Annotated in this window: 37 protein-coding genes, 3 pseudogenes and 1 riboswitch; of the genes and pseudogenes, 13 read left to right on the top strand and 27 right to left on the bottom strand. The window is 70.8% G+C overall.

Translation table 11 applies throughout. The features are described from left to right. Positions 1–231 precede the first annotated feature (231 nt). A pseudogene (locus tag EAO75_RS07890) lies at positions 232–1,236 on the bottom strand (class I SAM-dependent RNA methyltransferase); the annotation flags it as partial. Between the two features lie 156 nt (positions 1,237–1,392). After that, complete coding sequence (locus EAO75_RS07885; protein WP_147994221.1) at positions 1,393–3,441, bottom strand: APC family permease; 2,049 nt, start codon at positions 3,439–3,441, stop codon at positions 1,393–1,395. 503 nt (positions 3,442–3,944) lie between these two features. Here EAO75_RS07885 and EAO75_RS07880 point away from each other — a divergent pair. Further along, a complete protein-coding gene (locus EAO75_RS07880) occupies positions 3,945–4,616 on the top strand; it encodes a potassium channel family protein (RefSeq protein WP_147994220.1) in 672 nt (223 codons plus the stop codon). Beyond that, a complete protein-coding gene (locus EAO75_RS07875; protein ID WP_147994219.1) occupies positions 4,616–5,293 on the top strand; it encodes a potassium channel family protein in 678 nt (225 codons plus the stop codon). Before EAO75_RS07880 ends, EAO75_RS07875 begins: the two co-directional genes overlap by 1 nt. A gap of 95 nt (positions 5,294–5,388) precedes the next feature. Here EAO75_RS07875 and EAO75_RS07870 read toward each other — a convergent pair whose 3' ends face one another. From EAO75_RS07870 to EAO75_RS07835, 8 genes are all read right to left on the bottom strand, one after another. Next, on the bottom strand, positions 5,389–6,120 hold the full coding sequence (locus EAO75_RS07870; RefSeq protein WP_147994218.1) for a DUF3159 domain-containing protein: 732 nt from the start codon (positions 6,118–6,120) through the stop codon (positions 5,389–5,391). Positions 6,121–6,123: 3 nt separating this feature from the next. Further along, positions 6,124–6,522, bottom strand: coding sequence for an OB-fold nucleic acid binding domain-containing protein (locus EAO75_RS07865; RefSeq protein ID WP_147994217.1), 399 nt, complete (start codon positions 6,520–6,522; stop codon positions 6,124–6,126). Between the two features lie 77 nt (positions 6,523–6,599). Next, on the bottom strand, positions 6,600–7,283 hold the full coding sequence (locus tag EAO75_RS07860; RefSeq protein WP_147994216.1) for a response regulator: 684 nt from the start codon (positions 7,281–7,283) through the stop codon (positions 6,600–6,602). Continuing rightward, a complete protein-coding gene (locus tag EAO75_RS07855) occupies positions 7,280–9,886 on the bottom strand; it encodes a sensor histidine kinase (RefSeq protein ID WP_147994215.1) in 2,607 nt (868 codons plus the stop codon). Before EAO75_RS07855 ends, EAO75_RS07860 begins: the two co-directional genes overlap by 4 nt. A 148-nt stretch (positions 9,887–10,034) precedes the next feature. After that, complete coding sequence (locus EAO75_RS07850) at positions 10,035–11,249, bottom strand: alginate lyase family protein (RefSeq protein WP_147994214.1); 1,215 nt, start codon at positions 11,247–11,249, stop codon at positions 10,035–10,037. A 212-nt stretch (positions 11,250–11,461) separates the two neighbouring features. After that, the gene (locus EAO75_RS07845; RefSeq protein WP_147994213.1) at positions 11,462–12,220 is read right to left on the bottom strand and encodes a DUF3710 domain-containing protein; all 759 of its coding nucleotides are present in this window, start codon (positions 12,218–12,220) and stop codon (positions 11,462–11,464) included. Position 12,221: 1 nt separating this feature from the next. Beyond that, positions 12,222–12,782: a dUTP diphosphatase gene (gene dut, locus EAO75_RS07840; RefSeq protein WP_147994212.1), complete on the bottom strand. Its 561-nt coding sequence runs from the start codon at positions 12,780–12,782 to the stop codon at positions 12,222–12,224. After that, positions 12,779–13,360: a PaaI family thioesterase gene (locus tag EAO75_RS07835; RefSeq protein ID WP_410092208.1), complete on the bottom strand. Its 582-nt coding sequence runs from the start codon at positions 13,358–13,360 to the stop codon at positions 12,779–12,781. The genes dut and EAO75_RS07835 overlap by 4 nt, the downstream gene beginning before the upstream one ends. Between EAO75_RS07835 and EAO75_RS48505 the strand changes: the two are divergent. Beyond that, a pseudogene (locus EAO75_RS48505) lies at positions 13,284–13,502 on the top strand (dUTP diphosphatase); the annotation flags it as partial. The gene EAO75_RS07835 and the pseudogene EAO75_RS48505 sit on opposite strands and share 77 nt — an antisense overlap. Positions 13,503–13,612: 110 nt before the next feature. On the opposite strand, the gene EAO75_RS07825 reads toward EAO75_RS48505, so the two are convergent. The 4 genes from EAO75_RS07825 to EAO75_RS07810 form a co-directional block, all read right to left on the bottom strand. Continuing rightward, positions 13,613–14,536 carry a hypothetical protein gene (locus EAO75_RS07825; RefSeq protein WP_147994210.1) on the bottom strand — a complete coding sequence of 308 codons (924 nt, stop codon included), beginning with the start codon at positions 14,534–14,536 and terminating at the stop codon, positions 13,613–13,615. 13 nt (positions 14,537–14,549) lie between these two features. Further along, positions 14,550–14,846, bottom strand: a complete 297-nt coding sequence (locus EAO75_RS07820; RefSeq protein WP_005481602.1) for a DUF4193 domain-containing protein — start codon at positions 14,844–14,846, stop codon at positions 14,550–14,552. Between the two features lie 405 nt (positions 14,847–15,251). Next, complete coding sequence (locus tag EAO75_RS07815; RefSeq protein WP_147994209.1) at positions 15,252–16,499, bottom strand: sensor histidine kinase; 1,248 nt, start codon at positions 16,497–16,499, stop codon at positions 15,252–15,254. 6 nt (positions 16,500–16,505) lie between these two features. Beyond that, positions 16,506–17,159 carry a response regulator transcription factor gene (locus EAO75_RS07810; RefSeq protein ID WP_007385219.1) on the bottom strand — a complete coding sequence of 218 codons (654 nt, stop codon included), beginning with the start codon at positions 17,157–17,159 and terminating at the stop codon, positions 16,506–16,508. A 415-nt stretch (positions 17,160–17,574) separates the two neighbouring features. Here EAO75_RS07810 and EAO75_RS45635 point away from each other — a divergent pair, with 415 nt between their 5' ends. Next, the gene (locus EAO75_RS45635; protein ID WP_187284329.1) at positions 17,575–17,748 is read left to right on the top strand and encodes a hypothetical protein; all 174 of its coding nucleotides are present in this window, start codon (positions 17,575–17,577) and stop codon (positions 17,746–17,748) included. Between the two features lie 107 nt (positions 17,749–17,855). Here the strand turns inward: EAO75_RS45635 and EAO75_RS07805 are convergent, their stop codons facing one another. Both EAO75_RS07805 and EAO75_RS07800 read right to left on the bottom strand, forming a co-directional pair. Continuing rightward, on the bottom strand, positions 17,856–18,671 hold the full coding sequence (locus tag EAO75_RS07805; protein WP_147994208.1) for an inositol monophosphatase family protein: 816 nt from the start codon (positions 18,669–18,671) through the stop codon (positions 17,856–17,858). An 8-nt stretch (positions 18,672–18,679) separates the two neighbouring features. Then, positions 18,680–19,807 carry a ferrochelatase gene (locus EAO75_RS07800; RefSeq protein ID WP_147994207.1) on the bottom strand — a complete coding sequence of 376 codons (1,128 nt, stop codon included), beginning with the start codon at positions 19,805–19,807 and terminating at the stop codon, positions 18,680–18,682. 186 nt (positions 19,808–19,993) lie between these two features. Between EAO75_RS07800 and EAO75_RS07795 the strand changes: the two genes are divergently transcribed. From EAO75_RS07795 to sepH, 3 genes are all read left to right on the top strand, one after another. Further along, positions 19,994–21,241: an MFS transporter gene (locus tag EAO75_RS07795; protein WP_147994206.1), complete on the top strand. Its 1,248-nt coding sequence runs from the start codon at positions 19,994–19,996 to the stop codon at positions 21,239–21,241. Further along, positions 21,201–22,520, top strand: a complete 1,320-nt coding sequence (locus EAO75_RS07790) for a D-arabinono-1,4-lactone oxidase (protein WP_147994205.1) — start codon at positions 21,201–21,203, stop codon at positions 22,518–22,520. Before EAO75_RS07795 ends, EAO75_RS07790 begins: the two co-directional genes overlap by 41 nt. Before the next feature lie 461 nt (positions 22,521–22,981). After that, positions 22,982–24,016 carry a septation protein SepH gene (sepH, locus tag EAO75_RS07785; RefSeq protein WP_147994204.1) on the top strand — a complete coding sequence of 345 codons (1,035 nt, stop codon included), beginning with the start codon at positions 22,982–22,984 and terminating at the stop codon, positions 24,014–24,016. Between the two features lie 785 nt (positions 24,017–24,801). On the opposite strand, the gene EAO75_RS07780 is transcribed toward sepH, so the two are convergent. Next, positions 24,802–25,653: a sulfurtransferase gene (locus tag EAO75_RS07780; protein WP_147994203.1), complete on the bottom strand. Its 852-nt coding sequence runs from the start codon at positions 25,651–25,653 to the stop codon at positions 24,802–24,804. A 296-nt stretch (positions 25,654–25,949) separates the two neighbouring features. Between EAO75_RS07780 and EAO75_RS07775 the strand changes: the two genes are divergently transcribed. Then, entirely contained in the window at positions 25,950–26,753 is an 804-nt protein-coding gene (locus EAO75_RS07775) for a VOC family protein (protein ID WP_147994202.1), read from the top strand. A gap of 27 nt (positions 26,754–26,780) precedes the next feature. On the opposite strand, the gene EAO75_RS07770 is transcribed toward EAO75_RS07775, so the two are convergent. Genes EAO75_RS07770 through EAO75_RS07755 form a run of 4 tightly spaced genes read right to left on the bottom strand, consistent with a single transcriptional unit; the run spans position 26,781 to position 32,154 of the window. Continuing rightward, on the bottom strand, positions 26,781–27,428 hold the full coding sequence (locus EAO75_RS07770) for a thymidine kinase (protein ID WP_147994201.1): 648 nt from the start codon (positions 27,426–27,428) through the stop codon (positions 26,781–26,783). A 46-nt stretch (positions 27,429–27,474) separates the two neighbouring features. Further along, positions 27,475–28,668: an alkaline phosphatase family protein gene (locus EAO75_RS07765; protein WP_147994200.1), complete on the bottom strand. Its 1,194-nt coding sequence runs from the start codon at positions 28,666–28,668 to the stop codon at positions 27,475–27,477. Continuing rightward, the gene (locus EAO75_RS07760; protein WP_147994199.1) at positions 28,668–29,264 is read right to left on the bottom strand and encodes a DUF5998 family protein; all 597 of its coding nucleotides are present in this window, start codon (positions 29,262–29,264) and stop codon (positions 28,668–28,670) included. Before EAO75_RS07760 ends, EAO75_RS07765 begins: the two co-directional genes overlap by 1 nt. 43 nt (positions 29,265–29,307) lie before the next feature. Beyond that, positions 29,308–32,154, bottom strand: coding sequence for a bifunctional GNAT family N-acetyltransferase/acetate--CoA ligase family protein (locus EAO75_RS07755; RefSeq protein WP_147994198.1), 2,847 nt, complete (start codon positions 32,152–32,154; stop codon positions 29,308–29,310). 190 nt (positions 32,155–32,344) lie between these two features. Here EAO75_RS07755 and EAO75_RS07745 point away from each other — a divergent pair, with 190 nt between their 5' ends. Next, positions 32,345–32,626: an HPr family phosphocarrier protein gene (locus tag EAO75_RS07745; RefSeq protein WP_030957658.1), complete on the top strand. Its 282-nt coding sequence runs from the start codon at positions 32,345–32,347 to the stop codon at positions 32,624–32,626. A 158-nt stretch (positions 32,627–32,784) separates the two neighbouring features. Here the strand turns inward: EAO75_RS07745 and EAO75_RS07740 are convergent, their stop codons facing one another. From EAO75_RS07740 to EAO75_RS07725, 4 genes are all read right to left on the bottom strand, one after another. After that, complete coding sequence (locus EAO75_RS07740) at positions 32,785–33,480, bottom strand: GntR family transcriptional regulator (RefSeq protein WP_147994197.1); 696 nt, start codon at positions 33,478–33,480, stop codon at positions 32,785–32,787. Between the two features lie 187 nt (positions 33,481–33,667). Continuing rightward, on the bottom strand, positions 33,668–34,453 hold the full coding sequence (locus tag EAO75_RS07735; protein WP_147994196.1) for a M23 family metallopeptidase: 786 nt from the start codon (positions 34,451–34,453) through the stop codon (positions 33,668–33,670). A 12-nt stretch (positions 34,454–34,465) separates the two neighbouring features. After that, a riboswitch (cyclic di-AMP (ydaO/yuaA leader) is annotated at positions 34,466–34,628 on the bottom strand. A gap of 213 nt (positions 34,629–34,841) precedes the next feature. Further along, the gene (locus EAO75_RS07730) at positions 34,842–36,230 is read right to left on the bottom strand and encodes a M16 family metallopeptidase (protein WP_147994195.1); all 1,389 of its coding nucleotides are present in this window, start codon (positions 36,228–36,230) and stop codon (positions 34,842–34,844) included. Then, a complete protein-coding gene (locus EAO75_RS07725; protein WP_147994194.1) occupies positions 36,227–37,573 on the bottom strand; it encodes a M16 family metallopeptidase in 1,347 nt (448 codons plus the stop codon). The genes EAO75_RS07730 and EAO75_RS07725 overlap by 4 nt, the downstream gene beginning before the upstream one ends. Positions 37,574–38,733: 1,160 nt before the next feature. Here EAO75_RS07725 and EAO75_RS07720 point away from each other — a divergent pair. Further along, complete coding sequence (locus tag EAO75_RS07720; RefSeq protein ID WP_147994193.1) at positions 38,734–41,190, top strand: DNA topoisomerase (ATP-hydrolyzing) subunit A; 2,457 nt, start codon at positions 38,734–38,736, stop codon at positions 41,188–41,190. On the opposite strand, the gene EAO75_RS07715 is transcribed toward EAO75_RS07720, so the two are convergent. Next, a complete protein-coding gene (locus EAO75_RS07715) occupies positions 41,187–42,269 on the bottom strand; it encodes a CobW family GTP-binding protein (RefSeq protein ID WP_261989173.1) in 1,083 nt (360 codons plus the stop codon). The genes EAO75_RS07720 and EAO75_RS07715 overlap by 4 nt on opposite strands. Before the next feature lie 323 nt (positions 42,270–42,592). On the opposite strand from EAO75_RS07715, the gene EAO75_RS07710 reads away from it, so the two are divergent. The 3 genes from EAO75_RS07710 (at position 42,593) to EAO75_RS07700 (ending at position 44,741) form a co-directional block, all read left to right on the top strand. Next, the gene (locus EAO75_RS07710; protein ID WP_147994191.1) at positions 42,593–43,171 is read left to right on the top strand and encodes a DUF6082 family protein; all 579 of its coding nucleotides are present in this window, start codon (positions 42,593–42,595) and stop codon (positions 43,169–43,171) included. Between the two features lie 143 nt (positions 43,172–43,314). Then, positions 43,315–43,551 carry a hypothetical protein gene (locus EAO75_RS07705; protein ID WP_030945081.1) on the top strand — a complete coding sequence of 79 codons (237 nt, stop codon included), beginning with the start codon at positions 43,315–43,317 and terminating at the stop codon, positions 43,549–43,551. Between the two features lie 245 nt (positions 43,552–43,796). After that, a complete protein-coding gene (locus tag EAO75_RS07700) occupies positions 43,797–44,741 on the top strand; it encodes a sucrase ferredoxin (protein WP_147994190.1) in 945 nt (314 codons plus the stop codon). Here the strand turns inward: EAO75_RS07700 and EAO75_RS07695 are convergent. Further along, a pseudogene (locus tag EAO75_RS07695) lies at positions 44,713–44,917 on the bottom strand (hypothetical protein); the annotation flags it as partial. The gene EAO75_RS07700 and the pseudogene EAO75_RS07695 overlap by 29 nt on opposite strands.

Raw genomic sequence — 44,917 nt, 5'->3', positions numbered from 1 at the left:
CCCGATCTGGCGCACCTTGGGACCGAGGTGACCCGGTTCCTTCAACTGCCGGGAGTCGACCAACTGCCGGGAGTCGACAGGACGGCCACACCCGAGACCGCCGCGCCCACGCCGGACCTGGCGATACGGGAGCACCGAACGGCGCTGCTGCGCCGGCTCAACTCCTGAGGGGTGCCGCATCCGTTACCCCCGGAACGGCGATACGGACCTGTTCGACGCCGGAATCCGTGACTGGGCGGCGCGCTTGCCGGACTCGATGCCGAGGACCGCGCCCTTGTCGCCGAGCCGGTCGGCCAGCGCGCCCGCGAAGAGGCCCACGCCGCAGTACAGGTCCAGCGCCATCTCGCCCTTGCGCGGCAGCAGGCCCTGCATGACCGCCGTCACCAGGGTGTCCGCGGCCTTCGGGTGGACCTGCCAGAAGCCGCCGCTGCCGACCCGGTGGGTACGGCCGTCCGCGCGCTCGCGGACGAAGGGGCGGCCGTGGACACGGTGGGTGCCGCCGTCCTTCTCGCCGACCCGCATCACCGACACCGGCCGGTCCAGCTCCACCATCGGAAGCCTCGCGCCGGGCCGCGGCGTCAGGATCACCTGCCGGTCCTGCGACCCCGTCGCCGCGATCGCCTCGACCGACGCCATGCCCGTCCAGTCCCGCTTCTCGATGCCCAGCTCGCTGACACCCTCGGCGGCGATCATGCAGTGGTCGATCGGCTCCACGTCGTGCGAGCGGTGCCGGCGCAGACCGGCGTGGCCGTCGGCGTCGACCGCGTACTGCACGCGCGTCCGCCACTGCGGCACCTGCCCCGCGGGCAGCTTGTCGCCCTCGGCCGGCATCACCGTGCCGTCCCAGCCGACGTCCTCCGGCGTCAGTCCCGCGAGCCGCTGCAGCTGCTCGACGATGACCTCACCCTTCATCCGGCGCTGTGCCCCCGGCTTGGCGTGCTGCCAGTCGCAGCCGCCGCAGCGGCCGGGGCCGGCGAAGGGGCAGGGGGCTTCGATGCGGTCCTTGGAGGCCGTCAGGATCTCGACGGCGTCCGCGCGCAGGAAGCGGTCGCCCTCCTCGCCCTCGGTCACCCGGGCCACGACCCGCTCACCGGGCAGCGTGTGCCGTACGAACAGCACCTGGCCGGCGTCGGTGCGGGCGATGCAGTGCCCGCCGTGGGCGACGGGGCCGATCTCGACCTCGTACTCCTCCCCCACGAGCGACCCCGCCTGCGATTTGTTCGGTTCTGCCTGCATGGCGGGGGGACTCCAGATCGAGACGGGGGGTACGGCCCTGCGCAACGGTCTTGGGAGGGCCTGACAACAGCCCACCAGTCTACGTGCTCACGGCCCCCGTCACTTCCGGCTAGGTGCTCAGCGCCCCGTCACTTCCTGCCATGTGCTCAGCGCCCGTCACTTCCGGGCTTCGGGCTCCTTCGCCCGCTCCTGGGCCGGCCCCCGCCGCACCGCACCGGGGGCGTTCCACTCCTGGCGCTTGCGGGCGCGGACCTTCGCCACCTCGGAGGACTGGAGCTGGTACGGCACCGAGGTGACCATGATGCCCGGCGTGAACAGCAGCCGGCCCTTCAGCCGCAGCGCGCTCTGGTTGTGCAGCAGATGCTCGTACCAGTGCCCGACCACGTACTCGGGGATGATCACGGACACCGCGTCGCGCGGCGACTCCTTGCGCAGCCCCTTCACGTACTCGATGATCGGCCGCGTGATCTCGCGGTAGGGCGAGTCGAGCACCTTCAGCGGTACGTCGATCCCGCGCCGCTCCCACTCCTCGCGCAGCGCCTTGGTCTCCGCCGGGTCGACGTTGACGCTGAGCGCCTCCAAGGTGTCCGAGCGCAGCAGCTTGGCGTAGGCCAGGGCGCGCAGCGCGGGACGGTGGATCTTGGAGACCAGGACGACGGAGTGCACGCGCGACGGCCGCACGCTGTCGTCGCTCGGGCCCTCGGGGGCGGCGAGTTCCTCGAAGACGTGGTCGTAGTGGCGGCGGATCGCCGTCATCGTGACGTAGAAGATCACCATGCCCAGCAGCGCGACCCACGCGCCGTGCGTGAACTTGGTGACGAGCACGACGACCAGGACCAGGCCCGTGAAGAAGGCGCCGAAGGTGTTGATCGCGCGGGAGCGGATCATGTGGCGGCGCTTGGCCTGGTCCTTCTCCGTCGCCAGGAGGCGGTTCCAGTGCCGGACCATGCCGATCTGGCTGAGCGTGAAGGACACGAACACGCCGACGATGTACAGCTGGATCAGGCGCGTGGAGTCGGCGCCGTAGATCCACACCAGGAGAGTTGCCGCGCCGGCCAGCAGCACGATGCCGTTGGAGAAGGCGAGCCGGTCGCCGCGGGTGTGCAGCTGGCGCGGCAGATAGCGGTCCTGGGCGAGGATCGAGCCGAGCACCGGGAAGCCGTTGTAGGCGGTGTTGGCGGCCAGGAACAGCACCAGCGCGGTGGCCGCCGCGAGCACGATGAAGAAGAAGCTGCCCTTGCCGAAGACGGCCTCGGCGACCTGGGTGATCACTGGGTTCTGGACGTAGCCCGAGCCGACCGCGACACCGTCCTTGAGGAGGTCCACGGCCGGGTTCTCGGCCATGCGGACCTTGGTCGCCATGGCGAGCCCGATGATGCCGCAGAACATGGTGACGGCCAGCAGGCCCATCGCCGCGAGCGTGGTCGCGGCGTTCTTCGACTTGGGCTTGCGGAAGGCCGGGACGCCGTTGGAGATCGCCTCGACYCCGGTGAGSGCGGCGCAGCCGGAGGAGAAGGCGCGCAGSAGCAGGAAGATSAGCGCGAAGCCGGCGAGGCCCTCGTGCTCGGCCTTGATCTCGTACGACGCCGTGGGTGCCCGCATGGTGTCGTCGAGGACCAGCCCGCGGAACGCGCCCCAGGCGATCATGATGAAGACGCCCGCGACGAAGACGTAGGTCGGGATCGCGAAGAGGTTGCCGGACTCCTTGACGCCGCGCAGGTTCATCAGCGTCAGCAACAGGATCACCGCGGCCGCGCACTCGACCTTGTGCTCGACGACGAACGGGATCGCGGAGCCGAGGTTCTCGATGCCGGAGGAGATCGAGACGGCGACGGTCAGGACGTAGTCGACCAGCAGGGCGCTGGCGACGGTCAGGCCCGCCTTGGGGCCGAGGTTGGTGGTCGCCACCTCGTAGTCGCCGCCGCCGCTCGGGTAGGCGTGCACGTTCTGCCGGTAGGAGGCGACCACGGTGAACATCAGCACGACGACCGCGACCGCGATCCAGGGGCTGAAGTGGTACGCCGACACGCCCGCGATGGAGAGGACCAGCAGCACTTCTCCGGGCGCGTACGCCACGGAGGACAGCGGGTCGGAGGCGAAGACGGGCAGCGCGATGCGCTTCGGCAGGAGCGTTTCCGCCAGCCGATCACTGCGCAGTGCGCGCCCGATCAGAATCCGCTTGGGCACGTCGGTCAGTTTGGACACAACAGAGAATCGTAGGCCCCCTGCCTGGTACGGAGCACATCCGGGTGAAATCGCGCACGGCGCGGGGGTGAATTCCGCCCCGCTCCCGCGCCGGGCACGGGGCCGGACAGCGTCCTCATGCCTCCATGACCTGCGTCGGTACGCTCATCACAGCCGGGAGACCCCATGTCGCAGACGACCGCTCAGCTCGTCGGAGCCCTCGTCTCGCTCGCCGGACTCGGCGTCCTGGCACTCGCCAGCGTCCGCAGCTTCAACCGTCGTTGAGGAGCCTCGGCCGCCGTTGAGGGCTCTTACTGAGGGCGACGGGCCGAAGGTTACGGTGGACCGAGGCACACGCGAGTCCACGATCCGTACCGCGAGGGATCATTCCGGCCATGGCCCGGCATGATGTTGCCCAGCGGTCCGCGACCGGCCCGCGCCTGATGCCCGGCGAACCGAGAGAAGGTTATGAGCACCACGTTCACGCAAGTCAGACGCCTCACGAGGAGTGCGGGGTAAGCGCCGTGCACATCGTCATCATGGGTTGCGGAAGGGTGGGCTCCGCTCTGGCCCAGACCCTGGAGCAACAAGGGCACACGGTCGCGGTGATCGACCAGGACCCCACCGCGTTCCGCCGGCTGGGCCCCGGGTTCGGCGGCCGCCGTGTCACCGGCGTCGGCTTCGACCAGGACACCCTGCGCGAGGCCGGCATCGAGGAGGCGGGCGCCTTCGCGGCGGTCTCCAGCGGCGACAACTCCAACATCATCTCCGCACGGGTGGCCCGCGAGATGTTCGGCGTGGAGAACGTCGCGGCCCGTATCTACGACCCCCGCCGCGCCGAGGTCTACCAGCGTCTGGGCATCCCCACCGTGGCCACGGTCCGCTGGACGGCCGACCAGATGCTGCGCCGTCTGCTGCCCTCGGGCGCGGAGCCGCTGTGGCGGGATCCCACCGGCGGCGTCCAGCTCGCCGAGGTGCACACGTCCAGCGAGTGGGTGGGCCACAAGATCAGCCGGCTCCAGGAGGAGACGGGCGTCCGGGTGGCGTTCCTGACCCGGCTCGGCGAGGCGATCCTGCCCAGCTCGCAGACGGTGTTGCAGGAGGGTGACCTGGTGCACGTCATGATGCGCACCGACGAGGTCGACAAGGTCGAGGCGTCCTTCGCCAAGGGTCCCGAAGAGGAGGGCGGTCACTGATGAGGGTCGCCATTGCCGGTGCCGGTGCGGTGGGCCGCTCCATCGCGGGCGAACTGCTGGAGAACGGCCACGAGATCCTGCTGATCGACAAGGCACCGACCGCCATCTCGGTCGAGCGGGTCCCGCAGGCGGAGTGGCTGCTGGCCGACGCGTGCGAGATCACGTCGCTGGACGAGGCGGCGCTCCAGCGCTGCAACGTGGTGATCGCGGCCACGGGTGACGACAAGGTGAACCTGGTCGTGTCCCTGCTCGCGAAGACGGAGTACGGCGTTCCGCGCGTCGTCGCCCGCGTCAACAACCCCAAGAACGAGTGGCTCTTCAACGAGTCCTGGGGCGTGGACGTGGCCGTCTCCACCCCGCGCCTGATGTCGGCACTGGTCGAGGAGGCCGTCTCGGTCGGCGACCTGGTCCGGCTCCTGCGCTTCAGCCACGGCGACGCCAACCTCGTCGAACTGACCCTCCCGGAGGAGTCGGCCCTGGCCGGCACCCAGGTCGGCGACGTCGAGTGGCCGCAGGACACGTCCCTGGTCACCATCATCCGCGGCACCCGCGTCCTCACCCCGTCCCGCGAGGACTCCCTTGAGGCGGGCGACGAGCTCCTCTTCGTGGCCGCGCAGGCCCGTGAGGAACAGCTGGAGGACCTGCTCTCGGTCCGCCGCGAGGACACAGCGGGCTAGCCGCTTCGCTTGATACGACGGGAACGGCGCCCCTGATACGACGGGAAGGGCGCCCCGAAATTCGGGGCGCCCTTCCTTGCCGACAGGCCCAGTACCTACTCGGCCTGGCCGGCGGCAGCCTTGCGCTCCTCCTCGGCCTTCTCGGCCGCCTCCATCTCCGCGAACACGTCGATCGGCGCGGGAGCCTTCGCCAGGAACACCCAGGTCAGCCACACGGCCAGCAGGAACGGCGGGATCTTCAGGGCGACGAGCACCCATCCCAGCTGGGCCGTGTCGGCCCACCAGTACAGCGGGAAGAGGATCGCGCACTTGGCGAGCAGGATCAGACCCCAGGCCCAACTGGCCTTCGCGTACGCCTTCTTGCGGCCGGGGTTGCGGGTGCGCCAGGAGAGGTTCTCCTTGAACACCGGGCCGAGGATCAGGCCGATCAGCGGCACACCGCACAGGGTCGTGATGATGTAGGCGAGACCCAGCCCCAGCGTGTAGAGCATGCCGGGCAGATAGAAGTCCTTCGCGTTGCCCGTCATCATCGCGAACACGACACCGAAGGCGACACCGAAGACACCGCTGAACGCGTGCTTGACGGTGTCCCGCATCGCCAGGCGCACCACCACGAGCACCAAGGACACCGCGAGGGCCGCGATGGCCGACATGTGCAGGTCCTTGTTGATCGTGAAGATGGTGACGAACAGAAGGCCGGGCAGCACCGTCTCGACCATGCCGCGCATGCCGCCGAAGGCCTCGAACAGCGCGGCCTCGGTCACCGCCCGGGCATCCTGCTCGGCTTCTGCGGTGGTGTCTTCGGTCGGCTTGTCGAGCGACGTCACCGGCTACTCCCGTCCGAGGGGTCTCAGTTCGTATTTCGGGTTGAAAAGCACACGGCGGCCCCGGCTCATGGAGACCCGGCCGGATGCGATCAGCCGGCGCCCGGGCTCTATGCCCACTATGGAGCGCCTGCCGAGCCACACCACGTCCAGGGCGGCGGAGCCGTCGAACAGCTCGGCCTCCAGGGCCGGGACTCCCGCACGCGGTCGAAGCGTGACCGTGCGCAAGGTACCAGTAACCGTCACGATCTGACGGTCATGGCAGTCACCGATCTTGATGCAGCCGGTGGTCTCGGCGTCCTCCCGCAGCTCCTCGGACTCCAGGTCCTCCTGCGACGAGGAGAGCCGGTCGAGCATGCGCCGGAACCGGCCCACCGACTTTTCGGAACGAGGAACAGCACTCATGTCTTGAAGCCTACCGGGGTGCACCGACACCTACGTACCCCTGGTACCACCGCCCGAACCGACCTGCCGTGACCGGCTCATTTCTCGAACCGGTAGCCCATCCCCGGCTCCGTGATGAAGTGCTTCGGATGCGACGGGTCCGCCTCGAGCTTTCGGCGCAGCTGGGCCATGTACACCCGCAGGTAGTTCGTCTCCGTCCCGTACGACGGCCCCCACACCTCCTGCAGCAGCTGCTTCTGGCTGACCAGACGGCCCGTGTTGCGGACCAGCACCTCCAGCAGATGCCACTCCGTGGGCGTCAGCCGTACGTCGTTCCCGCTCCGGTTGACCTTCTTCGCGGCGAGGTCGACGGTGAACTCCTCGGTCTCCACCATCACCTCGTCCTCGCCGGCCCCGGTGGGCTCGGCGCGGCGGACGGCGGCCCGCAGCCGGGCCAGCAGCTCGTCCATGCCGAAGGGCTTGGTGACGTAGTCGTCGGCGCCCGCGTCGAGCGCCTCGACCTTCTCGTCGGAGGAGTGCCGGGCGGACAGCACCAGGATCGGCACCCGGGTCCAGCCGCGCAGTCCCCGGATCACCTCGACGCCGTCCATGTCGGGCAGACCGAGGTCGAGGACGACCACGTCGGGGTGACGGGTGGCGGCGAGTTCGAGGGCGGTGGCCCCGTCGTGGGCCGCGTCGACCTCGTACTTGCGGGCCTTGAGGTTGATCACGAGGGCGCGCACGATCTGCGGCTCGTCGTCGATCACCAGAACCCGGGTCATGTGGTCTGCCTTTCGGGTCGTACGGAGTGAACGGGCTCGTCGGAGCGGGCGGGCCCCGGGGCGTGGGAGGGCTCGGCGGGGCCGGGCGGTTCCCCGGAGCGCGCCCCCGCGGCCCTCAGGGTGAGCACCATGGTGAGGCCTCCGCCGGGTGTGTCCTCGGCGTTGAGGGTGCCGCCCATGGCTTCGGCGAAGCCGCGGGCGACGGCCAGGCCGAGCCCGACTCCGGCGCCGCGCGGGGCGTCGCCGTAGCGCTGGAAGGGCGCGAAGATGCGCTCCTTGGCCTCGTCCGGGACGCCTGGGCCGCGGTCGACCACCCGGACCTCCACCCGGTCGGCGATGGCGCTGGCGGCCACCAGGACCCTGTCGTCGTCCGGGCTGTACTTGACGGCGTTCTCGACGAGGTTGGCCACCGACCGCTCCAGCAACCCGGGGTCCACGGCGACCATCGGCAGGGTCTCCGGGATGTCCAGCTCCACGCTGCCCTCCGGCACCCCGCCGAGCGCCATCGGCACCACCTCGTCGAGGTCGATCTCGCGGATCAGCGGCGTGACCGTGCCGGTCTGGAGCCGGGACATGTCGAGCAGGTTCCCGACCAGGTGGTCGAGCCGGTCGGCGCCCTCCTCGATGCCCTCCAGCAGCTCGGCCTCGTCCTCCTCGGACCAGGCCACGTCGTCGGAGCGCAGTGAAGAGACGGCCGCCTTGATGCCCGCGAGGGGCGTGCGCAGGTCGTGGCTGACGGCCGCCAGCAGCGCCGTGCGGATGCGGTTGCCCTCGGCCAGCTCCTTGGCCTGGTCGGCCTCCCGCTGGAGGCGCTGGCGGTCCAGGACGACCGCGGCCTGGGCGGCGAAGGCGGCGAGGACCCGGCGGTCCTCGGCGGGCAGCACCCGGCCGGTCAGCGCGAGCGCCATGTGGTCGCCGACGGGGACGTCGACGTCCGCGTCCTCGGGTCGAGCCGGTGCCGATCCCACGCCCACGCTGCCGGCGCAGGTCCACGGGTCGACGTCGCTCTCCCGCTCCAGCAGGGCCGCCGACTCCATGCCGAAGGTCTCGCGGACGCGCTCCAGCAGCTCTTCCAAGCCGGTCTCGCCGCGCAGCACGTTCCCGGCGAGGAAGGACAGGATCTCCGACTCGGCGCGCAGCCGGGCCGCCTGGTGGGTGCGCCGGGCCGCCAGGTCGACCACGGAGGCCACCGACACCGCCACGAAGACGAAGATCACCAGCGCGAGCAGGTTCTTCGGGTCGGCGATCGTGATGCGGTGCACCGGTGGTGTGAAGAACCAGTTCAGCAGCAGGGAGCAGACCGCCGCCGAGGCGAGGGCGGGATAGAGCCCGCCGAGCAGGGCCGACGCCACCGTCAGGGTCAGGAACAACAGCATGTCGTTCGCGAGCCCCAGGTCGGCGTCGACGTGGGTCAGCAGCAGCGTGAGCAGCGCCGGACCGCCGACGCCGACGAGCCAGCCCGCGAGGATCCGGGGCCGGCCGAGGCGCGCTCCCCGGGCCACGGGCAGTCCGCGCCCCTTGGCGGCCTCCTCGTGCGTGACGATGTGCACGTCGAGGTCGGGGCCCGACTCCCGGGCCACGGTGACGCCCACGCCCGGTCCGAAGACGTACTGCCAGCTCTTGCGGCGCGAGGAGCCGAGCACTATCTGGGTGGCGTTCACGCCGCGCGCGAAGGCCAGCAGCGCCGCCGGGATGTCGTCGCCGACGACGTGGTGGAAGGTGCCGCCGAGGTCCTCGACGAGGGTGCGCTGGACGGCGAGTTCCTTCGGCGAGGCGGACGTCAGCCCGTCGCTGCGGGCGATGTAGACGGCGAGGACCTCACCGCCGGCGCCCTTCTCCGCGAGCCGCGCGGCCCGGCGGATCAGCGTCCGGCCCTCGGGCCCGCCGGTCAGCCCCACGACGATCCGCTCCCGCGAGCCCCAGATCCGCGACACCCGGTGATCGCTGCGGTACTGCTTCAGATACTCGTCGACCCGGTCCGCCACCCACAGCAGCGCGAGCTCGCGCAGGGCGGTCAGATTGCCGGGGCGGAAGTAGTTGGACAGGGCCGCGTCGACCTTGTCCGACGTGTAGATGTTGCCGTGCGCCATACGGCGCCGCAGCGCCTGGGGCGACATGTCGACCAGCTCGATCTGGTCGGCCCGGCGCACCACCTCGTCCGGCACCGTCTCCTGCTGCCGTACGCCGGTGATCGACTCCACGACGTCCCCGAGGGACTCCAGGTGCTGGATGTTGACGGTCGATATGACGTCGATGCCGGCGGCGAGGAGTTCCTCGACGTCCTGCCAGCGCTTGGCGTTGCGCGAGCCGGGGATGTTGGTGTGGGCGAGTTCGTCCACGAGGGCGACCCGTGGGCGCCGGGTCAGGACCGCGTCCACGTCCATCTCGGTGAAGCGGCTCCCCCGGTACTCGAGGTCCTTGCGGCGTATCTGCTCCAGCCCGTGGAGCATCACCTCGGTGCGTGGCCGGTCGTGGTGCTCCACGAAACCGACGACACAGTCGGTGCCCCGCTCGACGCGCCGGTGCGCCTCGGACAGCATCGCGTACGTCTTGCCGACGCCCGGTGCCGCACCGAGGTAGATCCGAAGCTTGCCGCGTCCCATGGTCCCCATTGTGTTCCGGCCACTGTCACCTGCGCAGCCGCCTACGCAGCGTCGACCTTACGGCCAAGAATCGCGACAAAGGGGACCGGCTGTCGCGACGGGGGCGTCTTTGACGCAACTCTGACGCCCCCGCCGCGCATCGCAGGCCTCAGCTGGGGTTGTCGCCGTGAGTGAGGGTCTCCCAGGCCACGAAGAGGTTGTTGCTGCCGGCCGGGCGGCCTCGCTCGGTCAGCGTCTGGGTGTTGCTCATCGCGATGCCGAGGCGGTTGTGCAGCGCGTTGTAGCCGACCTCGGTGACCGGGCCGAGGCCGAGCTTCAGCGAGCCGCCGCACAGCCAGCTCGGGGCGGCCGTACCCAGCTGGTACTTGGCCTGGAACCCGAGCGCCTGCCGCAGCCGCTCGCCGACGTCCGTGCCGTACAGGTCCTGGCCCTGGATCCGGCTGGTCTCCGCGACGTGCGAGATCGCGGAGATGCCGTACCCGGTGTGGGTGAAGTCGCGGCAGGTCTCCTGGGTGAGGCCGGTGACGAAGGTGCCCTGCCCCTGCCAGTAGTTGACGATCTTCTCGCGTGTGTCGAGGTTCTGGCTCGGCACGGTCTTGGGCAGGTCGCCGTCGGAGGACAGATAGACGTAGGCGGCGGTGCGGGTGCGGAACTTCGCCATGGCCTTGTCGTACGACGCCTTGTCCTCCAGGAAGACGGAGATGCCGACGGCGGCCTCCATCATCGACAGCTCCCAGTTGCCGTTGGAGTTCGAGCCGTTGATGATCTTGGGCAGGTAGACGTCGCGGAGCATGGTGGCGAACCGTCCGGAGTTCGCCCAGCTCCCGGTGTACGTGTACTTGATGATCTCGGCGGCCTTCGGCCAGGAGGAGCCGGCCCAGCCCGTCTGCAGGGGCGCGTTGCTGTTGGTGTGGTCCTTGATCACCCCGGACCAGGCGTCCATCAGCTCGATGGCCTTGCGCGCGTAGCGCTCGTCGCGGGTGATGTACCAGGCGAGGGCGTCGGTGTAGGCGGCTATCGCGTCCTCGCGCTCGTCGGTGCAGCCGTAGTTCGGGTTCGAGTACGAGCCGCACTCGACGACGGCACGCGGCTTGGGGGCGCGGTTCAGATCGGCGTACTTGCTCGCCGTCATCTGGTCGAACGCGCCCTTCCACGGCTGGGCGCCGGCGTTGACCTTGGTGCGCACGAAGTCCAGCTGGGACTTGGAGACGGTGACTCCGGGATGGACGAAGGTGGCGGGCGCGGCGTCGGCACGGTCGGCCTGCGGCCGCAACAGCAGGGTGGACACCAGCGCGGTGGTCAGCACCGCGAACAGGGCGGTGCGACGGAATCTGCGGCGGTGACGTGCGGGACCAGGTGACATGTGGGGGCCATCCGTTCTCGTACGTGAACAATGAGCGTCCCTTTGAACACTCGCGATGGCCGCAGACAATAGGTACAGACCAATAGGCCGTCAAGAGGTCGCGCAAGGGGATTCGCGCACGAGGCCGCCGGGATTCCGCACACGAAAGTGGGCCGCACCCCGCTCGGGGGTGCGGCCCACTTTCGTGTCTGACTAGTTCTCTCTGTCGTCCGTTACCGGACCTCGGTGATCTCCGGCCCGCGCTGGAGCTGGCCCATTCCGCCGGAGAAGCGGGATCCCGCCTCCTCCTGCTGCACGCCCTCGGGAACCATCTGGGCGTCGTTGGGCAGCTGCAGGACGATCGGGTCGCGCGGGGCCATCGGACCCTCGCCACGGACCACGACCGTGTCCCGGAAGATCTGCTCGAGCAGACCGGCCGCCTGCGGCTGCACCGCGCCCTGGCCCGAGATCACACCGCGCAGGAACCAGCGGGGACCGTCCACACCCACGAACCGCACGACCTGGAAACCGCCCGTGCCGTCCGGCAGTTGCACCGGCACCTGGGCCCGCAGCTCCCAGCCGAGCGGCCCCTCGACCTCGTCGATGATGCCACCCTGCTGAGTGATGCCCGAGCCGATCTCCTCGCGCACCTCGCCCCAGATGCCCTCGCGCTTGGGCGCGGCGAAGCCCTGGAGCTGGATGGCGCTGTCGCGCAGCACGACCGTCGCCGCGACGATCGCGTCGCCCGCGACCTCCACGCGCAGTTCCATGCCGTCGACGCCCGGCACGAACAGGCCGCCCAGGTCTACCCGGCCCTCGGCGGGGTCACGGACCTCGGCACTGTCCCAGGGCCCGTCGGGCCGCGGTTCCGGTTCGAGCCGTACGCGCTCACGCGTGCCGTCGTCGTCCGCCTCAGAGTCGATGTCGACGACCTGCTCGGGCTCGCCGGCCGCGTCCTCGGCGGCACCCTTCTTGTTGCGACGTCCGAACACGTCACTGTCCTTCCCGGTCGGATACGACCGAAGCGTATCGATTCCCACCCGTAGTGCCGCCATCGGCGGCCTGACCGCTTGTATCGCTTGTGCCGCTTGTGTCGCCCACCGCGGCATGGCCACCCGTGGACCCGAAGCCCCCCTCAGCCCGCGCCGAATCGGGAAGCTCCGCGACCTCCTGGAAGCGAACCCTCTCGACCTGCTGGACGACCAGTTGGGCAATCCGGTCGAAGCGCTCGAACCGCACGGGCTCGTGCGGGTCGAGATTCACCACGATCACCTTGATCTCCCCACGGTACCCGGCATCAACCGTCCCCGGGGCATTCACCAGGGCGACACCGAGACGGGCGGCGAGACCGGAACGCGGGTGCACGAAGGCCGCGTACCCCTCCGGGAGGGCGATCGACACCCCGGTGGGCAGGACGGCCCGCTCACCGGGCTTCAGCTCACGGCTCTCGGTGGTGCGCAGATCGGCTCCCGCGTCGCCGGGGTGCGCGTACGTCGGAAGCGGTACGTCCGGGTCGACGCGCCGGATCAGCACACTCAGGGGGGCACGGCTCACGGGTTCACCTCGAAGGCGCGGGCACGCCGCACCTGGTCGGGGTCGTTCATGGCGGCCCGGATCTCCTCCGGGCGGCCGTTGTCGATGAAGTGGTCGACCTTCACCTCGATGAAGAGGGCGTCGGCGCGGACGGCGACGGGCCCGTCGGGACCGCCGATCCGCCCCGTGGCGGTGGAGTAGATCTTGCGATCCGCCACCGCGGTCACCTCGGCCTCCAGATACAGCACCGTGCCGACCGGAACCGGCCGCACGAAGTCGGTCTCCAGCCGCCCGGTCACGGCGATGGTGCGCAGCAGCCAGTTGAGCGAGCCGAGCGTCTCGTCCAGGGCGCTCGCGAGGACACCGCCGTGCGCGAGCCCGGGGGCGCCCTGGTGGGCGCGCTGCACGGTGAACTCGGCGGTGATGCTCACGCCGTCCCCGGCCCGCGCCTCCAGGTGCAGCCCGTGGGGCTGCTCGCCGCCACAGCCGAAACACTCTCCGTAGTGCGCGCCGAGAAGCTCACCGGGCGCGGGAGCGTCCGGATGTCGCACCACCGAGAGCCGTGAGCTGAAGCCCGGTGAGCGGGCCGTCCTGCCCACCGGGGTGTCGATCGCCCTCCCGGAGGGGTACGCGGCCTTCGTGCCGGGACGCCCGCCGGTCGCCCTCCGGAAGCCCCCGCCGATCGGTCGGCACGGAGCCTCTCGATCGGCCGGCGGAACCGGCTCGATCGGCCATCGCGGGCGTCCCGATCACGGCCTTCACGGGCCCGCATCACGGCGGCTCGTCCCGTGATCGACCTGTGCGACCTGGCCTCTCCCCCGGGCCGCGCCGACGCTTCCAGGGCGCCGCGCTCAGCCGTCTCCGAGTTCCTTGCGCCAGTGGCTTCTCTCGGTGTCGCCCATCGGCAGCGGCCGCGCCGGACGCTCCAGGGCCGGCAGCTCCGCCAACTCCTCCCACGGCACCTGGACCTTGCGCAGGTCCGCGCGGATCCGCGCGGCGAGTCTCTTCGTGTCCCGCCGGTTCATGGCCGCGCCCACGGCGGCGCCCACCAGGAAGGGCATGAGGTTCGGCAGGTTGCGCACCATGCGCTTCATGATCTGCTGACGCAGCTCACGCTTCATCTGCCCGCCGAGCGCGGCGTTGACCGTGGAGGGCTTGACGGGGTCGATGCCCCGTTCCTCGGACCACGAGGACAGATACGCGGTGCTGCGCTCCCGCAGATTGCCGGGCGGGCGTACGCCGTACACCTCGTGCAGCTCGGCGATCAGCTTCAGCTCGATCGCGGCCACACCCGTGATCTCGGCGGCCAGCTCGGTCGGCATCGCCGGCGGCACCGGCAGCATCGCCGCCGCGCCCACTCCGGCACCGACGGTCGAGCTCGCGTTGGCAGCTCCCGCCACCAACTTGTCGGCGAGCTGTTCGGGCCCGAGACCCGGGAAATGCCGGCGCAGTGTCGCGAGGTCGCGTACGGGGATCCGCGGGGCGATCTCGATGATCCGGTCGGTCAGGTACCCGAGCGCCGCTCTGGCGCGGCTGCCGCCCCTACGGACGCCTTCCCTGGCCTTTTCCCGGATGACCGCGGCCCTGCGCCGGGCGATGGGCGCGTGAAACTCGGCCGACGCCGGGAGGTCAGCCCCGGACATCGGTTCGAGCGAGGCTCCCTTGTCGGATGAGCCCCGCTCGTCGTCACGCGCGCCGTAAGGGCCGTCGGACGGCCGTTGGTCCGCTTCCTGCTTCCGGAAGCGGCGCTTCCGAGGAGGGGTCGAGCCAGTCATGCCCGACCCGACCTCAGTCGCAGTCGCGGCAGATCGGCTGACCGTTCTTTTCCCGGGCCAGCTGGCTGCGGTGGTGCACCAGGAAGCAGCTCATGCAGGTGAACTCGTCCTGCTGCTTGGGCAGCACCCGGACGGCCAGCTCCTCATTCGAGAGGTCCGCGCCGGGCAGCTCCAGGCCTTCGGCAGCCTCGAACTCGTCGACGTCCACTGCGGAAGTCGACTTGTCGTTCCGCCTGGCCTTCAGCTCTTCAAGGCTGTCCGAGTCGACGTCGTCGTCGGTCTTGCGTGGGGTGTCGTAATCCGTTGCCATGTCGCTCTCCCCCTCTGGGTGTCTGCGGTGTCTCCAGCGCACGTAACGCGTGAGAGGCCGGACTTGTGCCCGACCCGAGGCGGAGATTTTGCCTCACATCAAGGTCTGTTACTCAATCGACACCCAACCGAACTCCTCAAGAGTGATCGGCTTGGATGGCGAAGCGGACCGTACACGGTCCTAATGCCGCAGTTCAAAGGCGTCTCACCGTGTACTTCCCGTGATCAAGACCCCCGAAAACCCGGATTTTCCCGGCTTTCCGACTGGGCACATGATCACGGAGAGTAGATGGCCAGAAAATCGCCCTTGTGATCGATCACACACGAGACCGCTCGCCGAGTGCCCAGAAAATTCCGCGCAAAGCGAACATCCCTCATGCTGCGGCGTGTGTCGGCGCACATGGTCTCAGACCGGAAGGGTGACTCGCATCACCAGCCCGCCGCCCTCACGCGGCTGAGCCGCAATGTGCCCGCCATGTGCCCGCACCACGGACCGCACGATCGAGAGGCCCAGGCCCACACCCTTGTCACTTCCCGTGCGCTCCGTACGCAGCCGTCTGAACGGTTCGAAGAGGTTGTCGATCTCGTACGCCGGCACCACCGGCCCCGTGTTCGACACGACCAGGACCGCCTGCCCGTGCTGGATCTCGGTGGTGACCTCGACCCAGCCGTCCTCCGGGATGTTGTACCGGACGGCGTTCTGCACCAGGTTCAGGGCGATGCGCTCCAGCAGGACGCCGTTGCCCTGGACCACCGCGGGCTTCTGCTCGCCGCGGATCAGCACGCCCTTGGCGGCCGCCTCGGCGTGCACCTGGTCGACGGCCTGCTCGGCGACCTCGGCGAGGTCGACCGGCTTGCGCTCGACGATCTGGTTGTCGCTGCGGGCGAGCAGCAGCAGGCCCTCCACGAGCTGCTCACTGCGCTCGTTGGTGGCCAGCAGCGTCTTGCCGAGCTGCTGGAGCTCCATCGGCGCGTTCGGGTCGGAGAGGTGCACCTCGAGCAGCGTGCGGTTGATCGCCAACGGCGTCCGCAGCTCGTGCGAGGCGTTGCCGACGAAGCGCTGCTGGGCGGTGAAGGCCCGCTGCAGCCGCTCCAGCATCTCGTCGAAGGTGTCGGCGAGTTCCTTCAGCTCGTCGTCCGGGCCGTCCAGCTCGATACGGCGGGACAGGTCCGAGCCCGCCACCGCGCGGGCCGTCCGGGTGATCCGGCCCAGCGGCGAGAGCACCCGGCCGGCCATGGCGTACCCGAAGGCGAAGGCGATGATCGCGAGGCCGAGGAGGGCGAGCAGGGAACGGCTGAGGAGATCGTCCAGCGCAACGCGGCGCTGGTCGTCGATGCAGGCGCTGATCGCCTCGTTGAACTGGGAGATCGTGAGGCTGCTGTCCTTGATCGCCGGGCAGTTGTCGCTGGTGACCTGGAGCTGGTTGCCGTTCACGATCTTGAACAGCGGTTCGTTGCCCGTGTTGATCGCCTGCGCGGCCAGCAGATAGATGATCGACAGCAGCAGGATGCCGGCGATCAGGAACATGCCGCCGTACAGCAGCGTGAGCCTTATGCGGATCGTCGGGCGCAGCCACGGGAAGGGCGGTTCCTGCCTGCGGGGGTCCCAGGTGGGTTTCGGCGGCGCCTGGGGAGGCGCGGGAGTCGCGGCCATGGCGCGTCAGATCCGGTAGCCGGAACCGGGGACGGTCACGATGACCGGCGGCTCGCCCAGCTTGCGGCGCAGCGTCATGACGGTCACCCGCACCACGTTCGTGAACGGGTCCGTGTTCTCGTCCCAGGCCTTCTCCAGGAGCTGCTCGGCGGAGACGACCGCGCCCTCGCTGCGCATCAGCACCTCAAGCACCGCGAACTCCTTCGGCGCGAGCTGCACCTCCTTGCCGTCCCGGAAGACCTCGCGGCGGTTGGGGTCCAGCTTGATGCCGGCGCGCTCCAGGACGGGCGGCAGCGGGACGCTCGTACGGCGGCCGAGGGCACGCACGCGTGCCGTCAGCTCGCTGAAGGCGAAGGGCTTGGGGAGATAGTCGTCGGCACCGATCTCCAGTCCCTCGACCCGGTCGCTGACGTCGCCGGAGGCCGTGAGCATCAGCACTCGGGTGGGCATGCCCAGTTCGACGATCTTGCGGCAGACGTCGTCGCCGTGCACCAGGGGGAGGTCGCGGTCGAGGACGACCACGTCGTAGTCGTTGACGCCGATGCGCTCCAGGGCGGCCGCACCGTCGTACACGACGTCGACGGCCATGGCCTCCCGGCGCAGTCCGGTGGCCACCGCATCGGCGAGCAGCTGCTCGTCCTCGACGACGAGTACGCGCACGTCGCTTGTCCTTCCTGTGTCCACCCGCGTAGCGCTCATAGGCACGCGGGCAGGGGTTTGTCGGCTGTCCTGGCCTCCATCCTGCCCTTTTCGGCCATAAGTCGGCGGTAAGACGGGTGAGGGGCCCCTGCAGGGCAGGTGTGAGGCCCGGGAATGCGAGATTTTCTCTTCCGGTTGAGGTTTCCGTGGGAGGGACCGCGGGGAGGACGGCATGTACACCCCGCGATCACGCTCTGCTTGTGCCGCTGCACCATGCGGTACGAAGCGATCCGCTTTCCGCAGAGCGGGTGTGGGTGTCCGGCACCGTCGCCGCCCGGCATGGGCAGCGCTGGGCACCTACCGGAGACGTGATCGCCCCTTCCGAATGGCACACCCCCGTGCCACCGACCCACGACCCAGGACGAGGGGGCGCAGCATGGACGCTTTCACCGCAGGACTTCTGCAGCGCATAAAGACGACCGAGTCCGACCTGACGCGGGCTCGTAATGAGGGCGACGACTTCCTCGTCGAGGTGGAGCAGGGCGAGCTCGACGACCTGCGCCGCCTCGCCGCCGAGCATGGTGTGGAAGTCGGCTTGTCCGGCGTCTGATCGACCTTTTCAGTACTACGGCGGGGTCCCGGTGAATCCAGCACCGGGGCCCCGCCTTTTTGTGCTTGTCGTCGCTGTCAGTCGTGCCGGGGTTAGTCGTGCCGGGGTCAGTCGTGCCAGGCGCCGAGGTTCTCCAGGAGCTGCTGGAGGGGCTCGAAGACGCCCGGTGTCGCCGCCACTGTCAGGTCACGGGACGGGCGTTCTCCCGGGCGGCCACCGGTCAGGGCGCCCGCTTCCCGGGCGATGAGGTCGCCCGCTGCGACGTCCCAGGCGTTGAGGCCCCGCTCGTAGTAGCCGTCGAGGCGGCCCGCGGCGAGGTCGCACAGGTCGATCGCGGCCGAGCCGCCGCGGCGGATGTCTCGCAGCAGAGGGATCAGGCGCTGGGCCACGTCGGCCTGGTGGGTGCGGACCTCGGTGACGTAGTTGAAGCCGGTCGAGACCAGCGCCTGGTCGAGGGGGGCCGTGGGGCGGCAGGCCAGCCTGCGTTCGCCGTCCCAGGGGCCGGTCGCCCAGGCGCCCTCGCCTCGGACCGCGTGGTACGTCTCGCCCCGCATGGGGGCCGCCACCACGCCGACCACGCTCTCGCCGTCCTGTTCGGCGGCGATGGAGACGGACCAGGTCGGCAGTCCGTAGAGGTAGTTGACCGTGCCGTCGAGGGGGTCGATCACCCAGCGGACGCCGCTCGTGCCCTCGACGGAGGCGCCCTCCTCGCCGAGGAAGCCGTCGTCGGGGCGCTGCTCGGCGATCAGGGTCGTGATCAGCTTCTCGGCCGCGATGTCCATCTCGGTGACCACGTCGATCGGGCTCGACTTGGTCGCCGCGACCGCCAGGTCGGCCGGGCGGCCGTCGCGCAGGAGTTCGCCGGCGCGACGGGCCGCCTCCTGGGCCAGGGCGAGCAGGTCCGTGTGCAGGGCGTCGGTCACGTGGCTCCTCATGCGTAGGGGCTGTCGGCGCCGGCCGCGGCGGGCCTCGGCGCGCGGGACGGGCAGCAGCCGACCGGGCAGAGGTTGTGGCTCGCGCCGAGCGCGCCGAGGGCGCAGGGCGTGACCTCCTCCGCGCGCTCCACGGCGGCACGCTCCAGGACGAGGTCGCGTACGGCGGCGGCGAAGCGCGGGTCGTCCCCGACGGTGGCCGAACGGCGTATGGGCAGGCCCAGTTCCTCCGCCTTGGCCTTGGCCTCCGTGTCGAGGTCGTAGAGGACCTCCATGTGGTCGGAGACGAAGCCGATGGGGGCGATCACGATCGCGGGGACGCCGGCCGCGTGCCGCTCCTCCAGGTGGTCGCAGATGTCGGGCTCCAGCCAGGGGATGTGCGGGGCGCCGGAGCGGGACTGGTAGACGAGCCGCCAGGGGTGGTCGACGCCGGTGCGCTCACGGACGGCGTCGGCGATCAGCTGCGCGACGTCCAGGTGCTGCTCGACGTACGCGCCGCCGTCGCCGTGGTCCTCGGCTCGGCCCGAGCTGTCGGCGGCCGCGGTCGGGATCGAGTGGGTGGAGAACGCGATGTGGGCGCCACCGCGGGCGTCCTCGGGGAGGTCGGCGAGGGCCTCGACCACGCCGTCGATCATCGGCTCCAGGAAGCCGGGGTGGTTGAAGTAGTGCCGCAGCTTGTCGATCTTTGGCAGCTCCAGGCCCTCGGCGTCGAGGGCGGCCAGCGAGTCGGCGAGGTTCTCGCGGTACTGGCGGCAGCCCGAGTAGGACGCGTAGGCGCTGGTGGCGAGGACCAGGATGCGGCGGCGGCCGTCGGCGACCATCTCGCGCAGCGTGTCCGTCAGGTACGGCGCCCAGTTGCGGTTGCCCCAGTAGATCGGCAGATCCAGACCGTGCTCGGCGAAGTCCTTGCGCAGGGCGTCCAGCAGGGCGCGGTTCTGGTCGTTGATCGGGCTGACACCGCCGAACAGGAAGTAGTGCTCGCCGACTTCCTTGAGGCGCTCGGTGGGGATGCCCCGCCCACGGGTGACGTTCTCCAGGAACGGGATCACGTCGTCCGGGCCCTCGGGGCCGCCGAAGGAGAGCAGGAGCAGGGCGTCGTAGGGGCGGGCATCGCGCGCGTCTGGCATGGATCGATCCTGTCATCCGGTACTGACAGCCGGGAAACGGCGGGGTGTCCACCCGGGTTCCCCGTTCGTCCGGACAGGTGCGTTAGGGTCGCCTAACTCGTAAGCTGTCCCGGCTGTCGACACGCCTTACGAAAGCGGTTCCGCGCCCCACCCGTCCACGCCTCTTCCGCCTGACCGGAGACCCCCGTGCCCAGCCCCTACCGCGCCTTGTTCGCCGCCCCAGGCAGCAAGGCCTTCTCCGCCGCGGGCTTCCTCGGCCGCATGCCGCTGTCGATGATGGGCATCGGCGTGGTCACCATGGTGTCGCAGCTGACCGGGCGGTACGGCCTGGCCGGCGCCCTGTCCGCCACCATCGCGCTGGCCGCGGCCGTGGCGGGGCCTCAGGTCTCGCGCCTGGTCGACCGGCACGGGCAGCGGCGGGTGCTGCGCCCGGCGACGCTGATCTCGCTCGTGGCGGGGGCCCTGCTGCTGTTCGCGGCGCACTACGGCTGGCCGGACTGGGTGCTGTTCGTGGCCTGCGTCGGCATCGGGTGCGTGCCCAGCGTCGGGGCGATGATCCGCGCCCGCTGGGCCGCGCTGTACCGGGGGACGCCCCAGCTGCACACCGCGTACTCCTTCGAGTCCGTGATCGACGAGATGTGCTTCATCTTCGGGCCGATCATCTCGATCGGTCTGTCCACGGCGTGGTTCCCGGAGGCGGGGCCGCTGCTCGCCGGGTGCTTCCTGGCGGTCGGTGTCTTCTGGCTGACCGCACAGCGCTCCACCGAGCCCGCGCCGCATCCGCGCGAGAAGCACGAGAAGCAAGGGGGCGACTCGGCCCTGCGCACCCCCGGACTCCAGGTCCTGGTGGCCACGTTCGTGGCGACCGGAGCGATCTTCGGCGCCGTGGACGTGGTCACCGTGGCCTTCGCGGACGAGCAGGGTCACAAGGCCGCCGCGAGCGTGGTCCTCGCGCTGTACGCGGCGGGTTCCTGCGCGGCGGGCCTCGTCTTCGGGCTGATGCGCTTCAAGGGGGCGCCGGAACGTCGTTGGCTGCTGGGCATATGCGCGATGGCCGTGAGTATGATCCCCCTCCTACTGGTCGGAAACTTGCCGTTTCTGGCCGTGGCGCTGTTCGTCTCGGGCATGGCCGTCGCTCCCACGATGATCACCACCATGTCCCTGATCGAAGAGCACGTACCACGCGCGCAACTGACCGAGGGCATGACCTGGGTGAGCACCGGGCTCGCGGTCGGGGTCGCGCTCGGCTCCTCCATGGCCGGCTGGGTGATCGACGCGGCCGGTGCGGATGCCGGGTACGGGGTTCCGGCGGTGTCCGGGGCCGTCGCGGTCGCGGTCGGTTTCCTGGGGTACCGCCGGCTCAGCAGGCCGGCTCCGCGTCGGGAGGGCACCGTTGAGCAGCACAGCGAGCGGGAAGAACGGCACGTGGCGTAACTGGGGCGGCAACGTCACCGCCCGTCCCGCGCGGGAGGTCACTCCGGCCTCCGTTCAGGAACTGGCCGCGGCGATACGCCGGGCCGCCGAGGACGGCCTGAAGGTGAAGGCGGCCGGCAGCGGACACTCCTTCACGTCCATAGCCGCCACCGACGGCGTGCTCGTCCGCCCTCAGCTGCTGACGGGCATCCGCCACATCGACCGCGAGGCCGGGACCGTCACGGTCGAGGCCGGCACCCCGCTGAAGCGGCTCAACATGGCCCTGGCCCGCGAGGGTCTGTCGCTCGCGAACATGGGCGACATCATGGAGCAGACGGTCTCCGGCGCCACCAGCACCGGCACGCACGGCACGGGCCGCGACTCGGCCTCGATCGCCGCCCAGATCAAGGCCCTGGAACTGGTCACCGCCGACGGCTCGGTGCTCACCTGCTCCGAGAAGGAGAACCCGGAGATCTTCGCCGCCGCCCGTATCGGCCTCGGCGCCCTGGGCATCGTCACCGCGATCACCTTCGCCGTGGAGCCGATCTTCCTGCTGGCCGCGCGCGAGGAGCCGATGCCGTTCACTCGGGTCCTGGCGGAGTTCGACGAACTGTGGACCGAGAACGAGCACTTCGAGTTCTACTGGTTCCCGCACACCGGCAGCACCAACACCAAGCGCAACAACCGCAGCGCGGGCCCGGAAAAGCCGGTGGGGCAGATCGCGGGCTGGATCGAGGACGAACTGCTCTCCAACGGCGTCTTCCAGGTGGCCCAGTGGGTGGGCCGCGCGGCGCCCGGCACGATCCCGACGATCGCCCGGATCTCCAGCAAGGCGCTGTCCGCGCGGACTTACACGGACATCCCCTACAAGGTCTTCACATCACCGCGCCGGGTGCGCTTCGTGGAGATGGAGTACGCCGTCCCGCGCGAGGCAGTGGTCGAGACCCTGCGCGAACTGGAGGCCATGATCGACCGGTCCGGCCTGCGGGTCAGCTTCCCGGTCGAGGTGCGCACGGCCCCGGCCGACGACATCACCCTGTCCACCGCCTCGGGGCGCGACAGCGCGTACATCGCCGTCCACATGGTCAAGGGCACCCCGTTCCAGCGGTACTTCACCGCGGCCGAGAGCATCTTCACGGCGCACGAGGGGCGCCCGCACTGGGGCAAGGTGCACACGCGCGACGCCGAGTACTTCGCCGGGGTCTACCCGCGCTTCGAGGAGTTCACCGCGCTGCGGGACCGGCTCGACCCCGACCGGCTGTTCCAGAACGACTACCTGCGGCGGGTGTTGGGGGCGTAGCGCCCGGTCCACGCATCCGCCCACTCGGCCAACTGTGCGACAGGGGCACGCACGGACGAAAGCATTAGTTCCGTTTCTGACATTTGCGTGAAGTACGCCACGTTCAAGGTCGAAAACTGCCCAACCCACGGCCGAGTCACGCTCATTGCCAGAAGTTGGGCGGCGTGCCAATCCACGCACGTGGCCCAAATGGAGTACTGTGGCGAGCCCTGGGTCCGGTCTCCCGCCTGGGCATCCGTGGCCTTCAAGGACCACCGGGAGGGGGATACTTGCACAGGGTGACGGAGTTGGTCACTTAGCGTTGCGGATAGGTAACCGTGCCATAACGGCGATCCAGGGCCCGTGCCCGACACGCCGGGCAACTCGGCAAGGTTGTGGCAGGCTGCACCCGGGCAGGCCACACTCGACTAGCGGAAGCAGCGACGCACGTGACGTCGGCAGGCACCACCCGGGAGGTCCCCATGCCCGAACTGCGTGTCGTGGCCGTCTCGAATGACGGCACACGGCTGGTGCTCAAGGCTGCCGACGCAACGGAGTACACCCTTCCCATCGACGAACGGCTGCGCGCAGCCGTGCGCGGCGACCGGCCCCGCCTCGGCCAGATCGAGATCGAGGTGGAGAGCCATCTCCGCCCCCGTGACATCCAGGCGCGTATACGTGCCGGTGCGAGCGCGGAAGAGGTCGCCCAGCTCGCGGGTATCCCCGTCGACCGTGTACGGCGCTTCGAGGGCCCCGTGCTCGCCGAGCGCGCCTTCATGGCCGAGCGGGCGCGGAAGACTCCCGTCCGCCGGCCCGGTGAGAACGCGGCGGGTCCTCAGCTCGGCGAGGCCGTCACGGAGCGGCTGCTGCTGCGCGGTGCCGAGAAGGACACGGCGCAGTGGGACTCGTGGCGTCGTGACGACGGCACGTGGGAGGTGCTGCTGGTCTACCGGGTGGCGGGCGAACCGCACTCGGCGAGCTGGACGTACGACCCGCCCCGGCGGCTCGTCCAGGCCGTCGACGAGGAGGCGCGCTCGCTGATCGGCGAGTCCGAGGACCTTGCCGCACCCGAGCCCAGCTTCCCGTTCGTGCCGCGCATCGCACGGCTGCCGCGCGACCGCCCGCTGGACCGCGCCCTCGACCGGCCGAGCCTGCCCGCGCAGGCCTCCGAGCCGGCCGAGGAGGTCACGGAGGAGCGGGACTCGCTGACCAGTCTGCTGGAGGCGGTGCCGAGCTTCCGCGGTGACATGGTGGTCCCGGAGCGCCCGCCCGCGGAGCCGGAAGTGGAGGAGCCTCCCGCCGAACCGGCCGCGGAGGAGCCGCCCGCTCCCGCCGCCTCGGCCGGCTCCGCCTACGCGGACGTCCTCATGCCCCGCTCCGTCGGCAGCCACCGCGACCGCCTGATCGGCGCCACCGACCGCCAGGCCGAGGCGGACGGCGTCCGCCCGGGCCGCCGGGCCGCCGTCCCGAGCTGGGACGAGATCGTGTTCGGCACGCGCAGGAAGAAGCAGGAGTAGCCGTTCGTACGACCGCCCGTGCGGCCGTACGAAGATGAGGGCCGCGTTGGTCGCAACGCGGCCCTCGGGCTGTGCGGGCACGGGTGCCGGGACGTTCCGCTGGGCGTACTGGTGCGCACTGTCTCCCTTGGACGGCCGAGCACCGGAGTCGGGCCTTGGGGCTGCGGGCACCCATGCGTCGCCCACCAGCCGTCGTGCCGCAAGGCATCCGACCCGACCTGCATCAGGCCCGAGTTACAACCAACACAGCCTCGGGCTGCGCACGGCTCGGGCGCAGCGACGTCAACATTCCGCCAAGCGCACTGATGCGCGCCCTCTCCCATGGACGGCCGAGCACCGGAGTCAGGCCGGAGGCTGCGGGCACCCATGCGTCGCCCACCAGCCGTCGTGCCGCAGGACATCCGACCCGACCTGAATCAGGCCCGAGTCGCAACCAACACAGCCTCGGGCTGTGCAGGGCTCGGGCGCAGCGACGTCAGCATTCCGCCAGGCGCACTGATGCGCGCCCTCTCCCCTGGACGGCCGAGCGCCGGGGGCTGCGGGCGCCCATGCGTCGCCCACCAGCCGTCGTGCCGTAAGGCATCCGACCCGACCTGGATGAGGGCCGCGTTGCGGCGAACGCGGCCCTCGGGCGCAGGTACGTGGACATCCAGCCGTGCAATGTGCGCGCCCTCGCACTCGGATGGCCGAGCGCCCTGGCGCCAGGGGGTGGCATCCGCTCCGACCTGGGGAGCGCCCGCCGGGGTCGGCGAGCGTCCCCACCTCTAGGGCCGAAGGCACTCCCCTTACTGCGGATCCGGCCCCACGGCCACCGGCCGGGACGGGTCCGACGACCACTGCGACCATGAGCCGACGTACAGGTCCGCCGGAATGCCCGCGACCGCCAGGGCCAGGGCCTCGTGGGCGGCGGAGACGCCCGAGCCGCAGTACACGCCGACTCGGGTGTCCTCGGACGCGCCCAGGGACTTGAAGCGGGCGGCGAGTTCCTCGGCGGGGAGGAAGCGGCCTTCCGGGGTGACGTTCTCGTTGGTGGGGGCGGAGACGGCGCCGGGGATGTGGCCGCCGACGGGGTCGATCGGCTCGACCTCGCCGCGGTAGCGCTCCCCCGCTCGTGCGTCCAGCAGTACCCCCGACCGGGCGAGTGCCGCCGCGCCGTCGGCGTCGAGGAGCCCGGCCGCTCCCGGCACCGGCTCGAAGTCGCCCTCCGCCGGCGTCGGCACCGACGTCTCCAGCGGACCCTGCCAGGCCGGCAACCCGCCGTCGAGGACCCGTACGTCGGGGTGACCCGTCCAGCGCAGCAGCCACCAGGCGCGGGCCGCCGCCCAACCCTGTCCGCCGTCGTACACGACCACCGGCGTCCCGGAGGACACCCCCGCCCGCCGCATCGCCGTACCGAATTCGGCCAAGTCGGGCAGCGGATGACGGCCGCGCGAACCGGGCGCGGAGGCCAGTTCCCGGTCCAGATCGATGTAGACCGCGCCGGGGACGTGGCCGGACCCGTACTCCTTCCGGCCGTCGAACGGCGGCTCGCCGGGGGTCTTGGCCAGGCTCAACTGCCAGCGGACGTCGAGCAGCACGGGCGGGTTCTGCCCCGTCAGCGCGCTCGCGAGTTCGGATGCGGAGATGATGGCGTTCATGGCCACCATCCTTGCGCACGGGGTGGCCGCATCGCCCGGCTCCGGATACTCTGCCCGCCGGACAGGCCCGATCACGAGGCGTACGGGATCAGGCACATGCTGTGCAGCCGATCGACATCCGTCGGCAATCGCACGGAAACGGGCGGTACATCGCACACCGGGCATCCTCCGGTCGCCGGCCGTCGTGCGGCGGCGCGCCCGGAGCGCGCGTGACCACGGGTGGTGCGAGCATCGGCACGGGGGCCGGGACAGCGGATGAGACGCGGCCACCGCGAGGGGCCGAGGAGAGAGTGACGATGACCGAGGCACGGGGGTCGGCCGGCCCGAACGGCGCGACGCACGCTCGGCACGCGCCCGGCACGCCCTGCTGGGTGAGCCTGATGGTGCACGGGATGGCCGCGACCCAGGAGTTCTACGGAGCGCTGTTCGGCTGGGAGTTCCGCCCCGGCCCCCAGCAGCTCGGCCCCTATGTGCGGGCCCTGCTCGACGGCCGTGAGGTGGCCGGCATCGGCCAGCTGCCGCCCGACCGTCACCTCCCCATCGCCTGGACGCCCTACCTCGCCTCGAACGACGTGGACCTGACCGCCGACACGGTACGGCTGTGCGGCGGCACCGTCGGCGTGGGACCGCTGGACGCCGCCGAGGCCGGCCGGATGGCGATCTGCTCGGACCCCTCCGGCGCCGTCTTCGGCATCTGGCAGACGGCGGCCCACCTCGGCACGGGCATCACGGGCGTGCCCGGCACCCCGGCCTGGAACGAGCTGGTGACCTTCGAGTCCGTGAACGTCGCCAAGTTCTACGAGACGGTGTTCGCCTACGAGGAGGAGCCGGTGGTCTCCGCCGACTTCGACTACGTCACCCTGCACATCGACGGCCGCCCGGTCGCCGGCATCCACGGCGTCGGCAACGCCCTGCCCCGCGACCGGGGCCCGCACTGGATGACGTACTTCGAAGTCGCCGACACGGACGAGGCGCTGGAGCGGGTCGTCGGTCTCGGCGGTCATGTCCTGCGGCCGGCCCACGACAGCGACCATGGCCGCGTGGCGACGGTGGCGGACCCCGAGGGCGCCCGGTTCTCCGTCATCCAGAACCCGAGCTGATGGCCGCTCCGAGGGCCGAGCCGCGGCTCAGGCCTGGTGTACCGGCAGCACGTCCGGGGACAGCGCCGCCGCCCGCGCACTGGCCGCCGTCATCCGGCGGCGGTGGTGGCGGCGGCACAGCACCTCGTAGCCGACGGCGTCCGCCTGGTTGACGTCGCCGACGACCACCTGGGCGCCCTCGACGACCATCTCACCGCCTATCGTGCGGGCGTTGTGCGTGGCGCGGGCACCGCACCAGCACAGGGCCTCGACCTGGAGCACCTCGACCCGGTCGGCCAGTTCCACCAGGCGCTGCGAGCCGGGGAACAGCTTGCTGCGGAAATCGGTCGTGATGCCGAAGGCGTAGACGTCGAGCCCCAGGTCGTCGACCACGCGCGCGAGTTGGTCGATCTGGACCGGAGCGAGGAACTGGGCCTCGTCGGCGATGACGTAGTCCGCGCGGCCGCCCCGGGAGAGGTGGTCGACGATGTAGCCGTAGAGGTCCATGCCGTCCTCGACCTCCACCGCGTCGGTGACCAGGCCGAGCCGCGAGGAGAGCTTGCCCTCACCCTCGCGGTCGTCGCGCGTGAAGATCATGCCCGCCAGGCCACGCGCCGAACGGTTGTGCTCGATCTGGAGAGCCAGTGTCGACTTCCCGCAGTCCATCGTTCCGGAGAAGAACACCAGCTCGGACATGTGGAGTTGAGCACCTTTCGGCAACGCAGCGGTCTGGGAGGGGGTTTCAGGAGCGTACTTCGAGCAGGGGGACCAGCTGCTCGGCGGGGGTCATCGAACCGTGGTTGCCGACCATCGCCGACTCCTTCGGCTCCCGCTCGGAGGCGATGATCAGGACGTCGTCCCGCGCGGCCGCGATCACGTCACCGATGCGGTCGTGGACGCGCTCGTCGATCTGCGGCCCGAACCAGCCCGCCTCGATCGCCTCGTCCCGCGAGGCCACCCAGAACTGCTCGCCGAGCACCTCGCGCCAGCAGGTCAGGACGTCGTTCGCGGCGCCCGGCACCGCGTACACGTGCCGCGCCCGGCCTTCGCCGCCGAGCAGGGCGACGCCGGCGCGCAGCTCCCAGTCCTCGTCGAAGTCGATGCGGTGTTCCTCGTCGAAAGGCACGTCGATCATGCCGTGGTCGGCGGTGACGTAGAGCGCGGTGCGCGGCGGGAGCTGTTCGGCGAGGCGCTGGACGAGCCGGTCGACGTACATGAGCTGGCCGCGCCAGGTGTCGGAGTCGACGCCGTAGCGGTGGCCGGCGCCGTCGAGTTCGGCGTAGTACGTGTAGACCAGGGAGCGGTCGCCCTTGGCCAGTTGCTCGGCCGCGAGGTCCATGCGCTCCTCGCCGGTCAGGCGCCCGAGGAACGTTCCGCCACTGAGCGCGACCTTGGTCAGCGGGGTGTTCTGGAAGGTGGGTGACGACACCTGGGCCGCGTGCACACCCGCGTCGTGGGCGAGCTGGAAGACCGTCGGGTACGGCTGCCAGGCGCGCGGCGGCGACCACGGCTGCCAGCGCAGCTGGTTCATCAGCTCGCCGGTCTCGGGGTTGCGCACGGTGTAGCCGGGCAGGCCGTGCGCGCCCGGCGGCAGGCCGGTGCCGACGGAGGCGAGGGAGGTCGCGGTGGTCGCCGGGTAGCCGGTGGTGATCGGGCGTCCTGTGCCGCCGCGGGAGCTGCCGAGCAGCGCGCTCATGAAGGGGGCGTGCTCGGGGTGCGCCTTGAGCTGCTCCCAGCCGAGGCCGTCGATCAGGAACACGCAGTTGCGGTCGGCGGGGGTCAGCTCGCCGATCGTGGCGGTCATGCCCGGTACGGCCATGCCGGCGGCCAGGGTGGGCAGCAGGTCGGCGAGCGAGCCGCTGCCGTACTCGGGGGCCGGCGCGGAGGTGACGGCGAGGGGTTCCGGATGGGGATCCCAGGCGGTGGACTGTGCCATCAGTGCGTGAGGTCCGCGGTCGCCTCGGAGAGCGACTGCGCGAAGGCGAGCGCCTGGCGCACCGTCTCCGGGCCGTCACCGGCCTCGCTGACGCGCAGGCTGAGGTCGTCCGCCGTCGAGTTGCCCGTGTAGCCGTGGTCCGCCTCGCAGTTGGGGTCGCCGCAGGCTGCGGGCTCCAGGTCGATGCGGGCGACGGCGCCCCAGCCGATGGTGAGGACCACCTCGCGGGGCAGTGTGCCCACCGTGTACTGCTCCGGGTTGGCGACGACGCGGCTGACCACGACCGACGAGATCCGGCCGAGCTTGACCGACTCCGTCGAGGTCGTGGCGTACGGCGTCGGGGAGGTGGTGTCCGCGGCCTGCTCGTCGGTGTGGCTGACGATGAAACGGGTGCCGGTGAGGACGAGGACGGTCACATGCCGCCGCACCTCGTTCTGGTCGAACGTCGTCTCCTGATGGACCAGGTACGACCGGATGGGCTCGCCGCCCACGGCGGCCTCCACCGCCTCGGCCACGAGGGCCGGGTAGTAGCCGCTGCGCTCGATCGCCGCTCGCAGCCCCTGGGTCGTCGTACTGGTCTTGGCCATGACGCCCATCCTACGGGGGTGCACTGACTGCGAGGCACCGCTCGCGGGGGTCTCAGTACGTCGGCAGGGTCCTCGGTCCGAGGTCGTCGCGGGCGGGCGGCAGCGCCAGGCGCACGGAGGCGCCGAGGACGCTCAGGCCGTGTGTGGCGACGACGACCGGCTCCAGGGTGACCGCCACGACCTCCGGGTGGTCGTCGACCAGCCTCGACACCCGCAGCAGAAGCTCCTCCAGGGCAGGTGTGTCGACGGGTTCGGAGCCGCGCCAACCGAACAGCAACGGGGCCGTCCGGATCGAGCGGACGATCGAGGTCGCCTCGCGGTCGGTGACCGGGATCAGCCGGTGCGCCATGTCGCCGAGCAGCTGTGAGGCGGCTCCGGCGAGCCCGAAGGACAGCACGGCTCCGGCCGCCGGGTCGATCACGGCCCGTACGACGGTGTCGACGCCGCGCGGTGCCATGCTCTGTACGACCGGGCGCAGCTCCTCCGGTCTGCCGAACAGCTCGGTCAACTCGGTGTAGGCCCGCCGCAGTTGCTCCTCGTCCGCGAGGTCCAGCCGGACGCCGCCGAGGTCGGCGCGGTGCCGCAGGTGCGGGGCGGTGGCCTTGAGCGCGACGGGGTAGCCGAGGGTGCGGGCGGCCTCGGCGGCCGCGTCGGGGGTGGGGGCGTGCAGGGCGCGGTGCACCTGGATGCCGTATTTGCCGAGCAGGTCGCAGGTCTCGTCCGTGCCGAGCGTGAGCCCCTGCCCGCGCGCGAGCAGACCGTCGATCAGCTGGGCGGCGCCCCTCTCATCGATGTCCTCGTACTCGGGCACCTTGCCGGGCTCGGCCGCCTCGCGGCGCCACTGGGAGTACTTGACGGCTTCGCCGAGGGCACGGGTCGCTCGCTCGGCCGCCGGGTAGGCGGGGATGAGGCGGGGCGTGCCCTCTGCGGTGTCCGACGGTTCGGGCAGCGGGTCGGCCGGGAAGTCCAGCGGGCGGAAGGGGTGGGCGCGGCCCGCGGTGCGGGGCGCCGCCCTGTCCGCCTGTGGCGCGGTGCTCGCGGCTGCAGACAGGGCCTCCGCGAGACCGCCGAGCTCCACGTGCACCACCAGCACCGGCTTCCCCGGCACCCGCTCGGCCGCCGAGCTCAGGGCCTGCGCAAGCTCGGCGTCCCCGGTCGTCGCGTCCCCGATCGCCGGTATCGCGGTGACGACGACCGCGTCGCACGTCTCGTCGGCGAGCGCGCGCGCCAGCGCCTCGTGGAAGTCGGCCGCCGACGCCGCGGTCGTCAGGTCCAGCGGCGGCAAGGGCCGCAGGCCCTCGGACAGGCAGGCGTCGTAGGTCAGCAGTCCCAGCGACTCGGAGTTCCCCACGATCGCCACCCGCGGCCCGGCCGGCAGGGGCTGGCGCGCGAGCAGCAGCCCCGCGTCCACCAGCTCGGTGATGGTGTCGACGCGGATCACCCCCGCCTGCCGCAGCAGCGCGGACACGGTGGTGTGCGGCAACCGCGTGACCCGTACGGTGTGGCCCTGCGGCGCCGCTCCCCCGTGCCGCGCGCCCTGCACGACGACCAGCGGCTTCGCGGCCGCCGTACGCCGGGCGAGGCGGGTGAACTTGCGCGGGTTGCCGATGGACTCCAGGTACATCAGGACGACGTCGGTGTCCGGGTCGTCGTACCAGTACTGCAGGACGTCGTTGCCGGAGACGTCGGCCCGGTTGCCGGACGACACGAAGGTCGAGACGCCGGTGTCGCCGGTGACCCCGCCGCCGCGCCGGTGCAGCCGGGACAGCAGGGCGATGCCGATGGCGCCGGACTGTGCGAAGAGCCCGATCCTGCCCGGCCTGGGCATCTCGGGGGCCAGTGAGGCGTTCAGCCGGACGTCGGCGGCGGTGTTGATGATCCCGAAGGCGTTCGGGCCGATGATGCGCATGCCGTACGTGCGCGCGCGGCGGACGAGTTCGCGCTGGCGCTCGCGCCCGTCGGGGCCGCTCTCGGCGTACCCGGCGGAGAGCACGACCAGTCCCTGCACGCCGTGCTCGCCGCACTCGGTGACGACGTCGAGGACGTGCTCGGCCGGTACGGCGACCACCGCGAGGTCGACGTGCTCCCCGATGTCCCGTACCGAGCGGTGCGCGAGAACCCCGTCGAGCTCCTTGAGGTCCTGCGGGAACGCCCTGTTCACGGCGTACAGCCGGCCTGTGAACCCGGCGTCCCTGATGTTGCCGAGGACGCTGCGGCCGACCCCGCCGGGGGTGCGGCCCGCGCCGATGACGGCGACGGAGCCGGGCACCAGCAGCCGCCGTACGGAATGGGCCTCGGCGCGCTGCTCGCGCGCGTACTGCACGGCGAGCGAGCGGTCGGTCGGCTCCAGGTCGAACTCCAGGCGGACGACGCCGTCCTCGAAGCTGCGCTTCTGGGTGTATCCGGCGTCCGTGAACACCTTGATCATCTTGGTGTTGGCGGGCAGCACCTCGGCGGCGAACCGGCGGATGTCGCGCTCGCGTGCGACCGCGCCGATGTGTTCGAGGAGGGCAGAGGCGACGCCGCGCCCCTGATGGGCGTCCTGGACGAGGAAGGCGACCTCGGCCTCGTCGGCAGGGGCCGACGCGGGCATTCCGTCGGCGCCGATCCGGTCGTAGCGTACGGTGGCGATGAACTCGCCGCCCACCGTGGCCGCGAGTCCCACCCGGTCCACAAAGTCGTGGTGCGTGAAGCGGTGGACGTCCTTTGCGGACAGTCGCGGGTAGGGCGCGAAGAAGCGGTAGTACTTCGACTCGTCCGACACCTGCTCGTAGAAGCTGACCAGGCGCTCGGCGTCATCAACGGTGATGGGGCGGATGCGCGCGGTGCCGCCGTCGCGCAGCACCACGTCGGCTTCCCAGTGGGCGGGGTACTCGTGCCTGTCCGAGGCGCTCTGCATGGGGCCCAGATTACGGCTCGCGTACGACAACGGCGCGAGGCAGTCTGTGGAGGACGTCACGTGGGGTCGAGGCCGCGACCCGACGGTCACCGAGGAAGGGACGTGCGTCATACGTTCGTCCAGTTCCGGCATGCTTCACGGGTGTGGGAAACTGGTCTAGACAACCCTGAACACCGAAGGGCAGCATCACATGGCTGAGCGCCGCGTCAACGTCGGCTGGGCCGAGGGCCTCCACGCCCGCCCCGCCTCCATCTTCGTCCGAGCCGCCACGGCCGCAGGCGTCCCGATGACGATCGCCAAGGCTGACGGCAACCCCGTCAACGCGGCCTCCATGCTGGCCGTCCTGGGCCTGGGCGCCCAGGGCGGCGAGGAGATCGTCCTCGCCTCCGACGCCGAGGGTGCGGACGCCGCCCTCGACCGGCTGGCGAAGCTGGTCTCCGAGGGCCTCGAGGAGCTGCCCGAGACGGTCTGAGACTGTCCGAGGGCATCTGAGGGCGTCTGAGAAAAAACGCCACCAGGGCATCATGAAGGGCTCGCTCGAATTACCGGGCGAGCCCTTCGCATTTCCCGCTCACGGGCAGCAAAAATAATCCCCCTCGAATTACCTCTCCTTTGTATACGGCGCCTGTGTTAATGCCGCAGGCTCGGCATGTTTACGGGATGTTGCGAATTCCTCACACGCTCCGTGCGCTCGCCGCCGGAGCCGAACCGAAGGCGGTGCGCGGAGAGCGAGCGCTCGGTGTGCAGGGCCGTGATCGCGCGGGCGCGTTCACTGTCACCGCGCGCCACCGCGTCCACGATCGCGCCGTGCTCGGTCCAGTACTCCACCGGTTCGGCCGGTGCCTCCACGGCGTACATCCAGGCGATCTTGTGGCGCAGCTGGGTCAGCATCGAGGTCAGGGCGGGGCTGCCGCATGCCTGGGCCAGCGTCTCGTGGAACCAGGCGCCCAGGGAGCGCAGGTCCTCGCTGTTTCCCCGCCGGGCCCGCTCCTGCCCCAGCCTCACCAGGCCGCGCAGCACCTTCAGATGGGCCTCGGTGCGCCGCTGGGCGGCCCGGGAGGCGCCCAGGGGTTCCAGGAGGCCGCGCATCTCCAGCAGGTCGGCGGCCTCCTGCTCGGTCGGTTCGGCGACGCACGCGCCCGCGTGCCGCCGGGTCACGACGAAGCCCTCCGCCTCCAGGGTGCGCAGGGCCTCCCGCACGGGGACGCGGGAGACGCCGTAGCGGCGTGCGAGCAGTTCCTCGGTGAGCCGGCTGCCACGCTCGTAGACACCGGCGACGATGTCGTCCCGGATCGCCGTGCATACCGAATGCGCCGGAATACGCATGACCGACCTCCGCTTTAATCCCCGTGAAACGTCGAGAATGACGTGTTCGCAGTGACTCTATTGCAACCGGCCGGAATTTCCGACAGGGGGCCGGAATCCATGGATATTTTTTGGACAGGCAACCGGCCGGGAAACATCGAAAGCCCCGGCTCGGGGAGCCGGGGCTTCGGTGGGCGCGGTGGTGGCGTCAGATGTTCACGCCGTGCGAGCGCAGGTAGGCGACGGGGTCGATGTCCGAGCCGTACTCCGGCGTCGTGCGGGCCTCGAAGTGCAGGTGCGGCCCGGTGACGTTGCCGGTGGCGCCGGACAGGCCTATCTGCTGGCCGGGGGTGACGGTCTGGCCCACCGAGACGCCGATGGACGACAGGTGGCCGTACTGGGTGTACGTGCCGTCGTTCATCTTGATCACGATGTTGTTGCCGTACGCCCCGCCCCAGCCGGCCTCGACGACGGTGCCGGAGGCGACCGCGTGGACGGAGGTGCCGCTGGAGGCGTGGAAGTCGATGCCGGTGTGGCTGCCGGAGGACCAGACGGCGCCGCCGGCCTTGTAGCCCGTGGAGACGTACGAGCCGGCGATCGGGGCGACGTAGGACAGCAGGCGCTTGCGCTCGGCCTCGCGGGCGGCGCGCTCCTTGGCCTCGCGCTCCGCCTTCGCCTTCGCGGCCGCCTTCTCGCGGGCGGCCTCCTGGGCGGCCTTCTTCGCGGCGGCGGCCTCCGCGGCGGCCCGCTCCTGGGCGATGGCCTGGGCGTCGATCTGGTCCGCGATGGAGTTCTCGACGGAGATGACGGGGATGAGGCCGCTCTGCTCCGCGGCGGGCTCGGCGGCGAGCGCCGGGGCGGCCAGGGTGCCGACGACTCCGGTGGCGGTGAGCGCGGCGACTCCGGCCGCGCGGGCGGTGGTGCGCTCGAACCGGCCGGGCTTACGGTGCTTCCCGGTGGGGCGGTTCTTCCCCGTGGCGCAGTTGAACGCCATGAAGTGGCTGGTCCTTTCCTTCCCTCTCGCCTACCGGGTTAGCTGACGGGTTCGGAGCAGGAAGGTCTCCTACGGGCCCCCTCGCGTGCGCGCGGGCGTCCGATTCACCCCAGGGACTTCGTGGGTCCCCGGCTCCCCTGGCTCGCGCCGTACGGGGACTCGGCGATGGCTGTCCGGTGCCGCGGGCGCGGCGCAGTGCCTGACGGACAGCCCGGAAGACGCTAAACGGGACATCTTTCAATCCCCAAACGGATCCCGGCTTTTGTAGTGCATCCCACAGGTCAGACAGGCAACCTCTCCCTCAATTCGGGCATAAGGGAGCCCTGGTGACTCTTACGTCACCAGGGCCCCTACGCGCGCGTGGCGCCTCCCGGCGCCGGTGCGTCCTCTACTCGGCCGCGACGACGGTGACTTCGCCGATGCCGAGGGCCTCGACGGGCTCCCGGATCTCGGCCGCGTCGCCGACCAGGATCGTCACCAGACGGTCCACCGGGAAGGCGCTGACGGCCGCCGCGGTGGCCTCGACCGTGCCGGTCGCGGCCAGCTGCTGGTACAGCGTCGCCTGGTAGTCGTCGGGCAGGTGCTGCTCGACCTGGTCGGCCAGCGTGTTCGCCACGGACGCCGCCGTCTCGTACTTCAGCGGCGCCACCCCGACGAGGTTCTGCACGGCGAAGTCCCGCTCGGCGTCGGTGAGACCCCCGGCGGCCACGCCGCGCAGCACCGTCCACAGGTCCTCGAGCGCCGGGCCGGTGTTCGGAGTGTCGACGGAGCCGCTGATGGCGAGCATCGCCGCGCCTGTGCCGTCCGGGGCGGAGCGCAGGACCTGGCCGAAGGCCCGCACACCGTAGGTGTAGCCCTTCTCCTCGCGCAGGACCTTGTCCAGCCGGGAGGTGAGGGTGCCGCCGAGGCAGTAGGTGCCGAGCACCTGCGCGGGCCACACGCGGTCGTGCCGGTCGGGGCCGACCCGGCCGATCAGCAGCTGCGTCTGGACCGCGCCGGGGCGGTCGACGATGACGACGCGCCCGGTGTCGTTCGCGGTCACCGGCGGGACGGGCCGCGGCTCGGCCGGAGAGCCGGTCCAGGCGCCCAGGGTGTCGCCGAGCAGGGCGTCGAGCTCGACGCCGGTGAGGTCGCCGACGACCACGACGGTGGAGGTCACGGGGCGTACGTGCCGCTCGTAGAAGGCGCGTACGGACGCCGAGTCGATGCCGGCGACGGTGTCCTCGGTGCCCTGGCGCGGGCGGGACATGCGCGAGGTCGCCGGGAACAGCTCCTTGGAGAGCTCCTTGGCGGCGCGACGCGAGGGGTTGGCCAGCTCGTGCGGGATCTCGTCGAGCCGGTTGCGCACCAGGCGCTCCACCTCGGCGTCGTCGAACGCGGGCGCCCTGAGGGCGTCGGCGAGCAGGCCGAGCGCCTTCGGCAGGCGGGAGACAGGCACTTCCAGGCTGACGCGGACGCCGGGGTGGTCGGCGTAGGCGTCGAGCGTGGCACCGCAGCGCTCCAGCTCGGCGGCGAACTCCTCGGCGGTGTGCTTGTCGGTGCCCTCGGACAGGGCGCGCGCCATGATCGTGGCGATGCCGTCCAGGCCCTTCGGCTCGGCGTCCAGGGGCGACTCCAGGAGCACCTCGACGGCGACGACCTGCTGGCCGGGGCGGTGGCAGCGCAGGACGGTGAGGCCGTTGTCCAGCTTGCCGCGCTCGGGCGCCGGGAACGCCCAGGGCCTGGCCGGGCCGGCCTGGGGCTGCGGGTGGAACTCCATGCTGGCGAGCTCGGTCACTGCGCCGACTCCTCGTTCTCGTCGGTGGTCTCGTCGGTCGCGGCGGCGTCGGTCGGCTCGTACACGAGCACCGCACGGTTGTCGGGACGCAGCCGGGCCTGGGCCACCGCCTGGACCTCCTCGGCGGTGACGTCGAGGACGCGCTGTACGGCGGTGAACGCCAGCTGCGGGTCGCCGAACAGCACGGCGTACCGGCACAGTTCGTCGGCGCGGCCCGCGACGGTGCCGAGCCGGTCCAGCCACTCGCGCTCCAGCTGGGCCTGCGCGCGCTCCATCTCCTCGGCGGTGGGACCCTCCTGCGCGAAGCGGGCGAGCTCCTCGTCGACGGCCGACTCGATGACGGGCACCTCGACGTCGCCGGAGGTCTTCACGTCCAGCCAGCCCAGGGAGGGCGCACCGGCCAGACGCAGCAGGCCGAAGCCGGCCGCCACGGCCGTACGGTCGTGCCGCACGAGCCGGTTGAAGAGGCGGGAGGACTCGCCGCCGCCGAGGACGGTCAGCGCCAGGTCGGCCGCGTCGCACTCGCGCGTGCCGTCCGCCGGGAGGCGGTAGGCGGCCATCATCGCGCGCGCGGGGACGTGCTCCTCGACGACCTCGCGCAGCTGCTCGCCGATGACGTCGGGCAGCGAGCCGTCGCGCGGCGCGGGCTTGCCGTCATGGGCCGGGATGGTGCCGAAGTACTTCTCCACCCAGGCGAGCGTCTGCTCCGGGTCGATGTCGCCGACGACCGACAGCACGGCGTTGTTCGGCGCGTAGTACGTGCGGAAGAACGCGCGGGCGTCCTCCAGGCTGGCCGCGTCCAGGTCGGCCATCGAGCCGATCGGCGTGTGGTGGTACGGGTGTCCGTCGGGGTACGACAGCGCGGTCAGCTTCTCGAAGGCCGTGCCGTAGGGGACGTTGTCGTAGCGCTGGCGGCGCTCGTTCTTGACGACGTCCCGCTGGTTCTCCAGGCCCTCATCGTCGAGCGCCACCAGGAGGCTGCCCATGCGGTCGGCCTCCAGCCACAGCGCGAGCTCCAGCTGGTGGGCGGGCATGGTCTCGAAGTAGTTGGTGCGCTCGAAGCTGGTGGTGCCGTTCGGCGAGCCGCCCGCGCCCTGGACGAGCTCGAAGTGCCCCGTGCCCTTGACGCTTCCCGAGCCCTGGAACATCAGGTGCTCGAAGAGGTGGGCGAGTCCGGTACGGCCCTTGACCTCGTGGCGGGAGCCGACGTCGTACCAGAGGCAGACGGCGGCGACCGGCGTGAGGTGGTCCTCGGAGAGCACCACACGCAGGCCATTGGCCAGGCGGTGCTCCGTCGCGGTGAGGCCGCCGGATTGTGCCTCCGGTGTGGCCGTGTGACCCATGGGCAAGGTGTCCTTCCGGTCGCGTGCACTGCGTTGTGCCGAGCAGTTCGGCTTCAGTTCCTGCCACTGTATGCAGCGTCCGAGAGGTCGGCGAAGTTCCCGGTCAGAACGGTTCGTGTGGAGCGGGCGGGACGGGAGTCGGGACAGCTCGTCAGTGTGGGCCTCGGCATACGGATCGGGGTGGTCGTGTGCGGGGGCTTGCGGGCGGCGGCGCGACGTGTCGGCGGTGGGGTAGGTGGGGTAGGGGACCAGCCCACACAGCCGCGCCCACAGCCGCGCCCACCACGGCGGCAAGCGCACGCTGCCAGGCCTGCGGTATCGGGGACGGGGCGCGATGGAGCCCCTGCCACGCGCGCGTGCCGGGCGCCAGACGGCGGCCGTCGGTCATGGGCCGCGGCACGGACGACACCGCGTTCCGCTCCACGCGCTCGCTCGCAGGACTCGCACCGCCGGCCGTCGATCACTCCGGCGAGTGAACGGTCTCGCGGCGTGCGCTTGCCGCCGTGGTGGGCGCGGCTGTGGGCGCGGCTGTGTGGGCTGGTCCGGGCGGTCGCGGCTGGGGTTCGAGGGCCAGAGTTCGAAGGCCGGGGCCCAAAGGCCGGGGCCCAAAGGCCGGGGCCCAAAGGCCGGGGCCCGAAGGCCGGGGCCCGAAGGCCGGGACTCGAAGGCCGGGACTCGAAGGCTGGAGCGCCGGGCATGGGGCTCGCCGGTTGCGTGTCGGCCGGTGCTTGGTCTGGGAGGGACGGCGCTCGGTCCGGGGGACGGTGTTCGGTCCGGGGGGTGGGCATCGGAAGTCGGCGAGGCTCGGCTCGGCCGGCGCAATGCCCCAAGGCCGCCACATTGGCTTACGGCTGGCACATTGGCCTACAGCTGGCACATTGGCCTACGGCCGGCACATTGGCTTACGGCCGGCACATTGGCCTACGGTCGGCCCTCCTACCCCACCGCCGACACGTCGCGCCGCCGCCCGCAAGCCCCCGATCCTCCAGTGCCGTTGGTGCCTTGTCGCCCCGTCGGTCGCAGGTGGGGCCCGGCGTCGGCGACACTTCTCACGCGCCGGGCTGGAGCCCAACATCGGGTCCTGGTCGGTGGTTGTCAGTGCCGCGGTCCACAATGGTCCGCGTCAGATCCGTCCACGCCTCAGCAAGGAGCCGGCAGCGATGGCCCGCCGCAGCACGAAGACCCCGCCGCCCGACGACTCGTACGAGGAGAGGATCCTCGACATCGACGTCGTCGACGAGATGCAGGGCTCCTTCCTCGAGTACGCGTACTCGGTCATCTACTCCCGAGCCCTGCCGGACGCCCGCGACGGCCTCAAGCCGGTGCATCGCCGCATCGTGTACCAGATGAACGAGATGGGCCTGCGCCCCGACCGCGGCTATGTGAAGTGCGCCCGCGTCATCGGCGAGGTCATGGGTAAGTTGCACCCGCACGGCGACGCGTCGATCTACGACGCCCTGGTGCGCATGGCCCAGCCCTTCTCGATGCGCGTCCCGCTGGTCGACGGCCACGGCAACTTCGGCTCGCTGGGCAACGACGACCCGCCGGCCGCCATGCGGTACACCGAGTGCCGGCAGGCCCAGGCGACGAGTCTGATGACCGAGTCGATCGACGAGGACACGGTCGACTTCACCCCCAACTACGACGGCCAGGAGCAGGAGCCGGTGGCGCTGCCCGCCGCCTTCCCGAACCTCCTGGTCAACGGCGCGTCCGGCATCGCCGTCGGTATGGCCACGAACATGCCGCCGCACAACCTCGGCGAGGTCGTCGCGGCCGCCCGCCACCTGATCCGCCACCCGAACGCGGATCTGGAAACCCTGATGAAGTACGTCCCGGGCCCCGACCTGCCCACCGGCGGCCGGATCGTCGGCCTGGCCGGCATCCGGGACGCCTACGAGACGGGCCGCGGCACCTTCAAGATCCGCGCCACGGTCGAGGTCGAAACCGTGACCGCCCGCCGCAAGGGCCTGGTCGTCACCGAGCTGCCCTTCACGGTCGGCCCGGAGAAGGTCATCGCCAAGATCAAGGACCTGGTCGGCTCCAAGAAGATCCAGGGCATCGCCGACGTCAAGGACCTCACCGACCGCGAGCACGGCCTGCGCCTGGTCATCGAGATCAAGAACGGCTTCGTGCCGGAGGCGGTCCTGGAGCAGCTGTACAAGCTGACGCCGATGGAGGAGTCCTTCGGCATCAACAACGTCGCACTGGTCGACGGCCAGCCCCTCACCCTGGGCCTCAAGGAGCTCCTGGAGGTCTACCTCGACCACCGCTTCGAGGTCGTCCGGCGCCGCAGCGAGTTCCGCCGCGGCAAGCGCCGCGACCGCCTGCACCTGGTCGAGGGCCTGCTCACCGCGCTCGTCGACATCGACGAGGTCATCCGGCTGATCCGCTCCAGCGACAACAGCGCACAGGCGAAGGAACGCCTGATGGAGCGCTTCTCGCTGTCCGAGATCCAGACCCAGTACATCCTCGACACGCCGCTGCGCCGCCTCACCAAGTACGACCGCATCGAGCTGGAGGCGGAGAAGGAGCGGCTGGGCGCGGAGATCGCCGAGCTGACCCGGATCCTCGACTCGGACGCCGAGCTGCGCAAGCTGGTCTCCGCCGAACTGGCCGCGGTGGTCAAGAAGTTCGGCACCGAGCGGCGTACGGTCCTGCTGGAGTCGGCGGGCACCCAGGTCTCCGCCGTGCCGCTCCAGGTGGCCGACGACCCGTGCCGGGTGCTGCTGTCCTCGACGGCGCTGCTGGCCCGTACGGCGAACGGCGACCCGTTCGCGGAGGACGGCGACGCGAGGCGCTCCAAGCACGACGTGATCGTCTCGGCGGTGCCGGCCACGGCGCGCGGCGAGGTGGGCGCGGTGACGTCCACGGGCCGGCTGCTGCGGATCAACGTCATCGATCTGCCGCAGCTGCCGGAGACGGCGTCGAGACCGAACCTCGCGGGCGGCGCGCCGCTGTCGGAGTTCGTCTCCCTGGAGGACGGCGAGACGGTGGTCTGCCTGACGACCCTCGACGAGTCCTCTCCGGGCCTCGCGCTCGGCACGGAACAGGGCGTCGTGAAGCGCGTGGTGCCCGACTACCCGTCCAACAAGGACGAGTTGGAGGTCATCACGCTGAAGGACGGCGACCGGATCGTCGGCGCGATCGAGCTGCGCACCGGTGAGGAGGACCTGGTCTTCATCACGGACGACGCCCAGCTGCTGCGCTACCAGGCCGCGCAGGTCCGCCCGCAGGGCCGCGCCGCCGGCGGCATGGCGGGCATCAAGCTCACCGAGGGCGCGAAGGTCATCTCCTTCACGGCGGTGGATCCGGCGGCCGACGCGGTGGTGTTCACGGTCGCGGGCTCGCGCGGCACCCTGGACGACTCGGTCCAGACGACGGCCAAGCTGACCCCGTTCGACCAGTACCCCCGCAAGGGCCGCGCCACGGGCGGCGTGCGCTGCCAGCGGTTCCTGAAGGGCGAGGACTGCCTGTCCCTGGGCTGGGCGGGCGCCGTCSCGGCGCGGGCCGCGCAGAAGAACGGCACACCGGTCGAGCTCCCGGAGATGGACCCGCGCCGCGACGGCTCGGGTGTGTCGCTTCCGAAGACGGTGTCGGTGGTGGCGGGCCCGGTCTAAGCCTCCTCGAAGGCCGCTTCCTCCGCTTCCTCGGCTCCCTCCGGGTCCTGTACGTAGCGCAGAACGCCCCACATGCCATGCTCGTCGGCGTGTGGGGCGTCGCTCTTGCACGCCTCGAGTTCCTTGGTCAGGGTGGCGGTGTCGATGCCGGAGCCGATGAGGACGAGCTGGGTGAGGCGTGTCTCGGCGTCGGGCCAGGGTTCCGGGTAGAAGCGCAGGAACCGCCCGACGGCGTGCACGGCGTAGCGGTTCGCGGCGTCGTACGGCCCGAAGTCGACGTACCCCTTGATCCGGTACAACCCCTCCGACCTGCCGTCCAGGAACCCCATCAACCGCCGTGGATCGACAGGGATGTCGGACACGAAGGACAGGCTGTCGTAGGCGCTGTGCAGATGACCGGTGTGGTCGGTGTGGTGCCCGCCGTGCTGGTGGAGGTCGTCGAAGGACAGCTGCCCGATGCGCTCCTCGCTGGGCCGGCAGTCGAAGAGGAACGCGGGGTCGATACGCCCGTAGGTGGCAGGGACGACAGCGGCGCGGTCGGCGAGCTGACGGATGATCCCGAGGACGCGTTCCCCGTCGGTGGCCCGGTCGAGCTTGTTGACGACGGCCAGGTCGGCGAGGGCGAGGTGCCGGTCGATCTCGGGGTGCTTCGCGCGGGTGTCGTCGAACTCGGCGGCGTCGACGACCTCGACGAGCCCGCCGTACACGATGCCCGGATGCTCGCTGGCGAGCAGCATGCGCACGAGTTCCTGGGGCTCGGCGAGGCCGCTGGCCTCGATGACGATGACGTCGATGCCGGTGGACGGCCTTGCGAGGCGCTCCAGATAGACATCCAGCTCACTGGCGTCGACCGCGCAGCACAGACAGCCGTTGCCGAGGGAGACCGTCGAGTCGCCGAGCGCGCCGGCGACGGCCATGGCGTCGATCTCGATGGACCCGAAGTCGTTGACGATGGCCCCGATGCGGGTGCCTCCGCTGCGGTGGAGGAGGTGATTGAGCAGAGTCGTCTTGCCGGAACCGAGGAATCCGGCGAGAACGACGACCGGAATCTGCTGCGGGCCGGGGGTCGGCTTGCTCAACGTGCGACCTTTCTCACGCCGACGGGTGCACCGGCTCGCGGCTCGGCGCGCATACGAGGTTTTGAATGCCGACCCAGGATACGAGCCGGAAGAATCCCCGCGAAGTGAACGATTGTTAGCAGCACTTGCCGGGCAGACGTTGGGCATGGCACCGGAGTGTGCGACCCTCGCTTCCCTCTGTGCGCCTCCTCTCCGCCTCCCCGCCGATCAGAGCCGCTCGGCACTCTGGGAGACGGCAAGCGCCGCCCACCGCTCGCCGGTCCCCACCAGTCGACCCGCACCCCGACGACCGGCGGACGGCCGCCTGATCGGGGGTAGTTGACATGACCACACGGAAACACCTCGCGGGGAGGCTTCGCTCCGCCGCGCTCGCCCTCCTGGTCGCCACCGCGACCGCGACGGCGGCCGCGCATCTACGACGGACCGAGGAAACGCGTCTGCGTGAGAAGCAGGAGGAAACACGTCTGCGCGAGAAGCAGCTGGAACTGGAGGAGTTGGCGATCCACCGCAAGGCGGTGGCACACCAGCAGCGTATGCAGTGGGAGCTACTGGCCAGGGCGATCGACGATCCTTCGCTCGCCGCGGTGATCGACACCTACGACAAGACAATCCCGGTGGAGAGGCGCCGCCAGTTCTTCTACGCCAACGCATGGTACGTCCACCTGTTCCACCTCCACCGGGCGGGAACTCTCGACCGTGAGGAGCTGTACCGGCATCTGCGTGAGTTCTTCCAGAGCCCGGTCTTCCGCGAGTACTGGGAGGCGTCGCAGCACATGCGTGCCTCCCTGAACGAGGCGTCCGAGGAGGCACAACTGGGGCACATGGTCGACGGTCTCGTCAGAGACCTCGACGAAGCCGATACCGACGAATGGTGGGTTGTCGGCGATCCGCCGACCGACTGACCAGGCCCGGCGCGGGACACCGTGGTGGTCAACAGAGCAGCGACTTGAGCGCGACTGGGTGAGTTTTCGCGATCAAGACCTGGTAACTCGAGAAACATCGATACCCTGCTCGCCATCTGTATGCCCAGCCCTAAGGACCACTGTTGAAGATCGTGCGCCGCATCGGTGTGCCTCCAAGCGCCCGTGGCAGTAACTCAGGAGCCACCTGCCCGGATGTGTTCGAACTCAGCGACGGTAACTTCGCTGTCATCGGCACCGAGGCCACCGAGGCGCTTGAGTCGGAACTGCCCGCCGATGCCGCCCGCGCGGACTACGAGCGCATCGTCATTGTCAGCCGCGAGACCCTCATCCGCGCCAAGGCAGACATCCCCGACGCCTGAGACCACCGCACGAGCACGCGTCCACACCCCAGACCCGTACCGTCACACTCCCCGGCCGCGAGCAACCGCCCCGCGAACCGGGCCACTCGACCCCGCGAGCAGCCGGCACCCCGTCACTGCTCGATCCTCACCGATGAGGCCTGGCGCCAGAACGGCACCAGGCCACACGCGTTTCTCGGGCCGCGCGAGCCGCACTGCTCCCCTCAAGCAGTCACGTCGACTCAAGTCAGGTTAGGCTCACCTCTGTGAGTACGTGCTCAACCGTCTCGCAGGACCTCGACGAGCCCATCGCGGGGACCGCGGCGACCGCGACGACCTGGCTGCTGCTGGAGCAGCCCGGCCCGTGGGGTGCCATGGCGCTCACCCAGAGCCACCTGGATCCCGCGCTGGGCCGTGCCCTGGAGGCGGCCGCGCAGGGCACGGGCGTACGCATCGCGCTGATCCGCCGCCCGGGCCGGCACGCCGACTGCGGCGGGCCCTCCGAACGCCAGGTCTACGTGGCCCACACCGTGCCCGGAAACGTCTGGCTGCACACCGCCACGATCAGCGACCCCCAGCACCTGCTCGACCTGGACTTCGCCGCCCTCGGTAGGGGCGACCACCACACCTTCGACGAGGTTCTCCAAGGGCGGCCCCACACAGGCGGCCCCCTCGCGCTCGTCTGCACCAACGGCAAGCGGGACCGCTGCTGCGCACTCCTGGGCCGCCCGCTCGCGGCCGAGCTGGCGGCCTCCGGCGTGGACGGCGTCTGGGAGGTCACCCATCTGGGCGGGCATCGCTTCTCCCCGACACTGCTCGTGCTCCCGTACGGCTACGCGTACGGCAGGGCGCAGGCCCATGCCGTCAAGGACGTCCTGCACAGCGTCCAGGAGGGCCGGATCGTCGTCGACGGCTGCCGCGGGAACTCGGCCTGGGAGCGGCCGGGCCAGGCGGCGGAGCTGGCCGTGCGCCGGGCCACGGGCGAGGACGCGGCTCAGGCGCTGACGGTCGTACGGACGCACGGCACGGCCCCGAGGTGGGAGGTGACCGTCGCCCACGCGGACGGGCGCACGTGGCGGGTCAGCGTGGTCCAGGGCGCCTCCCTGCCGCCCCGTCCGGAGAGCTGCGGGGCGTCGGCGCTGGGCTCGCCCGCGCGGATGGACGTGGTGGCGGTACGCGAACTCAGGGTGACGACGACGCTCGCGAGCTGATCGGGGACGTGCCGTGCGTCCGTACGACCGTCAGCGCCTGAGCCGCGTCCTCGCCCGTGGCCCGGCGCACGGCCAGCTCCGCCGCCTGGCCCGGCCGCTCCCAGGCCGAGTTCCCGCGGCAGCCGTCGACGACGATCCGGCCCTCCTGGACGCTGTGCACTCCTGGACGCTGTGCA

It is taken from the genome of Streptomyces sp. UW30 (assembly GCF_008042075.1).
In the GTDB taxonomy this organism is placed as follows: Bacteria; Actinomycetota; Actinomycetes; order Streptomycetales; family Streptomycetaceae; genus Streptomyces.
The sequence above is the reverse complement of the archived record's forward strand: the minus strand, read 5'-3'. Positions and strand labels throughout refer to the sequence as shown.

Coding starts and splice junctions, on each gene's coding strand:
- EAO75_RS07875 (WP_147994219.1), top strand. CDS start 4,616: ATGAGGGTCGCCATTGCCGGTGCCGGTGCGGTGGGCCGCTCCATCGCG.
- EAO75_RS07865 (WP_147994217.1), bottom strand. CDS start 6,522: ATGAGTGCTGTTCCTCGTTCCGAAAAGTCGGTGGGCCGGTTCCGGCGC.
- EAO75_RS07860 (WP_147994216.1), bottom strand. CDS start 7,283: ATGACCCGGGTTCTGGTGATCGACGACGAGCCGCAGATCGTGCGCGCC.
- EAO75_RS07855 (WP_147994215.1), bottom strand. CDS start 9,886: ATGGGACGCGGCAAGCTTCGGATCTACCTCGGTGCGGCACCGGGCGTC.
- EAO75_RS07850 (WP_147994214.1), bottom strand. CDS start 11,249: ATGTCACCTGGTCCCGCACGTCACCGCCGCAGATTCCGTCGCACCGCC.
- EAO75_RS07825 (WP_147994210.1), bottom strand. CDS start 14,536: ATGACTGGCTCGACCCCTCCTCGGAAGCGCCGCTTCCGGAAGCAGGAA.
- EAO75_RS07820 (WP_005481602.1), bottom strand. CDS start 14,846: ATGGCAACGGATTACGACACCCCACGCAAGACCGACGACGACGTCGAC.
- EAO75_RS07815 (WP_147994209.1), bottom strand. CDS start 16,499: ATGGCCGCGACTCCCGCGCCTCCCCAGGCGCCGCCGAAACCCACCTGG.
- EAO75_RS45635 (WP_187284329.1), top strand. CDS start 17,575: ATGGACGCTTTCACCGCAGGACTTCTGCAGCGCATAAAGACGACCGAG.
- EAO75_RS07800 (WP_147994207.1), bottom strand. CDS start 19,807: ATGCCAGACGCGCGCGATGCCCGCCCCTACGACGCCCTGCTCCTGCTC.
- sepH (WP_147994204.1), top strand. CDS start 22,982: ATGCCCGAACTGCGTGTCGTGGCCGTCTCGAATGACGGCACACGGCTG.
- EAO75_RS07780 (WP_147994203.1), bottom strand. CDS start 25,653: ATGAACGCCATCATCTCCGCATCCGAACTCGCGAGCGCGCTGACGGGG.
- EAO75_RS07775 (WP_147994202.1), top strand. CDS start 25,950: ATGACCGAGGCACGGGGGTCGGCCGGCCCGAACGGCGCGACGCACGCT.
- EAO75_RS07770 (WP_147994201.1), bottom strand. CDS start 27,428: ATGTCCGAGCTGGTGTTCTTCTCCGGAACGATGGACTGCGGGAAGTCG.
- EAO75_RS07765 (WP_147994200.1), bottom strand. CDS start 28,668: ATGGCACAGTCCACCGCCTGGGATCCCCATCCGGAACCCCTCGCCGTC.
- EAO75_RS07760 (WP_147994199.1), bottom strand. CDS start 29,264: ATGGGCGTCATGGCCAAGACCAGTACGACGACCCAGGGGCTGCGAGCG.
- EAO75_RS07755 (WP_147994198.1), bottom strand. CDS start 32,154: ATGCAGAGCGCCTCGGACAGGCACGAGTACCCCGCCCACTGGGAAGCC.
- EAO75_RS07745 (WP_030957658.1), top strand. CDS start 32,345: ATGGCTGAGCGCCGCGTCAACGTCGGCTGGGCCGAGGGCCTCCACGCC.
- EAO75_RS07740 (WP_147994197.1), bottom strand. CDS start 33,480: ATGCGTATTCCGGCGCATTCGGTATGCACGGCGATCCGGGACGACATC.
- EAO75_RS07735 (WP_147994196.1), bottom strand. CDS start 34,453: ATGGCGTTCAACTGCGCCACGGGGAAGAACCGCCCCACCGGGAAGCAC.
- EAO75_RS07725 (WP_147994194.1), bottom strand. CDS start 37,573: ATGGGTCACACGGCCACACCGGAGGCACAATCCGGCGGCCTCACCGCG.
- EAO75_RS07710 (WP_147994191.1), top strand. CDS start 42,593: ATGACCACACGGAAACACCTCGCGGGGAGGCTTCGCTCCGCCGCGCTC.